The sequence below is a fragment of the Candidatus Bathyarchaeota archaeon genome (assembly GCA_026014735.1).
In the GTDB taxonomy this organism is placed as follows: Archaea; Thermoproteota; Bathyarchaeia; order Bathyarchaeales; family Bathycorpusculaceae; genus Bathycorpusculum.
The window spans coordinates 57,672-115,072 of record JAOZHT010000002.1 but is presented as its reverse complement, the minus strand read 5'-3'; the positions used below and the strand labels follow the sequence as shown (position 1 = coordinate 115,072).

Genomic DNA, 57,401 nt, shown 5'->3' with positions numbered 1-57,401 from the left:
CTTTGTCATCTTCTGGTTCTTCGGCGACTCAGCCACAGCCAACGATGTCTTGCTTTTGGCGCAGGCGCAAACAGCAGCCTTCATCGCTGTGCAATTCGTGCATTTAGGCTACGTTATCACTGCGCGTTCAGTCTATGATTCAGCCTTTACGCTGAAACCGTTCTCTAACAAGTGGCTACTGGCGGGAATCGCTGGAACTGTCCTCACTGGGCTGGCATTAGTTTATGTTCCCGCAGCTCAAGCGATCTTCAAGACTGCGAGTATTCCGCTAGAATGGTGGCCAGTGATACTTCTTGCGCTGCTTCCTGGCTTCTTAGTGATCGAATTGGAGAAGCTCATCAGGAAAAGAGTAACTCGAATGCGTAGAAACAAACCCGGGCTTAGCGGCGTCTCATCGCCTAAGAACTAAATCGGGGCTAAAACGATCCTGTCTTGATTTCTCCGCCCCTAACATACGTAACCACAACTACTCCTTTAGGGGATACCTTGCATTCTAACGGCTTGAAAGCTGCAGGTATGGTGCCTTCTGCGAAGAGGCGTTTGCCGGCTCCCAGGGTGATTGGGAATATCTTCAGACAAAGCTCGTCGACGAGGTCGTTTTTCAGCAGCGTCTGGATCAGTTTGGAGCTGCCATGCACCTGCAGTTCGGGGCCATCTTGCTGTTTTAGTTTTCGAATTTCCCCGGCGACGTAGCCTCTGACCAAGACAGAGTTCTGCCAATCCACGCTGCTGAGTGTGGTGGAGACAACGTATTTTTTGGCGCTGTTGAGTATTTCTCCCAGGGGGTCTTTGGAGTTAGGCCAGTAAGAGGTGAATATCTCGTAGGTTTTTCGTCCGAGAAGCAGATCAAACGGTGGCGACATCTGGACAGCCATGACTTTATCCAGAAAATCATCCCAGAGAGGAACGGTCCAGCCGCCGAATTTGAAGCCGCCGCTGGTATCCTCCTGTGGACCTCCAGGTGCCTGCATGACGCCGTCAAGAGTAACAAACGTTAAGACCGATAGCTTCCTCACTTAAATCCCCCTGTAGGCCCGCTCCAATACGGCTATGTCCAGTTTCTTCATCTTCAGAAAGGCCTCCGTTACCCGCGCAATAGCCTCCTCGTCTCCGCTCTGCATCATCTTATCCATTGCGTTTGGCACTATCTGCCAGGAGAAGCCGTACTTGTCTTTTAGCCAACCGCATATCTCAGCTTTAGGGTCTGCGGAGAGCCTGCTCCAGTAGTAATCGATTTCCTCTTGGGTTTCGCAGTGCACCATAAATGAGGTGGCTTCGTTGAAGGCAAAATTGTGCTTTTGTGCGCTGTCTATCGCTGCGAATTCTACCCCCTCGAGCCTGTAGGAAATATGCTTGGCGGTGCCTGCTACATCAGGTTCTTCGTTTTCGCCGTAACGCATGATGTCTAAAACTGCTGCGTCGCGGAATACGGAAACGTAAAAGTTTACGGCTTGCTCTGCTTTACCCGCCATTTTACCTACAAACATTACGGTGGGTATGATTCTTTGGTTAATCGGTCGGTTACCAAAAGACATCAGCTGCCAAGAAAGGCCGTATTTGTCAGTGATCCAGGTGTATCTCTCGCTGAATGGGTATTTATCAAGCGGCATAAGAACGCCGCCGCCAGGTGACAGTGCATTGTATAATGCATCTGTTTCTTCTTTTGTGGAGCAAGCGACTAAAAACGAGGCTGAGGGATTAAACTTGAAGAATGGTCCCGCGCTGATGAGGGTGAATTCTTGTCCATACAATTCTATGGTTACAATTTCTGTGTCGCCTGAGGGGGTTCCCCGAAGCATGGTTGTGTTCTTGATTTTGCCGTTTTTGAAGGTTGATATGTAGAATTGGGCTGCTTCTTTTGCTTCCCTATCGTACCATAGGTGAGGCGTAATTTTTTGCTGCATAAAAATCATCTAGGAGGCTTAGCGTTTCTGGGTATTTAAGGAGTTGTAGCTGCAGCACATAGCTACAGAGCGGATTGGCTGCCACGGTATCGCTCCTGTTTCTTCTATATTGTTACCTCTCTTCTCTATATATTATGCAATAAACCTCTATATCCAGTGCCGAGCCATACACCCTTATGCTGCAACTAAAACACCTTCCCACCGGCGTCCCCTTCAACATCCCCCTTCGCCAGAAAGCACCTTTCGACGCAGTCCTCTTTGACCTATTTGACACCTTGGTTTTGATAAACAACGAACATGACGCATACATGCAGAGCCTACGCAAAGCCCACCAGTACCTCTCTGCGAACGGATTAAACTGCACCTTCAGCGCCTTCAAACAAACCTGCCTAAAAGTAGCCGACCGAATCGAGCATGAAACCGCTGTTTCGCTGGAGGAACCCCATTTCAGCAGCTATATCGAGAGAACAATCGCTGAACTGGGCAGAAAACTTAAAGACCAAACTTTCCTCGCCATAGACGCAGCTAACGAGTTCTCCAAAGAATTCAAGAAACACATAACAGTGGACCCTCAAGCCCTAGAGGTTCTTTCGCTTATCCACCGAAGCCACAAAGTAGGCGTCATATCTAATCTCTCATTCTCGGAGTGCGCATGGGAACTCCTCGAAGAGCATCACCTCATAGAGTTTCTGGACCTGACCGTGGTGAGCGGCGACATAAACCTGCGTAAACCTCACCCGCATATCTTCAATATGGCCCTGCGGTATCTGGGCGTTGAGGCTTCAGATGCGGTTTTTGTGGGTGACAACTTGGAAACCGACGTGCTGGGTTCAAAGAGAGCAGGTCTGACCTCGGTTCATATTAAACGCAGAAACCAAACCGCCTCAGCTATCCGACCGCATCTAGCGATAAATCAGCTTAGCCAACTCCTGCCTCTTTTAGATATTGACCCTGCACAATTAGCTGCTGTAACGGGTCAAACCGGCGTTGTCTGCCCCCTATATCAGTAAATCAAAATTTTGTCTGTTCTGCTTGTGGTTTACTCCACATCCAGTCTGCAATGCTCCGTAACGTGTGCCGCCGAAATGTGTTGTTTCTGCAAACCTTGGGTTGTTGTAGAGTAATCCCCACAGAAAACCTTGAAAAACATAATCTACAGGTACGTTAGTCCGTTGTCCTTAGGTTCCGGCGGCTTCTTCGGTTTTGGGCAGAAACTGCAGCAGTTCCTCTATGAGTTCCTCGCGGCACACCAAAATATCTGCGTTGCCTTTCCTGATTTTATCGGGGTAATCCTGAAAGGACTTGAAGAGTGCATCAACCAGTCTGCTGCGCGGCGTCTTCTGCGAGAGCCGATCCACGGTTTCCTCTACGGCGCGGTCGAGGGCCTCGGCGCAGTTGGCTTTGGTGGGTTTTCTGCCCAGCACCACTAGGCTAATCATGGCGGTGGAGAATTCGTCGGCGAGGATGTCCTCAAAGAGGGTTTGCTCTCTAACCCGGAAGTGGAACTCGTACTGCTGCCAAATAAACGAGTGCACCAGCATACGCACAAGCAACTCCTTGAGTGTGTTGGAGGTGTCGTTTTTTGTTAAGAAAAGACTGATTTCTAATGGGTTTTCCTGCTTGAGGAGTCCGCTGCGGCTTTTCTGGGTTTTTTTGCTAAGAAGCACGGTGATGCCGCTTTGCTTAGCGGTGGATGTGAAGGCTTCGCCGCAGGCATCTTCGATTTTTCCCAGAATCCTCTGGCCGCTTTTGCTCCAGACCTTCTCATAGTACTCTTTCTTCTTTTTTAGCCATTCACGGTCAGTTTTGGTTTGGCTGGTTCCAAGCTTGAAGGCTACAGGCGGATAATCCTCTATTGCAATCAACACCTTGCCTACCTATTTAGGGTCATTACATCTAAAGGTTTTTCCCTATACCGGCATCATTTTTGGCTGGTTAACCCCGAGGTTGCGGCGGAATCGCTACTCCGCTTTCCGTCTGATGTACCCTGCCGTCTTCATAGCCGCCATCGCGCCCTCCCCCGCCGCCGTAACCACCTGCATGCCGCCGCATGTGCAGTCCCCCGCAGCAAAGACGCCTTCCACGTTGGTTTGCTGAGTGCGATCCACCATTAAGCAGCCGTTGCGGTCGGTGGTTATGCCTGCTTTCGCCACGATGGCGGTTAGGGGTACGCTGCCTAACGCTATGAATACGCCCTGTACAGTCAACTGGGCTTCCTGCATGTTTGGGTACTGCAGAAGTGTTACTGCCGAAACCGAGTGTTCCCCACTGATTTGGGTAAGTTTCCCCATCAAAATTTGGACGTTCGGGTTGATTTTTAGCCTGTTTAGCTGTTCTCCATTTATCTCCAGCTGCGGCTCTTGACTTACAACGAAAACTTTAGCTGCAAGATTAGCTAACGCTTCAGCATCCACGGCTGCTTCGACGCTGTTTCCCACCACCGCAACGGATCGGCCTCGGAAAAGAGGTCCATCACAGACCGCGCAGTAGCTGACGCCCCGCCCTAAAAAGTCGTTTTCCCCCGGCACCCGCAGCTTGCGCCTCTGGGTACCCGTGGTTATTATTACGGCTGGCGCCTGATAGGTGCCGTTTCTGGAAATCACCGATTTAACCTTGCCCTCCGCCTCCAACGCCACGACTTCCTCGTTTAGGCGGATTTCAGCTTTAAACCGCTGGGCCTGCTGGGTCATTTTATCCACAAGTTCGCTGCCCGTGATGCCCTCGGGAAACCCTGGGAAATTCTCGATTTTAGGAGCCAAAAAGGCTCTGCCGCCGGATGCAGCTGATTCTAAAACAACCGTTTTAAGCCCCAGCCAAGCCGAGTAGATGGCTGCGGTTAACCCAGCGGGACCAGCGCCTATGATAATAACATCGTATTTTTCGGTGTTGCCGCTCATAAAAGTCGCCTCGGAAACCATAAAAATTAAGGTTGGGGGGCAATAAAACGTTTTGGGGAGGCTTAGAGGGTGTCTTCTTCGTCGACGCCGAGGAATCGTTTTATGGTCTGCATGATTTCAGCGAGCGCCTTGTTGGTAAGCGGGGGGTCATATGGGACGCGTAGTACCTCCCAGCCCTGAAGCTCCAGTAACTCGGTGATTTCTTTGTCGTTTTCTATTTGTCTGTCTTTTCTGTGGACGGGGATGCCGTCGAGGTAGACGACTTTGCGTTTTTCGACCCAGCAGAAGTCGGGGATGGTGGATCGCAGGATGATGGGTTTCTGGGTGACCATTCCGCCTGTTAATCCAGTGTTGGATAGGGCTTGGAAGAGTTGGAGTTCTGCTCGGCTGACTGTTGGGTGCATGTGCTGCTTGTAGCTCAATGGGTTTCACGGAGTTTAGCATGGGTTCTAAACGCATATAAGTGCTGCATTCAACCGACATTAACAGGCAGGGGAGGGGTGACTGAAAGTAAATAAAAGTAGGCTTAGCGGATCGCTCCTGTTAACATAGGCGCGAATCAAAAATGTGTTCCCTAATCCTTCCTTTAGGGCCTTGCAACCCGCGTCCAGTTAAACTGCCGACCCGCCAAGCATGGGTGTACCTCTTGGATGGCTATTTCTCGCGAATTAACAACTATCTTCGCGGTATAAATGGCGTTGTGACTGTATGTGATTGACAACACGGGGGCGAATCGGCTGGTGAAACCGGGTTTTTTCGGTTTAGCCTCTGGTTTCTAATTCCTCTTCCTCAGGGGGAGCAACCATAAAGGTTACGCCGTCGTCTTTCACCTCGGTCTCTTCGGCTTTAGCTTTCTTGCTGCTGCGGTTCTCCCATCTGTCTCCTATAACGATTAGGCACCAGCCGATTAAACCTGCGACCAGCACCACGGGCAACAGCAGGATTCTTAGGACTTTGAGGTATTTGCTTTTTTTTGTTACCAAGGTTGCTCAGGTATAGGTTGTCGGCTTTAAAGATAAGCTTTTACTAGTTTCAATACAGAGCCCAAATCCATATTCCCATGCAACGTCAAATTTGCCGCCTCTGCGCTCTGCTATAAACCATCAGCGCCGCCCCCACCAAGACCAAGGCCAAAGCCCACAGGTTAGGGTTATGCAGCGGACCAATCACTTCGTACCACACGCTCGGATGAGCCGCGTAGCCGCCGGTTAGGTAATAGTAGAGTGTGGTGAAAATGAAGTAGCCGCTGAAGCCAACCATCACTGCACCCAACGCGGTAAGGTTGACTTTTTGGGGCATAAGTTTTAGGGCTGGGCGCAGCGTAAACAGCGCCGCAAGGGCCACTGCGAGTAAACCGAAAACCGTGACGGCGAAGCTTGCCAGGTTGGTTGGCTGCAGCAGGAACTCTAAACCGTAGACCTGGAACGCCCTGGGATACGGCACCATGCATGCTGCCCAAAGCATCGTGTAGTTAAACCAGAAAACCACAAACAGATAACCCAAGCCCGCAAGGCTGCTCCACCGCAGAATCTCCTCTTTTGCTGCGTGGGCGTTGATTTTGGCTCGGAGCTTAAGTAGCAGCGGCGGCGCGGTGAGGACGATGGCGAGGCAGGGTATGGCGGTGCCGTAGAGCAGTATGAGTTCGGGGGTGTGGTCAAAATAGAATAGGTATTTGTCGGTGAGGTTGTAGGCGAAGGCGGCGATGATGGAGGGGATGAGCGCCAAAAAGAAGCCTGCCTCAAACAGCAAGGCGCGGCTGACGTTTTTCTGCACCGCTGGCGTGGCGGAGCCGCTTCTCCAGAATCGATAGGCCGCATAAACCCCAAAAACCCCCGCGGCGGCCCGCAGCACAATCGCTACCGAACCCGCGACGCCTTCGCTTCCATAATAGAGCGCAATCCACCACCATGGATCCTTGGTTACCAGGTTGTAGACGTAGTTGTTAGTGATTAAGTCCAGGCTAAAGTTTAAGCCATAAACCATAAAGTAGACGCCGTAGGCAAGGTAGACGCAGGTGGCAGCGAAAATGGTGAGGCGCAGCGCCGCGGATTTATCGAGGTTTTTTGCCATGTGAGTTCACGATTTGCTTATTCCCATTTGGCTATTTAGTTCTACTCGGGGAACAAGCTGTTCCAAAGCTGGAACACTCCAGTCGATTGGTGACCTTATTCGGTGAATACGTTTAGCTTGTCTGAATATGTATTTGAGAAAGGGTTGCTTGGAAAATCATATAAGCAAATCGAAACAGAATACTAAGTAGTTGATTGTGGAGCAAGAATAATAATGCCCTCTCCTCAGGGTAAAATATTCTTAGTAATAATTGTAGCATTGCTTTTTGTTGGTTCAGTTGGCAAAGCAGAAGCCACGTGGGTTCAAAGCGGTGGGCCAACGGCAAATGGAATTCTGTCGATTTTTATGATTGATGGTAATAATGGGTGGGCTTTAGCTGGCAATCCAACAATTATTCTTCATTGGGATGGAAGCCAATGGACCCTTAACAAGCAAACAGATTGTTATCTCTTAGACATTTTTATGCTCAACTCCCAAGTGGGTTGGGCAGTGGGAAGCAGAACAGTGTTAAACCAAACCTCTTCTGTTATTATGTACTTCGATGGTGAAAAATGGACAGAAGATAGCTCGGTTCCAAATACCAATGGCTTGACTTCCATCTCAATGGTTGATGGCAACAATGGATGGGCTACGGGAAACAACGGCAGAATACTGAAGTGGTCTCAACACCAATGGGTTGAGGATCAAGGCGAAAGCTTCTATGGGTTGACTTCTGTTTGCATGATTTCCCCGTCTGAAGGGTGGGCTGTAGGAAAATACGGAAATATTTTACGCTATAACGGTCAAAGCTGGCTTAAATTTTCTAGCCCCACTACCTGCACTCTTCAGTCGGTATCTAAGGGTAGCCCCACGCAAGTGTGGGCTGTTGGAGAACATGGTACCATAATTTTTTTTGATGGATTAAATTGGGTGAACAAAACTAGCGGAACTGAATATGATTTAAATGAAGTACACATGGTGAATAATAAAGACGGGTGGATAGTGGGAGCCTCTGGTATTTTGATGCACTGGATGGGGCAAAGCTGGAGTATTACTCAAAGCCCAACGGGGCAGTATCTTGATGCTTTGTTTATGTTAAGCACCAGTGACTTCTGGATTGGGGGCGCTGCGGGAGAATTATGGCATTGGCATGTAAATGCACCTACCGCACATTTTATGGTAGCACAGGTAGAAGATGGAAAAGTAACTTTTAACGCTCAAGCCAGTCAATGTTTTGATGGGAGTATCATAAAATATGAATGGGATTTTGGAGATGGACAACGAATTGAAACTACCGAAGCAACTATTGAACACACTTTCCAGAAGGGAGGCAGCTTTAATGTTACACTTACAGTCAAAGACAGCAACTACCTGTCTTCCAATTTATTTTTTCAGTCCGTAGAAATAGATTTTTTTGTAATCCCTTGGCTCTTGATTGAGGTTGCAGTTCCCTCAGCAATCATCATTATAACGCCGGTAGGTGCAGTGATTTGGTGGAAACGTAAAAAGAAACAAAACCCCTTATCCGGAGTTTTACCGCTCGGGTGGCAGTTTTACACGAAACCAACGACAGGCGAACCACCCGGGACCATTTTCCGAATTACGTCGGATAAGAAGAAGTTCTGGGTGAAACAGCTTGATGTACAGATTCATCCTTGTGATGAGAGCGCTGCAAAGTACACTCGAAAAGCAACCATGGGTATCCTTCTCCGTTTTAATGGCTTGGAGACTGTTAGTATCAACCAGAAATCAAGTAGCTTTCAACAAGTGACTTTTGAAATGAAGGAGCCTATTGGAGAAGCAACCTACGATGCGGACCTTGATCCCCTGTTAAGTAAATGGCTGGATAGTCCAAACTTCGAGTTTAGACCTGAGGACAGATACTTTGTTATTAGAGACGCAACAAAAACTAAAGCAATCAACTATAAACTGACGCGACAACAGTTCACTGCGTTAAAAGAGCAAGCGGCTTTAAAGAAGCTTCAGCAGGCAACGCAACTTAATAACAACGATCAAGAGCAATTCGTTTTTCCACAGAAATTCAGTGCACACATGAGAATTATGTTTAATGCTGAAGAAATAAAAATGAAACCTGTTAAAGGCAAAATTAAGCTTTCTCATCACCGCGTTAAGGGTGTGCTTGAATGGACCGAATAATTGCCTGATCTTAGGCTGGGCTAAAAACCTCGGTTACTCGGCATCATAAAAAAATCCTATTGTTGGACTCGGTAGCGGAAAAAGACTTCACAAGCCTCCAGCATATTTTTCCCCGCCTTTGGCCTCATCGTACCTCGATATCCTCATTGTCCAACCAACAAAGAAACGCGTCTGCATTTATGATTTGCCCCTCCAAAGGGCAGTTTATGGCTGTTGGGGGTGCCCGTTGCAGCTTTAACGGTTGAAAATAATTTTTAATAGTGCCGCTTCGTAGGCTAAGGTGGAATTTGCGTTTGCAAATCCGACTTTTCCAGAGTTTCTTTTCAAGATAATAGTTCATACATATTTGGAGGTGATAGATAGTGAGAAGACGTTTTGCGGTTTCATCTACTTTGGCCGTGTTGGTGGCAGCGATGCTTACTGCCGCTGTCATTTTGGCTTCGGCGAATCCTACGCCTGCAGCCTCAACTGGTGCAGTTGTCACCCACGGAAATGGTGGAATAGTCACTCTTGCGCTGCCGCCCAGTAGCAGTCATCCCGTTAACTTGAGGATTTCTGTTGTTGACGTAAGCAATGAATCTGATTACGGCGGACCCGACGTGATGGAGATTTATGTCTGGGTGCCCAATATGAACTCTTATGTTCCGGTGGCGATTCTTTCAACAAACACTAATGCTTCAGCTATCGATTGGATAAAGCAGGTGGTAAACGGCACTCCCATCTGGACACCGCCCACCATGCCTAACTACTTTACTCCCAACGCCAGCCAACTTCAGGTCTGGATGGATGACGACGGCGTATTGATGGTTAACTTAACTACATCTGTTAATGTGACTCTTCCAAGTGCTTTAGGAGGCAACTTTACAATTCCCCCGATGACCATGATGTTGCGGCCGATAGCTACAGGATTTGCGCATAACGAGTCTTTGACGCTTGCAAAGCCAACCTATTCAGGATGGACGATAAACATGACGCATACCGATGTTCCAGCCTGGGTCCGCGTGCAGATACCCATGTGGCTTGGAACCGCTCCAGTTGAGACGGTTGGAACCATAATCACCGACGGCACAACAACCTATACTCCGCCAGCCAGCTAGAATACAATGGGCTTGTATAGCCTAAGTAACCCCTTTTTTATTTTCTTGTTTAGTAACTGGGAGGTAGTTGCAAAACATTCTTATTTGCTCAGTGTGTTTTCCTATTTTTCATGCTTAAAAGAGGACGCCTATGGGACGCGCTTGGATTCTCTGCAAAAAACTCTTCAGTATAACGCTAGTCTTCAACGCGTTAGTCACCATCGCCTGCTGCATCGGCGTCTTGGCAGGCTACTACTATTTCTACCGCGGCTGGCAACCCTACGCGCCCTTCCTGGCAAACGGTAACCTAATTTGGGTCGCCATAATTGCTGCCGCCATAAACGTTTTTCCCAGTGCGCTGGTTGGGCGAAAGCTGCATACGGGCAGGTTCCTCTTCCACCACTACTTCTACGGTATCCTCGTGATGGCCTGCGCGGTTGCCTTTGTGGTTTTCTTCACATCGGAGTCTCTGTTGACCATTTTCTTGGTGAACAGCACAGATGTAGCGGTGAATGTTGGTCGTTTCTTTCTGCTGGCAGGCCTTGCCCTGCTGCTTGACGATTTGCCAGATGCCAACAAGCGTTTGGAAGCGGGGCTAAATTGGCTTAAAGCTAAAGTGCTGCGGGCAGAAAAAACCATAGTTGCCGCTCAACTCATATCCGGCGCGGTTTCACTTTACCTGTGCGTCGCCGTTCTTTTAGCGGGGATCGCGTTTCCAGCGGAGTTCACGGTGGCTAATTGCCTCTTAATCGGCACTGTCTTCGTGACGGGTATAACCTCTTTTATCTTTGTTAAACAAAAAGTGTGGCATAAAGCAGCAGCGGAATGCTAAGTTTACGCTGCCTGCTTTGCGACTTTGGAGACGCCGTGGCTGGTTTTGTCCCAATGATAGGGATTTCTGATCAATTGGAAAAAGCCTCGCCAGCTTGCAAAACTCAAAAGCGCCCAGTACAGCGGCATCGCCAATGCATAGGGAATGTAGCGGCGTTTTTTGAGTTTCACACAGGAAGCCACGTAGATTGACAGGTAGGAAAGATTGCCTACTGCCAGGTTGAAGAGGCAAATCGGTTGCAGATAGCTTGGAATTAACCAGCCCAATGCAGATGGCATCACTAAAGAGAGGCCAAGGATAACCCAGAGCACCGGGTTAATCAGTGGTATAAACACGCCTGTTCCGAAGGTAAGCTGGAACTTCATGAATTTGGCTGCTCCCAAATCCTTGAAGAGTTTGCGTGGGCTACGCATATGCACTAGGTACGTCTGTAGGTGTCCTTTGTACCAGCGGGACCGCTGCACTATCCATGATTTAGCGGTTAAGGTGGCTTCTTCATAGGTGTAGGTATCTATCATCTCGGTCCTAAGCTTCTGCCGCGCCAGCCTTATGCCTAAGTCCGCGTCTTCGGTGACGTTGTAGGGGTCCCAGCGGCCCAACTCGTCAAGTCCATTCTTGCGGAAGTGGTTGCTTGTGCCGCCCAGAGGAATCGGCGCGTCAATCCAGTCAAGCCCCTGCAGGTAAAACTCGTACCAGTTAGCGTATTCTATGCTGAACCATTTGGTGAGGGTGTTCTCGTCTGCATTGTAGAAATTAAGCTTTGACTGCAGACAAACCACGTCTTCGGGGAGCCGCATGAATACGATGGCGGCTTTGCGAAGCTGGTCAGGGTCGGGATTGTCCTCTGCATCGTAGATGACGCATAATTCGCCTTTTGCCCGCAGGAGGCCATAGTTGCAGGCGCGGGGTTTAGTTGTGACTTTTGCTGAGGGAACCACCACGGGGTCGAAGAGTTTGAGGAACTCGTAGTATTCATCGGGTGGGATGCCTTCCGCCATCCTTGTAGGTGACCCGAAGAGCCCCAGCGCTTTGGCTTCGTTGATGGTTTCTTCGTCGCGTTCCTCCATTAGGATTTTGATGTCTAATTTTTCTTTAGGGTAATTGAGGTGATACATGTTGCGCATGTTCTGCTCAAGCACTCCCGCTTCCCGAAACACTGGAATCAACACCGTGTAAACTGGAAAGTCTTCGTCATGTGTCCAGAGCATTTCGCCCTGAGTGATACGGGTGGGGGCTCGGCCTCCCTTAAATCCACGCAGCGAAACATAGATTTTAATGGGGTTTACGATGAAGTAGCCGATGCTGATTAAGGCAAATAACGCCATAAAGGTGACTACAGAGTTCAGGATAGCTGCAACTGCAACGGCGACAACTGTGCCAATTATGAAGACTTTCTGGTTTGGGTAGAGCACGCGGTGCGCGGATTGGTCGGGGGTACGGTTGTAGAGGTCAAGCATCGCGTTATCTCTGTGGATTTCTTTGTAGATGCTGTTAATTGCCCAATCTATCGATTCAGACGAGACTACCCGGAGGTTAATTTTCCAGGCGGAAAAAAGGTACTGGATTGTAACGAGCACGCGTTCGTCGAGGGGGTTATCAACTGCCAAATCCACCGTTGACCCCTTGATTTCTATGGGGATAATCTTGTATTTGCTTATGACTGGGTAGGGTAAGATGGCTACTAGCTTGCTTTTTTGTTCTTGTAGGTAGATTTCTTTAACTTCGGCGTAGCTGATGTAGGGCATGTTGAGTTTTGATGCTAGCTCCTCGTAGAAGGCTTCGGGTAGCTGGATTTTGGCTTTCTGCAGGGAGGGTATGATGTCTTCTATGTTGGTGTTTTTTTCGATGGGGGCCGTGTTTACTTTGTGGGTTTTGAGTAGTTGCATGAGGGCTTTTTTGTCGAGTGGCTCCTCTGTGGAGGTGTCTATTAGGATGGCGTCGTTGTAGTATTCTTGGTGTTGGCTCAGTTTTTTCCCTCACGCTAAGATTATAGCGTATATTAATATGCAACATACCGTTATTTCGGCGACCTAATAAACGATATGAACAGTGAATGCTGATTAAGCACCCACTTCCAGCCCAGTAAGCAGATAAATACGCGTTCGCATAAGTCCTTCTCAACATAACGGTGAAACCAGTGAAGTACATACTCATCGTCGGAGACGGCATGGCCGATTATCCCCTTGCCGAATTGGGTAATAAAACGCCGCTTCAAGCCGCAGTTAAACCCAACATGGACAGCATCGCCGCCAAAGGCAGAAGCGGTTTACTTAAAACTGTCCCCGACCAATGCACTCCGGGCTCCGACACCGCCATCTGCTCGCTTCTAGGCTACGACCCCCGAATATACGATACGGGACGCGGCCCCCTTGAAGCGCCCTCACGGGGCATAAAGCTGGGTCCAAACGACGCGGCTTTCAGATGCAACCTCATCACCGAAGCAGACGGCGCCATCGCCGACTACTCCGCGGGGCACATAACCACCCCCGAGGCGCAGCAGCTAATCGGTGCCGTCAAAGCCAAATATGACCTGCCCGGCAAAATCGAGTTCTACTCTGGCCTAGACTACAGGCATTTTCTGATCCTTCGCAGCTTCCCCCACCCCGAACAAATCCTCTGCACTCCACCCCACGACGTCATGGGCGTTGCGGTCTCGGAGGTGCTGCCTAAAGCCAGCTTGGCAGAGGCAGAGCCCGACGCGCAGATGCTCCGCAACATGATTCTAAATTCCAAAGATTTTCTGCAAAATCACCCCGTCAACGCCGCACGTGCAGCTGCGGGGAAGCGCAGGGGGAACATGATTTGGTTTTGGGGCGGAGGCAAAAAACCCTCCATGCCCACACTAAAAGCAAAATACGGCATAAAATCCGCGGTGATTTCCGCCGTGGACCTCGTCAAGGGCATCGGCGCCTATGCTGGCATGGAAATCATCTCTGTGGAGGGCGCAACGGGGCTGTATGATACCAATTATGAGGGTAAAGCTGACGCGGCGCTGAAGGCTCTTGAGACCAACGACTTGGTTTTTGTCCATGTGGAGGCTCCCGATGAAGCCGGGCACGTGGGCGATTATAAGCTGAAAGTGAAAACCATCGAGGATTTAGATAAGCGCTGCATCGGCAGAATCATGGCGGGCCTCAAAGAACCCTGTGCAATCGCGGTTTTGCCTGACCACCCCACACCCATAAAAACCAGAACGCATAGCCGCGACCCCGTGCCATTCGCCATCGCATCGCCAAAGGTAAATCCTGATGCCGTCAGAAAATTCGATGAGGAATCCGCAAAGCAAGGCGGATATGGCTTGGTGGAGAATGACTATTTGATTTCGCTGCTGCTTAGCTCCGGAGCCTGAGTTGAGCAGTCGCAGTCATGTTTGGCGTCGATGTCTTTTATGCGTTTGTTTATTACTTTTTTGATTTCCGGGTCTTCCTCTTGGCTTGATGCGTCCACTAAGAGTTTTTTTGCGGTGCAGAGGCTTTTTTCTCCGAAGAGCTTGGCGAATTTGCTGCTGCGTTTTTCTAGGATGCGGAAGTACCGTGGTAGGATGCAGACAAAGTTTAAGGGGTAACGTTTGCTTTTGTCAAGGTCCACGACTACTAATTGGACGCTTTCGGTGTATTGACCGCCGTTTTTAACGGCATATAATTTCAGGTTCATTATCCCCAACTCCCTCTAACATTACTAACTAACTGTAGGTTAAACCGTATATTATATCATCCTGACTCAGGGCGATATTAGTCTTTTCCCAAAATTTTACCAAACCCAAAAAATCCCCGACAGATTCAGGGCAGAAACAACCGCTAAATACAGGCTAACCTAAGCACCACCGAAGCTCGCCTGAGAACCGGCTCTGCCGGTCTGCTCTCTATCGAGGTTGGTTGATTGTTGGCTGTTTGTGGTGATTCTGTTATCTGCAGTTCCAAAAAAGGGGTAAGGCTAACCTGCAATGGTGTAGATGGTGCTTCATTATCAAATTACCTACGTTGCGCCTTTTTTAGTGGAATAAAGTTTTTTTATTACTTAACACGGAATCATGTGGAAGTGGGAATCTGGTGCTTACACAAGCGCTAATGATAGCTGAAGTTGTTTCTGCGGTTCTAGCGTTAGCTCTTGTTTACCTTTTCTTAAAAATTTACTGGCTAAAACGAATGCATTCATTGCTGGGTCTCCCCCTCGGGTTCATACTTTTGGCTGTCTCATATTTTCTGTTTTTAGTGGCATTCTACGCTCCAGACCAGGCTGCTTTTTCAGATTATATGTGGCTTAGAGTAATTTTCCAAACTTGGGGGTTTGCTTTAATCACATTATCTTTCTTTTTATCAAATAGGCCCCATAAAACAGCTATATACTATATTCTCTCAGTTTTTTCTTGGTCACTTGTCTTATCGCTATGTGTCTTGGGGCTTCTAGCCGTTGTCTACCCTGTTAGCTTATCGTCCGTTTACTCCGCCAACGATTACTTCACCGTCGTTAATCTGATTTTGTTAACTTGTGTCATCTCGTTCCAAATTAACCGATTAAAAATGGCAAAAAACAATATTTCCGAACTGATACGAGCTCCCATAGCCTTTGCTTTACTCTGGTTAGGGCAATTTTCTTTTCTAATTTGGAATCTCGATAGGGGGGACATGGCGCTGGTAACCTCTTATGTTGCCAAAATCATCGGTTTACTGTTGTTTTTCCAACTCTACTTTATGAAAAGCAAGGAGCCAGCGATTGGTGACGGCGAATAAGCGTAGTAAAGTCGACATTTACTCCGCTATTCTTGATTCCTTACTGCTTGAACAATGCAAAACAGGAAAAGCCTCACCGACCCGTATTGCCCACCTCGCAAATCTTCCATACAATAGATTTCAAAAGCAATTGGAGAAATTAATTAAGGCAGGTATGGTTAATCGGACAGACGATGGCCTCTCGGTAACAGAAAAAGGGATTAATTGTCTCAATGAAATTCGAAAAGCAAACGATTTTTTACGGCGCATGGGGCTTTATCCATAACTAGGCTATCCAATGTCAACGGTTCTGGGGCTTTCTTTGGTTTGTTGCTCAACTATAGCCCACGGTTCGGAGTATCTGGACCAGAGGTTTTCAAAGTGATCTTGGAGTGTTCCGACAAGCGCCATATTATTCGACCGCAATATCGATGATTGAATTAAATCGTCGCCTGGCGAAGTCATTATCTGAATTTCTTTTGCGTCGAAAATTATGATAAAGCAGGGCGGCTCCCGCTGGGTGAACCGAATCTGGCAAACTGCTTTTTTGGAGAATTCTAAGAAGTTCTTTGAAATATATGCTTCATGGGTTTTTTCTAAAATTAACCTAACCTTAACTCCCCTGTTTGCCGCTTTAGCTATTTCTCCGCCTATGCGTAGGAGCATTTGATTAAATTTTTTGAAGGACATGATGCAATCTATACTTTGCTGTGATTCAGCAATGGCTTTTTGTCTGTTTCTGGCTGCAGTTGCACCTTTAGGGGTCAGGATGAATTCGCTGTCGCATATATTTTCCATGTTTCTGGGATTTTTTTTATAAGCATCCAGCATCTTTTGGGCGTTTTCCCTTATGTGCTTGATTTCTTTTTGTTTATTCTCTAGTAGGATTGACACTGCTTCGGTTAAGGGGACTGGTTTGTACATGGTTGGTGTAGCTAAGACAGTTTCTATGAGGCCCATCTGTTTGAGCTCAAGCATCGCACGGTAAGTGTCTGGGCGACCTACTCCTGAGCAATTAGAAATAACCCTTATTGTCGAGGTTCCCCTTTCAACTAATGAGAGATATACTTTTGATTGCGTAGTACTAACGCCTAAACCGGCGAGTGTTTTTATGTTTTTTTCTATATCTCGCATTCGACTTCGGTATTATCTTTTTTAGTTTTAATATAAATTAAACGAACATCAGGTTCATCTATTTGATTTGTTGTATCGTCCACCAACATTGCTTTATAAAATTCTGAAGGGGATTCATTCGGTCGAGGGTATGGCTGGCAAACGGCCTACCCAAAAAATCGGAGAAAAAACGAATGAAAACTATAAAAAACAAGACAATGGCTATTTTAATCGTTGTCGTTCTAACAGCATCAACATTTCTAACCTTCGTTTCAATACCGACCGCAAACGCAGCAACCTACAACCAAGCAACTGCTACCGCAGTCAGTGAGGGCATGAAATGGGACTTCCCCGGTGCCGAAGATGTAAGTGCATCTTCCACTAGGTTACTTATGTGGACCCGCTGGGAAGATGAAGTGCCAACATACGTGTTCATCTCAGTAACACCTAAACCTGTTGGCGTTGGTCAAACAATGACTTTCATCTTCTTCAACCCACAAGTTCCAACACCATCCACTGACCGCTACCTCTTCACCATAACTATCACAAAGCCCGACGGAACCAACGAGACACTACCACCCGCTGGTGCACAAGGAATCTACAACCAACCCATACAAGACGGCAAATACGTCTCTGACTCAACAGGCGCTGCCTGGGCAACATGGACCCCTGCCGCAACCGGCAACTACTCAGCAACTGTGAAATTCTGGGGCACTGCTGTACCGCACACCGGCTACAGTTCTAGTGGCGACAGAGACTGGTATGGTGTTACGCTAAAGGAAAGCACATACACCACAACTTTTGAAGTCCTAGAAGAGCCTCAGTATCCAACAGGCTGGACTGACGTTCCATTGCCAACTGAGTATTGGTCACGCCCAATCGAAGGACAAAACACTGGCTGGTTCCAAATTTCCTCCAACTGGCTCAACAATGCACATGATAAAAGCAACGGCGGCTACAACAATAAATACCAACCTGACGGCATTGCACCAGGCAGTGGCCACATCCTTTGGACAAAACCCACTGAGGACGGCGGTGTCGTAGGCGGCACAAGCTTTTCCGTTGAAGGCGAAGTTTTCAATGCAGGACACCAATATCAAACAAGACTTCCACAAAACCAAATCATAATGCACGGGCGCCTCTACTATCGCGAATCGAACTGGTACTCTGCTACTCCAGGTGACTATGTCTGTGTTGACTTGCAAACGGGCGAAGAAATCTGGCGAAACGCAACAATGGCTGCTTTTCCCACATTCGGTTACTATTACGACTGGGATGACATGAACCAACACGGCGTCGTTGAACCAAGCTGGCTATTCTCAGATGACTATGGCTTAGGCATCCATCCACGAACAGGCATAACTAACGGTGACGGCTTGAGTTTAGTTAACGTTCCCTCAGATACAGCTGAACACTCACACAGTCAACTCTACGGTCCCAAAGGCGAGGACTTAAGATACAGCATCGGCGGAAGCGCATCCAGTGGCTACTACATCAACCAATGGAACTCATCACGCGTCTTCATATCTCAGGTCTCAGGAATCTTGACTGCAAACGTACCGATAACCCCCGAAAGACCAACAACCTCTGCAAGCGCAACTAGCCCATTAACCACCTGGACATACAATTCAACCTCTGGACAGTGGACTTCCAGCAACACCACCTCCTCTTCGGGACGTGGCTGGTACTTTAAACCCAGCGGCACCCCTAGTGGCTGGATCTACACTCAATCAGCATCAATGACTGCAGCAGGCTTAGGAACTAACACTGCTCCATGCTACGACTGGAACGTAACCATAGCACCGAAATTCTCGACTTCCCCAACTATCCGTGCAGTTATCGCTGACGACATGATGCTTGTCAGCAACGGTACTATTCCATCAGCACCGACCTACACTATCGCCGACTCAGCCACATTCTGGGCTATTAGCCTCAAACCAGAGTCCTTAGGAACACTTCTGTGGGGACCCATTGACGTTCCGCTAGTAGACAAAACAACCGGTCAACAGCTGCAATATGAAATTCATGATCCTGTCTCGAAAGTGTTCATGTTCTCGCAATCCCCCGATATGTCCTGGGTTGCTTACAGCATGACTAATGGACAGAAAGCTTGGACATCCATCTCTGAAGGCGACTACAACCCATATGCTTACTACATCAGCAGCACAGGCTACAATCCTGAAGGCCGCTCAGTTGCTTACGGCACACTCTTCTCAACTGGTTACCTCGGCATGGTATTCGCATACAACACCACAAACGGTGACTTAATGTGGGGCTATGAAGCTCCAACCGGCATGGAGAAATTCGAGTATTACACTTTGATGATCAATGCTATCTGCGACGGCAAAATCTACATCGGCACACACGAGCACTCAGCAGACACACCCTTATTCAAGGGCGCTAAAACACGCTGTCTAAACGTTACCACTGGCGAACCAATCTGGGAGATGGCGGGCTGGGCTAACCCCTACACGACTCAGGTTGCAGACGGCGTCTTAACCTACTGGAACAACTACGATGGACAAGTCTACGCAGTCGGCAAAGGACCAAGCGCAATGAACGCATACATATCAAACGACGTAGTTCCATTTGGAAGCAGCGTCATGATCAAAGGCAACATCGTCGACATTTCTGCAGGCACAAAGCAAAAAGAGCAAGCGGCAAGATTCCCCAATGGAGTCCCAGCGGTCTCTGACGCGAGCCAAAGCGACTGGATGGCATACGTCTACATGCAAAAGCCACGCCCAACCAACGCAACTGGCGTTTCAATCGATTTGTCCGTGGTTGACGGCAACGGCAACTACCGCCCAATCGGCACAGCAATCAGCGATGCAGACGGCTTCTTTAGCTATAACTGGATGCCTGACATTGAAGGCAAATTCACAGTCTACGCATCTTTCGGCGGCTCTGAATCGTATTGGCCATCACACGCGGTAACCGCCTTCGCAGTTGACCCCGCAGCAGCTACTCCACAGCCAACCGCCGCTCCAGTTGAATCTATTGCTGACCAGTACTTCATTCCGGCAATTGCAGGTCTATTCGTCGCAATCATCGCTGTCGGCGCAGTAATGACATTGCTGATGCTCAAAAGACGTCCATAAAAATATGCCATAAAACTATCCTTCCCCCCTTTTTTGTTTAACAGGAAAAACGGAAAATCGAGATAAGAGCGGATATGGGCTGAATAGGCTGGGTAATATTGATTAAGTTGAAGCAATAGTTTTGCATTTTCTTTTCTCCTATAGTGCCCGGCCTCAGCAAACCTTCCCTCTTACCCCGCCCCGGCCTTTGAGGCGCAGACCCTTGAATGCAGCGGGATTTTTAGCGCAAACCCCCTGCAAAACCTGAGTCGGCTGAGTTCTACATTTAGAAATATAGTTTTCCTTTGTTCTGCTTGTGGCATACTCCACAACCAGCCCTCAATGCGCCCCCGCGCCTGAAGCCAAATCGGGTTGTTTTAGGCAAACCTTGGGTTGTTGTGTAAAGAGGGGTCACCCACAACAACTAAAGAAAAGCAGTTGACTCAGAACTTTGATCTGTCTGAAAACACGGAGGGGAGGGCGCGGTGGCAGCAGCGTCCTGCACTATGTGGCTATAAATAGAGGGGGGATAGACGCTCAGAGCAGCAACCGGCACCCGCCTCAGCTTCCGCCACAAGTTTTTTGGGTGCGAGGGCGCCTCAGTGCTGCATTATCTCCTTGCTTTGCCGTGGGGCTGGGCGCTGGATTATGGAATAATTTAAAATAACCCCTCTTGTTTATATCAAAGAAACACAAAGAAATCAGGCAAGGGAAGAAAACAGCATGAGTCATGAAGGCGATACATTCTGGGTTTCGTTACTTGAAAGAGTCTTCGGGTTAGCACTAATCATAATCGGTGCAGTAATGATTTACTTCACCTTCACATCTGCCCTAGGCGGATTCGGCGCCTTCTTCGGCGTCCTAAGCGTGTTCCTCTTGATTTTAGGCATCTTCCTACTCATAGTTAAACCGCCCGAGTAGGCCCTATTCTCTTCTTTCAACCACCAACGTACAGTTAGCCACCAACGCGGCAATCACACCCAACGCCGCAAGCCACGGCGCCAACACCACACCCAGCACCCCGATGGTGGCAGGAATCTCCAGCAACGTTTTGCCGGCTTCATCCTTCACAATCAGGCGCGTCACGTTGCCTTCATGCAGCAGCTCTCCGACGCGGTCAATGAGGTCTTTGCCTGCAACCCTGTATTCTTCACGGCTATACTTGGGGACGGCGGCTCCGCAGGCCGCGCAGAATTTGTCATCTGGTTTTGTTGGGGCACCACATTTCACGCAGAAAGGCATACAGTCACCATTTCTCCAAAGCATGCTATGCAATAAAAGCTTTCGCAGAGGGTTTAGTCAAGAAACTTTGACGAAAAAGCTCTTATATGCTGAAATTTAGAGCTGAATTTATGAAAATAAAGGTTGTAGCCACGATTGCTATTGTTGCGATTTTGATTGCTGGAGTGTTGTTATCGGTAACTTGCACCCTTAATTTTCAACCCAGCGTTGAGATAACCAATTTCTCCTCAACGGGATCCTTAGCTGGTTCCAGTGATGGCTTTGTAAATGTATGGTTTACGCTAAACCTAAATAATACCGGAGCAGGTGAAGCCAAGGACCTGGCCGTCACTTTTAGCGCCAATTCCACCGCAGAAAACAGCCAACGGCTCATATACGCTAACTCTACACCGCCATACGATCACTTTGCTGAATTTAAGATAGGTGAACCGTGCCTACTAGGCGACCTTACGGTAGGGGAAACAAAGGACTTCATGTTCTACTGGGTTGTTAGCGTTGATTCTGATGCATCTCTTTTAACTGCTAGCATAAAATCCAACGGCGTAACCTTGGACCAAGCGACATTATCGATTCCGCCCATACACCCCACCCCCAACGTTAAGATAACCAACTTTATCTGCTTAGGCACATGGCATGGCACTAGACTTGGCGGCGCATTTGATGTGTTCTCTCTAAGCTATGCTAACCTTGGAAATACCGACGTTGAGTACTTGATTGTTACACTAAACACCAGTAAAACCAATGAAATAGAAACAGACCCCACTCGAAAATCCAGTTATAATCCCGATGTTTCCCTTGATGAATATCTTAATGGAAAAATCTATCAATTAGAAAAGCTAAAGGCAGGGGAAGAACGCACTGTCGAGAAGACGTATTTTATGGTCGGGGCATACAATTATGTTGAGCCGTTTTGGCTTACAGCCACCTTAAAATCCAATTATGACACAATCCTAGACCAAGAAACTATTATGATACCAATTAGTAGTTCCCGTTAAAATCGCCTTCCTATTTTTAACTTAAGCTACCTTGTGAAGGCGACATATTTCACGGACGCAATCACAGGGGGCTTGTTAGGGCATAGTATCTTTGCCGACCAAGCAAAACTACAAAAGAGCGCCGCAACACAAATAAAATCAGCGGATTTATTAAGCAACATCCAATACATTTCCACCCAACAAATTTAGGAGACCCCAAAATGCCGACGCGCCAACCCATCGTATGTGTTCTAGGCCATGTGGACACAGGCAAAACCTCGCTGCTAGACGAGCTGCGAAAAACCAGCGTGCAAGCCCGCGAAGCAGGAGGCATGACCCAGCATATCGGCGCCAGCTTCTTCCCCGTGGAAACCCTCAAGCAACTCATCGGACCCTACATGGGCACCTTTAAAACAGGCATTGAAATCCCCGGTTTACTCATCGTGGATACGCCTGGGCATGAAGCCTTCACTAACCTTCGGCGGCGGGGCGGAAGCGTCGCGGACATCGCGATTTTGGTGGTGGATATCCTTAAGGGCTTTGAGGCGCAGACCCTTGAATGCATCGAGATTCTAAAGGCCCGCAAAACCCCATTCATCGTCGCCGTCAACAAAATCGACCGCATCCCCGGATGGAAAGCCCAGCAGTCCACGCCCTTCCTTAAATCCTACGCTTTGCAGGGCAGCTTTGTGCAGGAGGACTTTAACAATCGCCTCTATCAGGTTATGGGCGAGTTCTCTCGGTTGGGCTTCAAAACCGACCGCTTCGACCACATCCGCGACTTCACCCAGAACATCGCGTTGGTGCCTACCAGCGCCAAAACCGGCGAGGGCCTAGCAGAACTCGTTATGGTGCTTGTTGGGTTGACTCAGCAGTTCCTCAAGAAGCGGCTGCAGACCACCGATGGACCCGCCAAGGGCTCGGTGCTCGAAGTCAAGGAGGAACCGGGTTTGGGCATGACGCTTAACACGATTGTCTACGATGGCACTTTGCATAGGGATGATTTGGTGGTGGTCGGCGGCAAAGATGGCCCCATCTCCGCGCGGGTACGCACCATCCTTGTGCCAAAGCCCCTAGATGAGATGCGGGATCCACGGGACAAATTCACAAGCGTCGAAGCCGTCTACGCCTCCGCGGGCATCAAGGTGGTTGCGCCTGGCTTGGAGTCTGCGTTGGCGGGGGCGCCGCTGCTTGCTGTTCCCCCCGGAGAAGAAGCATCAAAGTACTGTAAACTTATCACTGAGGAAATCGGCAGAATCCGCATAGCAACCGAAACCGACGGCGTCATCGTTAAAGCCGACACGCTGGGTTCGCTGGAGGCAATGGCTGAAATCCTCAAAGCCAACAACGTGCTGGTCCGCATGGCCGATGTAGGCGACATCAGCAAACGCGACGTAATCGAGGCGTCGGTTGTTAAAACCCGTGAGCCGCTGGTCGGCGCGATTTTGGCGTTCGGCGTCAAAACCCTCCCCGACGCGGAGGTCGAAGCTGCAGCAAACGGCATCCCCATCTTCAAGGAACCCATCGTCTATAACCTCATCGACAACTACCTAGAATGGGTCAGAACCAAGAAGGCAGCTAAGAGCGAAGCAGAATTCGAGGCGCTGATTAAACCCGGCAAAGTCATGGTGCTGCCAAACTGCATCTTCCGCCGAGCTAAACCCTTGGTGGCGGGCGTGGAGGTTGTGGGCGGCAGAATCAAGCCTAAGGTGTCGCTTATCCGCGCCGAGGACAGCGCTGACTTGGGCGAAGTCGAGCAGATTCAGGACAAAGGAAAAGCCATCGGCGAAGCAAAGGTGGGCTCGCAGGTTGCGATTTCTATGGATAAACCCATCGCGGGCAGACACATATTCGAACGCGACGTGCTCTTCGTGAAGGTCCCCGAAAACGATGCCAAAGCGCTGCTGTCGGCACATGTGGATGACTTGACCTCGGAAGAGGTGGATGTGCTTAAGGAATACGTGAACCTGATGCGCAAGAAAGTCCCCTTCTGGGGCGGCGTCATGTAGTAGGGGTCTGTTGCTCTGCCACGCTATCCCCCCCTCTATTTATACTAAGGCAAATGCAGCGTGAATCCCAGAGTCCCTGGGCATCCGTTGACTGGTGCGCCTGATAGTTAGGCGCCTGCTGAGTTTTGGTTTGTTCATCTGTGCAGATGCCGGCGACGGGTTCTGAGAAAGCACTTTAAGCAGCCCGCCATACCGTTAAGCATGAATACTTTGAGCCGCGAATTCGTGCTCTTCTCCCGCATGGGAAAAACCGACCCCAACTTTGGCTGCCTCCACGATGCAGGCAGACTCGACATAGCCCACGAATGCATCGTCGCCAGCCTCTTCCTCAGCCATGGCCTACGCAGAGACGTCACCTTCCACGCAGTCCTCAACGGCTCACCCAACCCGCCCCAGCACATCCAAATCGACGGCTCAACCCTCTACGACGTACGCACCGACATGGAAACCTGGCAGCAAATCCTCAAAAAAACCCTCGCTGGCAAACCCCACCCCGGCATCAGCAAAGACAAAACCCCCTTCGAGGCACTGCTTAAAGCCAAAGCGCAGACCCATCAAATCTACGTGCTTGAAGAAGACGGCAAAAACGTCGCCGAAGTTGCTTTCCCCCCGAACTGCCTCTTTGTGCTGGGCGACCATGTTGGGTTGCCTAAGAAGGCAGAGGATTTTGCGTTGCGGTTCGGCGAAAAAATCAGTCTTGGAAAAACGCCGTATTTGGCAGCTTCATGCATAACTATCATTAACTATACGCTGGATCAGCAATTTACTCTCCGCTCTTGAAGTGCTCCCAGCCTCGTGGCTCAATTATCTGTGTGTCGCCGCCCACTTTTAGCAGCACATGCTTCTCTGCGGTTACGTATCCAATCCGCTCAAGATTTCCCCCAGCCGCCTTCACCGCAGCCTCCGCCGCAGCCCACATGTCCGGCTTCAAGGTAACCACTAACTCGTATTCTTCGCCGCCGTAAAGCGCCAAATCCGCAGCTTCCAAATCATTATACATCGCAAACTCCGCTGCTTCCCCCGCAAGCGGCACCCTATCCACCACAAACCCAACGTTGCTCTGATGCGCAAGCTCATGCAGACTCCATGCGAGTCCATCGCTGGAATCCATCGATGCCGAAGCAGCCCCAGAACCCGCAAGCGCCAGTCCCTCAGCTAACCGCGCCTTAGGAACAAAAACCGCCTCGCTTAAGCGGCGATCCAAATCCTGCGAAGTAACACCGCCTGCCAGCAGAAGCCGCAGCCCAGCCGAGGTTTTGCCGAACAAACCCGTGACCGCCAAAAGGTCTCCTGGTTTGGCTCCGCTGCGTAGCATCAGATGGTTTTTTTCTGCAGTTCCAAAAAGCGAAATAGAGATGATTAGATCCTGGGTTTCGTTGGTGTCGCCGCCCACTATGTAGGCGCCATATTCTCTTGCGCCATCGTTAAGTCCATCGGCGATTGATTCAACCTGCGCCTCAGTGAAGTGCTCCGGCAACCCCAAAGCCACAAGAGCCATGGTGGGCACTACCCCCTTGGACGCGAAGTCGCTTACATTCATAACGATGGCTTTACGTGCAGCTTGATAGAGACTCATGTCTTTGGGCACATCGGTTTTAGCCACCAACATATCGGTTTTCAAAACAGCCACGCGTCCACCGCCGATATCCACCGCTGAAACATCGTCGCCAAACGGCACCGCGATGTCGGGCATGGCGACAAGGCGCTTCTCCATAATTTCGATGATTCGATGCTCACCTAACTCAGAAACCGATTCGTTGGATTCACGCTTATCCATGTTAACCCGCTCCGTTTTAATCCTAGGAGTATGGAAGATTTAAGAATTGGTGTTTCATTGTTTAGCCATTGGCGCCCCGATGGCTCAGCCTGGTAGAGCGGCTGCCTCGTAAGCAGCAGGCCGCGGGATCAAAGCCCGCTCGAGGCTCCATCCTTATCTTTCATCCATTAAGGCACAGCAAAACGCGGTTACTGGTTTGTACTTTACCCCCTAAAATGCCTAGCCTATGCGGTAGAAAACATATTGGCTAATTTGGAAAAATGAAAGCCAATGAATCTTCAAACACTAGTATACACAGTCTCTCGGTTGGTGAAGACAAAAGGCGAACTGAAATTTGCCCTCTTCCAAGTTACAACCAGATGCAACGCAAAATGCACCGACCGATGCAATATTTGGGCTTCCAAACCAGTCGACATGAAATTGGACGATGCAAGATACGCCATAGATGTCCTGGCAAAAAACGGTTTCTCAGTCATCTATTTTACAGGAGGCGAAACAAGCCTCTACCCTCACTTGGTGGAAGTGGTTGAATACGCCAAGAAAAAAGGCATGATTACATCGTTAACAACCAATGGCACGATTTCCAAATTGGACTTGGAGAAGCTGCGCCAACACTTAGATATCCTCTCGATTTCTGTCGACCACTACAATGAGGGCCTTTGGGATGCAGCAAAGCATGTTAGCGGGATATCAAAGCAAGCAAGGGAAGTAATCATAGCCGCTAAAGCTTATGGAATTAAACTATACGCCATCACTTTTCTCAACCCCTCCTGGACAGTGGAAAATGTAGAACAGGTTATCCAGTATGTCAACGATGAGTTAGAGCTCTCCTTTGCTTTATCTTACCCATTTATTTCTTCTAACAAAAGCACCTTCAACGTCGGCGGAGAATTGTCTGAGGCAGAATGTCAAACTCAACAGAAACTCTGCAAAATGGTGATGAAGATCCTGCAGATGAAGATGGATGGCGCAGATGTAATCACCGCTTCCTGTTATCTAAGAGACGTAGTGAGAGCCCATAACGGCTTTCCGATGAAGTACCCTTGTAACGCCGGCAAAAGCATAATCTCAATCGACTGCAACCTAAACGTTTACCCATGCTACAAACGGGAAAAAATCTGCAATCTTAAAGACCAATCGAGAATTTGGAACCTGAATTTAACGGATATTCCGTTATGTGACACAAAATTTTGTTTAATCAACTGTTTTAAAGAGGCCTCTCTTGCCTCGAGGAAAACGTTTCTGCAAGTAGCCAAGGAAGAACTCGTTTCCAACCCCAAGTTCTACCTGCGGCTACTGCGAAAGCAAACCGGTGAACATGGAGGAATACATCATATTAGAAAAATCTCTTGAACAAAAAAAGAAAACTGCAAAAGAAAGATACCTGAAAGCTGGCCTTTCACTGGTAAAATCAAGGCTATACACAGGCAAACCCTTCTTTTTGGCTCACGCAATAACTTACAGCTGTAATTCCAGATGCAAAACCTGCACTTACTGGCAGATGTCAAACAGAACAAACGCTGACTTGTCCACTGAGGAAGTTTTTGACCTGCTAGATGAAGCATACGATTTTGGTATGCGCGGCTACTACCTTTTCGGTGGAGAACCAACGGTTAGAAGTGACATCGGCAAAATCGTGGATTACGCAAAGCAGAAGGGATTCTTAACCACGATGAATACAAACGCTTCTTTGCTGAAGGAGAAAGCGGAGTCCCTGCGGAATCTAGATTTTGTTTTCGTCTCGCTGGATTACTTCAATAATTACCATGACTTCATCCGGGGCAGACGCGGTTCGTTTAGGGAAGTTGTAGATGGAATCAAACGGATCCGAGAGGTGGGAAATACAAGAGTAACCCTGGTCACCACCATCAGCAGATTAAATTTCGAGGCGATAGAGCCGATGGCTAGGTTCGCACGCGCCTTAAACGTCGGTATCTCCTATAACGCGGTTGAGCCAACGGTGAAATCAGGCTTTGAAGATGGACGTACAGAATCACCTGTTTTGGATTGGGGACTAAGCGATGAGCAACTTGAAGAATTTTACCTTACGTTGTTAAAACTAAAAAGAGAGGGGTTTCCACTGATGGAGACTAGGTATGTGCTGAAACATTTTGTTGAAGGCAGAGCTTGGACATGTAGGTTTCCCAAGATGTTTGTTTATGTTTCCGCGGACAAAAAAATCTTCAACTGCACCTACGACCACACATATGACCTAAAACAGGGATCTTTCAATGATTATTTCAAAAGCAAACTGTACCTGGATCATGTTGCACGGGCTGAAAAATGCAACATCTGCGTAAGGACCTGTGTGCGGGGTTACTCGTATGCTTACGACCTGTTGCCCCTTAACTTTGTTAACCTTTTAGGGGACGCGGGGATTCTGCTCCGTGGGGGCAGCAACTGAGAAATCATGGATGTAAGTCGCAGGCTACGATTTTTTAATTATTTCCGATAGAAGGCGCTGCTCTGCTTTTCTGCGGTGCTCAACTACCGTGGAGGTTTTAAGATGTAGTTTCCCGGCTAGCGCTTCGTTATCGATTCTTCGGGGAGTTTCATAGTATCCATGTTCGAAGGCTGAAACCAGAACATTTCTTTGTTTCTCAGTTAATCTACTCAGCGGTGATTCCCCCGTGAATTTCGCGTCAGAAAGCGAAACTATTCGGTAATTAACCCCCAACTTGCCAAGGCATGATAAAAGATTCTTTATCTGTCTCGCTTCCCCAAGAAAAGCCATTTTCGCTTTATCGTTTTTTATTTGAAATGGAGCAAAGGGGTAACCGCCAAACGATAATAGCTGTCTTTCTGTAGGCGGGGTTTTACCGGTTACAAAATAAGTGTAAGCGCCATCTTTATTCTGGTCTAGAAGGGTCACTTTGATGTCTTTCTTGCCGAACAGGGCAACATAGTCTTCGATTTTAAAGGTTGGCTCTTTGAATTTCACTTTGGCAACAAAAGCGAATTCTTCACGGTCAAATTTTAGCAGATGAAGAATTTCGGAGGAGGTGACGTCTTGGAGTGGAGTGTTTTTTTCGATTTTGTCAATTTCTTTCTTGGGTGCCTCTATGATTATTCTTCGCATGGAGTTGGCTTACCTTTGGCATCGATAATAAGTTTTTGCAGAAATGCCTAGCCTGTATGGTGTAAGCCATATTTGTTTTAGGGGCTATCCACGCAAAGAAGGGCAAACATATTTCCCGTATACCCTATAAAATCGAGGTTGGGTGGTGGAGCATAACAAAAAAAGGGGTTGTTTTGATTTGGTTTGGTTTGCTTAGTTTTTTTTAGTGGCATCATCTCCTTTGCGGTGTTTATGTCAGGCTAGTTTGGGACTGGGGTTTCTTTGAGGAATTTCCTGTATTTGATTTGGTAATAGGCGAATGCTGCTGCCAGCGAACTTGCCCCGAGGATTATTGAAATGAATGTTTCAGTCATGTTTTTTCACTACACGTGGGGAATGTAGAGGGTTTCTTTGGGGGTTGCTTTCTTGGTGAGGGTTTCCATTTGTTTCACCGTTTCCTCGAATTTACTTGGGCTTGGAAGGATATAAGTCTAGTTGCGATTTGTTCATAAAAATTACGAAAATATGTGTGTATGCAAGGTATATTTTAATTTATGTGATTGAACGTAGGGGTGAAAAAACAATTAGCATTACAAGTGTTCAAAACCCTGCCCCAAGTGCACTGTATCTGCGTCCTACAGAAACGCCTCAAAATTCCCACGAAGCAAGCTTTATTAAATCTTAAGACCACCGATTACTTATTCGGATGTGGAATATTGCAGTTTTTCCATGGACAATCACATGACAAACTTCGGTGTCCCTACAAGGGCTGCGAAAAAAAATTCGACAAGCCCACAGTAATCACCGACACCTCAGTGATTCCTAGGCAGACCCATTACGCCTGCCCCTACTGCATGTCACGTCTCGAGATACTGACAGAAAAAACAAAAATAGTCAGCGTTAAACCTGCAGAGTACCCCCTAGTTTTAGATTCGCCAGCCAAATGCGCTCACTTCAGCGGATTGCTAAATACCTCACCGGAAAATACACTTACCGACGAATGCTTAGTTTGCCCCAAAGTGCTCCAATGTAATCTCCGCAAAAAATAGTTATGTCGCCTGCAGCAGCACCAAAACATTGTTAATTACAACAAACCCTAAAAAGCCACTAATCACCACGTAGGCTCCCCGAAGAATATTGTTCGCCATCCGAAATGAAGGGTCCTCTTTTTGCTCATGACTCTGCATCAGCATTCTTTCGGCTAAAGCAAAAATGATGCCCACGGCAACAGTAGCTGTTAACTTAACTACGACAAACAACGTTATATTTGATTCCACCAGGCCCGCGATTAAGGGGTTTAGTTCTTTGGTTCCGAAGAAAACTGTGCCTACTACCGTAGTTAAGCAATCCATCGAACCCAGCACAACCAGAAGAACACAGGGCAGATATCGAAGCAGCAAAATAAGGCCTCTTTGATTGACCCAGAAAATAAGGAAAAAGAGCCAACGTCACTTTTGACAGGTCAATCAGAAAAATAAAGGAGCCTTCATTTTTATATGTTAACTAGGCTGAATGTACCACAGAGATAGATGCTCTAAAGGAGGATTCGTTTTATTATCCAGGCATGCACCGCAGTTTTCTCCATAAAAACGCTGATTTTGTTTCCGCCAAGGCTCATGCAAAGCACCTTAACGTTTTTGCCCGCTACAAGCACACTTTCCACGTCGGCTAAGTTAAAGTGCTTAGTCATCTCGTGGCTGGCAAGATTAATCTGCAGCGACAGCAATGCATACTCGCTGATTATGTTTTGCTCCGTTAAATCCACAACCGCTGAGTTTTCGCCGCGAAGTATGTAGCCAGTGACGCCTTTTAGTTTTCGTATTTCAGCTAAACTTGCGGCGAGGTTAGCGAAAACTGAGTTATCTTCACCCACCGTTATAACTGGAGCTACGTCGGCAAGCTGCAATGTCTGCTCGATAGCCTGTTTCTTCATTGGTTCTCCTCGCTTATTTTCGGTTTAACCATGACGAGTTTGCCCTTATCACATTGGAGGGTTTGAAGGATCTTATCGGGGATTTGGATGACTCCTTTAATGTTTGATTTACCTTCTTTTTGGAGTTTGAACTTGCAGGTGACGGATTTCCCCTCTAAGGTTACCACTTCCACATAGAGAAGTTCCCTGTCGCCGTAAAGACTACGCCAACTCTCAACCACCTCACAGTCAATCCGCACGGCATCCTGGGCAACCAGCAGCCCCCCGACACGTTCTACCATAAACTGCGAAGTGGGCGCGTTTGGCAGAAACGGTTGAGCGGGCAAGGTGGGTTCAGGGATGAGTGGGTTTTCGGGGACTTCAACAGGCAGATTTGTTGTTGCGGTTAGCGACTGCTCCACCTCTTCCAACGCCTCTGCTTCTGGTAAGGTGTTTTCTGTGGATAGGCGAATAACCGCTGGAATCACCACCTGTATCAGCGAAGCCGCAGCTTTCTGGTTGCCTGTACGTGAAGACTCCGTTGCCAGAAAGGTGTCGCCTACCGCGGTTATAGCAAGTTGGCTGTTGATGTCTTGGATGGTGAAGGATTCGATGCCGCCGATGGCTTGAGCGTCTATGCTGCCTAAGCTGCTGATGAGAGCTTGGGTTTGCTCGGCAGTGGCGTTTTCGGTGTTAGCTAAAACGTCGCCGTTGCCTCTAAAGACAAGGGCGGTGTGGATGTCAGGAGCTAAATTCTTAATTTCATCGATTACTATCTGGATGCTGCTGGTCGAGGTCACTTCTGCATCTTGCCGCCTACGCTATTTTGAAAAGTATGCGTTCAGGGATGCCTTCGTCCTCTAAAACCATGTATCTGAGGCCTTCAGTGTCGCCGAGTTGATCCAGCCACTTGAGTGCCTCCCGAACCTTCTGCAAAACCAGAAGCCTCTCTTGATGGCTGCGAACCACTGCTTCTATGGCGGCGAGTTCATGGAAGGGGGTGGCGTCTAACACGATGTTAAGGGTGCCCACGGTTATTTCTCCGGGGTTGTCGGTTGGGGCTTTTTTGCCTGCCAATTTGAGGACGACCTCTCGGATTTTTTTGGATTTCTCAGCTAGGGTGCGGACATCGTCTAGTTTGCGTAGGTACTCGCCTAGGACGCTTTTGGTTTCGGCGAGTTGTTTGTCTAGGTTCTCCGCGATGGCTTGGGCGGAGGTGTATTCCTTGATTTGTGTTACCATGAATGATGTGCTCCTTGGGGGTTGTTAATAAGAGAGAAAGGGAAAAGGAGGTGAAAATTGGTTTTTTCACCGTAGGTGGAACTAATTTTCACGAAATTATGCTGTGTAGGTTGAGGTGTACGCGATTGCGTTGCCCTTGGAAGTCGTCAGTTTAATTTGGAATTGAGTAGCGTCAACGAGTGTGCCTGTTGGAAGTGTAAGAGTTATGTCACCTGTTGCGCCTTTGGCAATGGTTGTATCTCCAGCATATGCTGTTGCTGCATCACCGTTTACGAAGCCGCCAGTGATAGTTATCGCTATATCACCAGTATTCTGTACTGTAGCCGTGATTGTGTCATCTCCTGTGCCTCCGTCGGTGAATTGGAGGTTGGTGATGACTCCTTGTTCGGCGGTGCCCATCAGGTTAATGGTCATGCCGCCCATCCATGCTGCAACGACGACGCTGACTGCGACTGTTACTGCGATGAGTATGATTGATGCCACGACGGGGCTAAGGGCTTTTGAATTCTTTCTTATTTTTCTTTGTAGGTTGTTCATTTTGGTTTCCCTTTAGTGTTTAATACAACTAGGGATTTCGACAACTACAATTTAAATATTATGACTTACGATTACATATTATATTTATGTACAACGCATCTACAACACCGCCGATCTAACCTATTGGCGCCTATTAGGGATTCTATGTTGCAGACTATGTGGGAATAGAACTGCCGGTGCAAACCAGTACAGATTCCAAGGCGTTTATCTGCCGTTAATTATGTGGTTGGGTGCTGTGATGTCTGTTAGGTTTGGGACTGTTGGTTTTTGGTTGGGTGGTTGTTGGTGGCTGCGGTGTGGTCGTCGGCTTCTGGGGGGTCTTGTGGTGTTGTTTGGTTAGTGTTTTTTGTTCCTGAGTACAGGGGCTTTGCTGAATTGAGTTGGGGCTGGATCTGTGTGCCTGGTGTGGGGGAAAAAGGGTGGGGGAGAACTGTTGAGTCGTGGTTTCCCTGTGTTGCAGGAGTTCTGCTGGGAAGTGTTGGACAGAAATACAGTTCCCTTTAAAAACTAAGAAAACGAGAAACAAGAAAATTTATTGGAAGAAATACTTATGCTTCTAGCTCGTCGAAAAACCCGAGAAGTAGCTTTGCGACTTTTTCGCCCAACTCAGTTTTCATGTAGAACTTTTTAAGTGGGTCGATGCGTTCGCTCTTTGCCAAACCTAGAGATTCGATCTCTATCATCCGCGCACGGAAGGTTCCGTCGCTGAGTGTGAGGCTGTTATCCCGCATGAAGTCCTTTGCATCCTTCCATTTGCCGCGCCCGATATAGAGCAGCAGTAAACAATCGATAGCATGGTCCTTCTCCAGCATAGCCTTAATGGCGGCCATCTTGGGATCCGTGAGCAAACGCTTAATCTTCTCTTCGTTCACATTTTTCACCATATGCGTGTCTCCTTTCTGTTTTGATTACTGGTAGGACTTCTCTGCTTTTAAACTATATTACGAATTGCGAAACATATCTTGTGTTTGGTGTATATAGTCCTACGATTTAATCAATACGTCTTTTCTCCCTAATAAGCTTACAATGCTAATTCTGCAGGCTTAGCTCCAGGTTAATGTTGCCTCTTCAGAGGGCAGGTCGGTTTGGGGCGAAAGGCTTAACCGTGCTGGGTCCTCCTTTTTTTGGGGTTCTCCTTGGTTGGCGTGGTCGAGTATGATGTTCCTTCATGTGATGAAATCTGCCAGATGCTTTTTTGCCTAGCCCAAAAAATCCGGTTGGGCGGCTTTAGGCCTGATGTGGTGGTTGGGGTGATGCGGGGCGGCGTGGTGCCTGCGCGGTTTTTGGCGGATTTGTTGGATGCTGAGTTTTTGACGTTGCAGGTGGAGTTCTACGTGGGCATCGGTCAAACCAAATCTGAGCCTACTCTCAAGCGTGGCTTGGTAGGCGAGGTTGCCGGCAAAGCGGTGCTGCTGGTCGATGACATCGCCGACAGCGGCCAAACCCTCCAGCTTGCCCTCTCACACGTTGCCTCATTAGGTGCATCATCCGTTAAAGCTGCCACACTCTACTATAAACCAAAATCCGCAGTCCAGCCTGATTTCTTTGCCAAGCAGACGGAGCGCTGGGTGGTTTTTCCTTGGGACCTCAAAGAAGCCCTGCGTGAAATCTCCGCTGGAAAGGCGGGAATGGAGCTTGAGGGTGAAGTGGAGAAACTCGTAAAAGCCGGTTTATCCAGGGATTTAGCGGATAAACTCTTAAAGGATCTCAGGTAGGACAGGTTATGCTGCTCTGCATCGAAGAGTACGGAAAATACATCGAAACCACAGGGTACCACGGCGTGAAGTTCGAATCTGCAGAGGCGTTTTTGAAGGCCAACCGCGGTTCAGCCATCGGCGAGGTTGAGGTACAGTTCTTTGACGCAGGCTTAATCGCCACATCTGAGCACCTCTATTTTGCAGCAGTCAACGCGCTGGCGGCTTTTTCGGGCAAAACTAACCTGTCTAAATCTGTGGCGGTGGAGATGATGCTCTATGCGGCTGCGCAGCGGCAAATCCGCCAGTCCATAGCTAAAATCGGCATAAACCCTCAAACCAGCGAGGTTGCCGTGGCTCTGGTTGGCAAGGACGCTGGGGCGCTGGAGCGGATGCGTGATGCGGTTTCCTTGGCGGTGGGGGCTGAACCCGACGATTCCGTGCTGGAGTTAACGCCGCAGAAAAGTGCTAAAATCCGCGAGGTCTTCGGTATCTCCCAAAACATGCTGGATGCCGCACAAAGAGGCACCGAATCTGAGGCGCTGGTGGCTTTGGTTGTGGAGCGTGTGGCGCTGCTTTCAACGCAGCTTTAAAGCATCTTTTCCTTAACAACAGCCATGACATCGCTGGGTTTTAGCAGCGAAACACCCGTTAATGCACCTACCACTTCAATCTGCAGCACCCAATCCGGCGCTTTCAGGTCAACCCTGCGTTTAATCTCGCCAGCAGCTGCTTCAATGATGTCTCTGCTATGCAGCTCCGTGAAGCGTTTCTCGACGGTGACGCGGAAACTCTGGTCTTCCCCGATTTTCTGCGCCAACTCCAAAGCTGCCTTCTTGATCTCCGCTAAATTCGTCTGCACAACCTGCTGGATGGGCACGATGCGTAGGGCATAGCGGAACATGTAGGAGCGTTCCGAGAGGATTTTGCGGAGTTTCTCCATGACTTCGAGGGGGTCTTGGCTGGTTTTGGCGACGATTAATCCGCGGATTTTGGTTTTAGCTGCCTTGGCATCTGCATCGCCGAGTTCGTCTTTGAGCAGAAACAGGATTTCGTTTATCATGGCGCGTTCGTTGCCGCGTGCAGTAGTCGCGATAAGGTTAAAGTTCTCAATCATGCCGATCAAGATAGACTGTGGGTCAGCGGTTATTTTTTGCTTTCCCCATCTGTCACGTGCAAATTCTACTCTACCCCCCTCTATTTATAGGCTCAACAACTGTGGCGCATAGCGGCTATTAGGTAGGCGCCTGTGGGGGCTTGGCTGTTTTGTCTATGAGTTTGTTGACTGCCACACGGGGTGTGCTGTGTGTTTGCCGCCGAAGACTTCAAGGGTCTGCAGTGGGGTAGCGCTGTTGCTTGCATGTAGCCTCCCTCCCCTTACATAAAGGGCCAACCGGTTTGGCGTATTCTAAACCGCAAAAACAAGCTCTAACAAGAGATTAATGGCTTGAGAGCCTAAACAGGATAAACGACATACAGGGTTCTAACAAACGCATAAGTTTTTAGAAGCTTCTGGGAGAATCCATTGGAAATGCGTAAACTACATAACGACCTAAGTGACACAAAACCGACATCTAAAACTTAACGGCGGCCATGGAATGAAGCGAACGGTGATATTTGCCACTATTGCGGTTCTCCTAATAATAACCGTATCAGCAACTCTGGTTATTGTCAACAATAAGCCACCAGAGACTGACCCCTTCTATGTTGGCGTAACCTACGGCGGAAACAACGTACAAGACGCCAAAACCCTAATCGAAAAGGTCGCAAATTACACTAACCTGTTTGTGCTCCAGTCAGGCGTATTAAAAAATAACGCCACTGCAGTAAACGAGGTAGGCGATTATGCGGTTGCTAAAGGACTGCATTTTGCCGCTTACTTTGACGTTTTAACCTCTGCTGATAAAGCTGAATGGGTAGGCACAGCAAAGCAACGATGGGGAGACATGTTTGCAGGTGTCTATTTGGGTGATGAACCCGGAGGCAAATTTCTTGATGGATTCATTTATTACACAATTGCGCCTGGAGTAATCGTGAACAGATATGAAAATGGCGAAGTGGAGTATCGCGACGGAAACGACTATTCTGCAAATTTTTATCCTGACGGCACAATCTCAGTTCAAAGAAAGAATGAAACCTCAACTTCCAGTGTAGACCCCACTAATTCATCGTTGACAATATCGAGCATGTTAAGCAACACCAAGACGACTACATACAAACCAAACGGTACAATAACAGTAAGAGAAACAATCGCAAACTCAACAAGTAAAGTATACACGGGCGGTCTTCTCTATGGCCACCATGATGCAGGGTATTCACATGAAATATTAAAAGCTGATTTCTATACAATGGAAAATGGCTCCAACCGTATTGCCCAAGAAGAAACTTATCAGCAAGTGGCGAGCAAAAACCCCCTAACTAACTGTGACGGCGCCGCAAACCTCTTTGTAAACAAAACAAGCCTTCCAGTAGCCGATTTAAAGGATCAATGGAACCTCAGCAAAGGCGATTTTCCTGTTTTTACGGCTGATTATGGATTGTACTGGTGGGATTACAAGAGCGGATACGACATGGTGCTTGCAGAATTAGGTTGGAACAATTCTGTTGCTCAAGAAATCGCTTTAGTGCGGGGGGCAGCCAGTTTGCAGGGCAAAGACTGGGGAACAATATTAACATGGAAGTACACACAAGCCCCATACCTTGCTGATCGCGACGAAATTTTTAACCAAATGAAAACCTCCTATGAAAACGGAGCCCAATACGTCATACTATTCAACTATGCAGAAAACATGTCAGGACCATACGGAACCCTGCGAGAGGAACATTTCCAAGCTCTTGAGCGTTTCTGGAACGATGTAGTGCAGAATACTAGCGTTGTGCATGGCGGCATTAAGGCTGAGGCAGCCCTTGTTTTACCTATAAACTATGGTTGGGGTATGCGTCACCCGCAAGACACGATTTGGGGTATGTGGAATGCAAACGAGACTTCGCAGCGAATTTGGAACCGAGTTCAAAGTAGGCTTACCCAATATGGTTCAAAACTAGATGTAGTCTATGAGGACCCCGCTTTCCCAATTACAGGGAAGTACTCGCAGATTTACTACTGGAACCAAACAACATAGACTGTCATTTTCTTTCAATTTGTCGATGAACTCCACATCTGCTAAATCACATTCAAGTTTCTTATAGCATTCTTTCTGGCACGTGTTACGTTGGGTGTTTCCATCTTTAGCTTGCGAGCAAACCTATAACTACAGATTAATGGCTTGAGAGCCTAAACAGGATAATATCCCAATCGGGATATGCATAGGCTCTTACGCTCTATTAGAAACTATGCGCTATCACGACTGTGTATAATCAATAAAATTTAAGAGTAGATAGGTAAATAATAGATAGAAAATGGTTGCTTGCTTTAATGACGAAGCTATCGTGGAGTGCCCCGTATTCAGTTACCAAAAAATCGTTTTCGACTAATGCGACAGGGGTTGAAATGACAGCGAAAAGCAAAGGTATCCTAACGGACAAAGAGATAACGGTTTTTTTTAGTGCTCTTCAGACTATAGATATTGATAAGGTATTGAATTTGGAAAAGTCAGATTACAATCGTTCCACCTCACCATTCACTGGCGATGGCCACTGGCATATATTGGGTGAAGGAAATGATGGAAATTTTTATCGGTTGGAATTTATCTCAAAAACATTAGATAAAAAACAATCCCAACAACACAGGGATAGTAGAGAGAATTACTTACGAGAACAAATTGCTAAAATTGAAAACACATTGGTAAAGGCTGGTCGCTTTGAGGAGGCAGCGATTGAGTATGAATTACTTCAGATGTTCGAGGAAGCTGGAAGGGTAAGATCAGCTGGTAGAACTATTGTTACAAAAACTGTCTCAGTTGATTTAAATCACTTGTTGGATCAAGTAAAAGAAGGTGGAATTGTTTCAGTTTATGCATGCCCTCATTGTGGAGGGAAGCTCAAAGTCGAGAAGAATTCCACCATTGAAAGGCTAAGTGTATGCCAACATTGTAATAATGAGATTCAAGCAATGGATTTAGCTTCTTTCCTTAAAGCTGCTCTTTAATGACTCTGGGTTTAAGTCGCGGTCCTATCTCTGATGGTCTTCCAATAGTTAATTTATGATTAAAATGTATTAACCGTGTACACAGCAGAAAAATGCCGATTCTTTTTTTGTTAGAGGTAGGCTTTGTCGTGGTGGGTGTATTTTATTATCTGAATTGTTGGCGGGTTTTCTGTCACTTGGTATATGAGTACAAATGAGCCGATGTGGACTCGGCGGAGGCCTTCTAGGGGATGTTTTAGGGGTTTGAATTGGTAGGGGTCGGTTAGGATTTGGCTGATTTTCTTGTGTATGGCCTCTAGTTGCGGCCGGTCCTTTTTGAGGAGCTTGTGGAAGGTTTTTGAGACCTCTTCTTCGATTTCAAGGCTGTACAAGAAGTCACTTTAGCCCGTACTCTTCCGCGAAATCCTTAACTTTAACGAATTTACCGTTCTTAGCTGTAGCTTGTAGTTCCTCTACAAATTCGGGTCTAAGTTGGGGTTCAAGTTCACATTCTTCATAGCGCTTGATGATTACGCTTAAGGCTTGGCTTTTATCTTTGAGGCCGAATTTGGCTTTGACTATGTTGATTACGCGGCTATCCCGCTCATCTAGTTCTATGACGTTTTTTACCAATCAATAGCCCCTCCTTTTGCCACGTAATAGCATGTTACACGGAATTATTTAATATGTCGCCAAATAACCGGATTTAACCCTGAAAAATGTTTTAGGTTATGTCAGGTGATGTATTGTTGCATGCAGGCAGGTGTCTGCGTCGGTTGGGTGGCGACTGAAAAACCAAGCGGGTTATTTTTGTAGGGGGTCTTTTATTGTTAGGGTGGTGTTTTTGTAGGTTATTTTTTGGTGTTTTAGAAGTCCTTTGTCATGCGTGTATATGGTTGGGGTTTGGTTTGCAATGTAATTCGCTACTATGAGTGCGTCTCTGCCGCCGAGGTTATGTCGGGCGGAGAGGTTGAGGGCTATTGTGCTGGTTTTTTTGGTTTGGCTGTAAAATTCCGTGTTGAGCATATTTATGATTGTTATCAATGCGTCTGCGGCTTTTTCAGGCAGCCACTTCTGGGAACGCACCAGTGCATGGTATGATTCATGGATTGTTGTCGGGTTAAGAGCAACCTTATTTTCAGGGGTTAATTCCAGCAGCAGATTCTTTAAAACTTCATGTTCAGGGTAAGCATCGTCTAGAACATAGCAGAGGATGTTGGCATCCAAGCCCACAATCATTCACTTTTGCCCCAAATTGATTTCATTTTTTCAGGCGACCAATTCTCAGGTTTGCCAGTTCGTTCATGTTTTGAATTGATGATTTTTCGTAGTTTTTCAACGGCATCCTCTTTTTTGCCTGGAATGATGAGAAAGCCTTCGGGGACCCGTTTTATGGTTGCGGTGTCGCCGATTTCGCCGCGGATTTCTGCTGGAATGCAGATTCTGCCTTTTGAATCTACTTTTATGGTGACTTGCTCGGCTAACTCCATCTTTATCCCACATATGCAGTGGGACAAGTCGGATTTAAAACTTCCCAGAAAAACCCGCCAAACACCTTCTTAAGCACCATGAGGCGTGAGGTTAGAGGCCTATTATGCGCCTGTATTTGCTGTTTTGAATTTGGTTCCGCATTTAGTGCATACGTATGCTTCGATGCAGAAAACTGGGTTTTCAAGTTTTCTTACCGGGTTTTGCAGTGTTGTTTTGCATTTGGGGCAAATAGCCAAACAATAGACACCTTTCACCCTTCTACTGCGCTTTTTTTATAAAAAAGTATGTTGTTACAGTGAAGCGACAACAATTAGTTATAAATTTCCATGACCGCGTCCAATCACTTAGGATTCATACCTTGTCGGGTCCTCTATGCCCGCTTCCCGGAAGGCTTTTTTGCGGTTCACGCAGGACTCGCATCGTCCACAATGCAGCATGCCACCGCGGTAGCATGACCACGTCAACTCAAAAGGCACGCCCAGCTTAGCGCCCTCGCGTATCAAATCTGATTTTTTGCCGCCGCTAAACGGCGCCTCTATCGTGATTTCCCTGCAGGTCCCCAGCTGCGCAGCTTTCTCAAAGGCCCGGTAGAATTCTCTGCGGCAATCCGGGTAGAAGGGTTCGTCGCTGCCCTGTGCGCCATAGAAGATTTTGGTTGCCTCCACGGTGACGGCGTAGGCGACGGCGGCGGAGAGGAAGATGGCGTTGCGGAAGGGCACGATGATGGGGCTGCTGAATTCGCTGGTGAGGGGGATGTCGGGGTTGACTAGGCTGGTGGCGTCGCTGAAGATGTCTTTGAGGGCGGAGAGGTTGATGGTTTTGGTGGCTACGCCGAGTTTCTCCGCGATTTTCTGGGCGCAGGCGGTTTCTTTCACTGCGATTTGCCCGTAGTTGAAGGTTATGGGGTAGATTTGGTATCCCTGCTGGCGTGCCCAGTACGCGACGGTGGCTGAGTCTGGGCCGCCGCTTAGAACAACCACGCATTTCTTATTTTTTGTCATGTCTTTTCTCCTCTTTGGTTTGGTCCTGTCCCGATTAGCCGCTGGATACCCAGTTTCTTAAGTGCCTTAAACAACGCAAACCCGCCCACCACCGTTACCACGAGGTTTCCGAGGAACACGTAGAGTATGCTGAGCGGCAGCGGTATGTTGAAGGGCGCCGAGAGCATCCAGCCCACGGTGGCTCCTAGCACGGCGGAGTAGGCGATGCTGGTGGCGATTACGGTGTAGTCGTTTTGGGTGCGCCTATACACGTAGTAGACGACAAAGGCCATGGCAAAGGACGGTATTGTGTTGAGTAAATCGATTACTCCAAGGGGCGAGGTTAGGTTTCCGATGAAGACTCCAAGGGTATGTCCTAAAACCCCCGCCATGCCCAGTAAAGGCACAGCGCCTAAAAGGGCGTCGGCTACACGCAGGTTAAGCGGTCCAAAAGATAACTGGGGTAACACATTCACTAGCGCTGCATACAGGGCAGCATATAGGGCCATTATGGCTAACTCTTTGGTTTGTATACGCATATTTTTTTGCCTCCCAACTCCGGGTTTTATTTTTTTGGCGCAACGGGTGGGAAGCACCCTCTCACGCGCCGAGGGGCAATAAGCATAATTCTCGCCTAAAAACGTTTAGCAAAAAAAACAGGGGGTGACGCTGTTTTGGGAGATGCGGCGAAATCTTTAATTAATGCCTCATAAAGATAACATGTTGCACTCTTCCTAGTGGATGGCATCCGCAGAACGGAGTTTTAGGGAGTATCAAATATGTCACAAAATAATGTAGCTAGCCAACTAGTCCTTAAAGGAACCACAACTATAGGCGTTGTCTGCAAAGACGGCGTAATTCTCGCATCAGACACCCGCGTTACAATGGGCTTCTATGTTGCGCATAAATTCGGCAAAAAAGTCTACAAAATCGACGAACACATCGGCATGACCATCGCCGGCACCGTCGCCGACGCGCAACGTGTTGTGGACATCCTGATTGCCAACGCGCAGCTCTACAAAGTCAACCTCAACCGCCCCATCCCCATCAGCGCAGCAGCGCGGCTAGTTGCGAATCTCTTGTTCTCTGCCCGCTATATTCCGTTGGCAACGCAGGTTCTTGTCGGCGGCGTAGACGAGACTGGACCCCACGTTTACAACCTTGACCCCTATGGCAGCTTAACTGAGGAAAAGATGGTTTCCACAGGCAGCGGCTCCCCCGTCGCATACGGTGTCTTGGAGGATAAGTACCGTGAAGGATTAACCATCGCTGAAACATTGCCCACCATCGCTAAAGCCGTTAACGCAGCTATGAAGCGGGATGTGGCAAGCGGCAACAGCTACAACATCATCGTTATCGATGGTAACGGCTACAAAGAGTTAAGCCAGGAAGAGAAATCCCAGCTGCTTAATACAGGAAGTTAAAGCCTGTGGCTCGAACTCAAGAGAAAGACAAAGATAAAATCGAGATTAGCCAATATATTCTACAGAAGGTTCCCCGCGAAGCAGAAGTCACCCGCATCGAATACGAGGGACCCATGCTTGCCGTCTACACCAAACGCCCCGAAATCTTGGTGGATCAATCCAGCGTCGTAGCGGAGATAGTGGGTGTTATCCGAAAACGCATCGTCATCCGCCCCGACCCCTCCGTCCGCATCCCCGAAGTGGAGGCAGAGAAAATCACGCGGGAACTCATCACGCCCGAGGCTGAAATCACCGACATAAACTTCGATCCCAGCCTAGGCGAAATCATCATAGAAACCAAAAAACCCGGCTTGGTCATCGGCAGAAACGGCGCGGTACTTCAGGAAATCATGCGGAAAACCAAGTGGCGACCCCATGTATTGCGCAGCCCACCTATCAAATCCAAAATTGTCACTCACATGCGTCATTATCTCCACTCGGAAAGCAAGGAACGCGAACGTATCCTTCGCACCGTGGGCGAACGCATATTCCGCCCCAAAACCTACGACGTCGGCGACATCCGCATGACGGTGCTTGGCGGCGCACAAGAGGTGGGTCGATCGGCTTTTCTGGTGAAGACCCGCGAAAGCAGCGTGCTTCTGGACTGCGGTATCCACCCTGGCTCTAACAGGCCCTTTGAGTCTTTCCCCCGTTTTGACTGCCCCGAATTCGAAATTGACTCGCTTGACGCCGTGGTGATTAGCCATGCACACCTTGACCACTGCGGATTGGTGCCGTTCCTCTACAAGTACGGTTACGACGGACCCGTCTACTGCTCCGCGCCAACCTCTAACCTTATGACTATGCTGCAACTCGACTACCTCGACGTCGCCAACAAGCAGGGCGTCACCCCCCACTACGACCAAAAAGACGTCCGCGAATGCGTGCTCCACACGATTCCACTGCGCTACGGCGTAGTCACCGACATCGCCCCCGACATCCGCCTCACTCTCCATAACAGCGGACACATCTTAGGCGGCGCCATGGTGCATCTGCACATCGGCGAGGGACTCCACAACATCGTTTACACCAGCGACTACAAGTTTGGGCGCACGATGCTTTTGGAGGCGGCGGCAACAGAGTTTCCCAGAATCGAAACCGTCATCACTGAATCCACCTACAGTGGACCCGACGACATCGTGCCCAGCCGCGTTGAAGCCGAAGAGGCGCTTTCCCGAGTCATCAACCAGACCTTGGAGCGTAAAGGCAAAGTTCTCATTCCAGTGCCCGCCGTGGGCCGCGCCCAGGAAATCATGCTTGTCATCGACGGCTACATGAAGCGGGGCATGATGAAGGAAGCCCCAGTGTTTCTGGAAGGCATGATCAGCGAAGCCACAGCCATCCACACCGCCTACCCCGAATATCTAGGCCGAGAAGTACGCCACAGCATCCTCCACGAAGAAGTTAACCCCTTCCAAAGCGACTACTTCACCATCGTCGATCACCCCAGCCAACGCGGCAGCATCATGGAGGGCGAACCCTGCATCGTGCTGGCTACCAGCGGCATGCTTGAGGGCGGACCCGTCATCGAGTACTTCAAGAACTGGGCTTCTGATGAACGTAACCAAATCATCTTTGTCAGCTACCAAATCGAAGGCACCATGGGCCGGCGCGTGCAGAAGGGCATAGGCGAAGTCACCATGATGGATAACGAGGGCAAGATGGTTGCGCTCAGCGTCAAGTTGGGCGTAAACACCATTGAGGGCTTCAGCGGCCACAGTGACCGACGCCAACTAGTCAATTACCTGACGCATCTGAATCCTAAGCCTGAACGCATCTTTGTGGTACACGGCGAAAAACAGAAGACACTCAACTTCGGCAGCTTCCTAGACAACAAAGTCGGCATAACCACCGTGGTACCAAACACATTAGAAACCTTTAGGCTGCTGTAGGCAGCGGCTTGGTGCTAGCGACTGGCGCTGGAGTTTTCTCCCGCCAAATCCTCACTGTTTTAGGACAAATAACCACGCGTTCCTCGCCTAGCCTTGCGATGTCGCCGCCGCTGGCTTCCGCGAACTGGAAAAGATCATTCACGGCGGTTTTCACGTCCTCGATGCTTTTACCTGCAAGGGGCGTGACACGTAGAATGATGATGTTGCCGTTGCCCACTTCTTCTTTGACGCTTTCCACATCGGAGAGGTCCTTGAGGGGCATGGCTTTAAGGTAAGTTTTGTTTGCCACTTCAGGTTTAGGCTGCTCTGCCTCTGGCTCGACAGCTGCTGCTTGGGGCTGTGGTTCTTGGGCTGCTGGCTGAACAGTTTCTGATGGCGCTTGGGGGGCTGCTTCTGTTTCCACAGGGACCTGAGGCTCCATTTGGGGCTCTGCTTCGGGGGTTTGCTGGGGGTCCGCGGCGGCTTCAGGTGCGGCTTCTATGATGGGTTCTGCTGGCGCTTCAGGCTGAGTTTCTGTTTGAGGAGCCACTGCTGGCGTCTCTGGTTCGGGTTCCTTTTTTTTGTGGAATAGGTTGAACGGCAAATTATTCTCCTCGCAATCATCTATTTAGTGGCATGTGCAGTTAAGCCTTTCTTACTTTTATGCCCTGCGATTACGAGGCTAGATTGTTGCCACCACAATATTTGATTTTTGCTTGATAGCTTTTTTTCCGGTAAACAAAAAGAGCCATGAACCTGCTTGTTTATCTTCTGGGGGCTTAACGGGGCAAGTTGCTTTTGGTTTCCTGCGTTTGTTTTGGTTTGCAGATTGACCTAGTGAGTTTTGTAGGATAAAATCGAAACTGGAGCTGATTCATAGGCTATTTAGGTGAACAGGACTATGAGGTTGTTAACGACCACCACAATCAGAAATCCAAGCAGCCCCGCGTAAACCGCTTTTATCCCCAAGCTTGAGTAACGGAAACTGCGGGTGGTTTTATCCTGTGTTTGACTGATGATTTTGCGAGCGAGCAGATAGGAACCGGCGATGCCGACGGTTGCGCCAAGCTTCACCACCATAAAGACAGGTACATTGCCCACGATGCCTACCAGGAAGGGATTGAGCTCGTAGGCGCCGAAATATACGGTGCCGATAACGGTAGTTACACAGTCCAAGGTGCCCATCACTAGAAGCACCAGAATTGGCAGCGCTGCTGTCTTAGGGTGAAACATAGCCTTCTCCTTTTTCAACTCTAATGTGGCTTCAACGCTTAAGAACTGCTATTACAGGAATCGATATATGCCTATATAAAACAAATCCGCCGCCTGCCCAGCTATACAACAAATAGTTTGCCCGTAAACGGTTTAGGCTGCCTGATAGAACCGACGATTTGCGTTATGCTTATCTTTCAGAATGCCTGTTTAGCTTGGAGAGATTCTCAGTGGAACCCCAAACTCCCCCGCCGCAGCAAGAAACAGAAGAAAAAAGAGTCGATTTCAAGTTTCCACTGCTGATTCTAAGAACAAAGCGGTTCGCCCGCGTCTTCGAAACCCTGGGCAGGATGCGCGGCGTAAAATATGTATCCTGGCTTTTCCTCATCTTTGTTCCCTTCGTAGCCGGCATAGCCCTGTATCTGCTGCTAAACAGCCTCGTCGCCACCATCACTAACCCGCTGGTTGGGCAGGTAGCCAGAGAATTAGGGCCCGGCGCTGTTCTGCTGTTACCCGGCTTAAACCCGATGCTACCAATCGTTTATGGCTGGCTCGCCATAGTCGTCGCCATCGTGATTCATGAAGGCGCCCACGGCGTCATCGCCAGAAACGTAGATTTACGCGTCAAATCAAGCGGGCTGCTGTTCTTCCTAATTATCCCCATAGGTGCCTTCGTAGACGTCGATGAAGAGCAAATCAAGACCGCGCGGGCCCGACGCTCACTTAAAGTAATGGCGGGAGGCGTCGGCGGAAACGTGCTTGTAGGCGTGGTTTGCCTGATTGGTCTCTTATTAGTCGTGGGCAGCTTAGCCCCAATCGTTGATGGCGTCTACATAAGCCAGGCAACCGATGGAATGCCCGCTCAAGCTGCGGGGCTAAAGGCCGAGGACATCCTGGTTTCCATTGACAACGTAACCATCACTGACTCTGCGGGGCTACGGGAGTATCTTGACGCTAAAACAGCTGGGGACCTCGTGGAGGTGATTGTGGCTAGAGGCGACCAATGGCAGATTCGCTACACCACAACCTTAAACCTCACCGTATCGGATAACCGCACTGTACTCGGCGTGATGGCTGGGGACTTAATGACGCATGAGCGCCTACAGACCTATAGGTCATTCTCCCTAGACAAGCTGGCACTCTACATTGTGCCGCCGACGTTGGCTTCCGCGGTTGTGCCCTACTCTGACTCGATGGCGCCCTTCTACACCAGCCCAATACCTGGCTGGCAGATACTGGCTAATGCGCTGTTCTGGATTTGGTTTGTCAACTTCAACGTCGCCATATTCAACGCGTTGCCCCTCTACCCCTTGGACGGCGGCAGAATCTTCGACATCACCCTCAAACGGTTCGCAGGCAAACGACTAAGCGAGAAAACAATCCGTCTAATCACCGTCGGCGTCTCATTCACTTGCGTGGCGATTGTGGCGCTGGGCATTATTTTGCCCTTCCTCCTCTAAGCAGCCATCCACGTGCCCTCTGCTTTATGGCGGTTGCTTGCCGACTTTCTGATAAAACTGCATGGATTCTGCACATAAGCCTTATATTTTCAAAAATAAACCTCTTTGACTGAAGGTTACCCATTTGCACAAAAAACTCTTGATTCCGGGTCCCACCGAAGTAAGCAAAGAGATGCTCCAAGAGCAAACCCACCATCTGATTGGTCACAGAGAAAAAGAATTCTCCGACCTATACGGAGGAATCACAGATAAAATCACAAAATTCTTCCAGTTAACAGCCGACTGCAAACCCACCGTAACCACAGGCTCAGGCACGCTTTGGTTTGACATAATCGGCAGAAGCATCGTTAAAGAGAAGGCGCTTGCATGCGTCAACGGCGCATTCTCCAAACGCTGCGCGCAAACCCTCAGCGCATGTGGCAAAGCAACCGATGTCCTTGAAGTCGAGATGGGCAAAGCCATAAAACCCGACATGGTCGCGGAGAAGCTTGCCGCGGGCAAATACGACACCCTAACGGTATGCCACAACGAAACCAGCACAGGCGTCAGAAGCCCAGTTGCCGAAATCGGCAAGATGGTTAAAAAGGAATTCCCAGACGTCATCTTCGCGGTCGACGCGGTTTCCTCGATGGCGGGCGATAAGACCTTGCCCTCCGAATTCAACTGCGACATCGTCTTTGGCAGCACCCAGAAATGCTTCGCGCTTCCCCCCGGCTTAGCCGTGGCTCTTGTAAGCGACCGCGCCATCCAGCGGGCAACACAGGTACCAAACCGCGGCGCATATACTGACCTGGTGGACATCTTTGAGTTCGAAAAGAAACACCAAACCCCCTTCACCCCCAACGTCTCGCTACTCTACGCCCTCAACAAACGCATGGATTTGCTGCTTGAAGAAACATACGATAAAGTCTATCAGCGCCACCTTGACATGGCAAACTACACCCAAGCCTGGGCTAAGAAGCACTTCAGCATGTTCCCCGAGGCAGGCTACGAATCCATAACGGTAAGCTGCATCAACGCAAACGGCAAAGACGTCAAAGCCCTAAACAATAAGCTGGGTGAACGCGGCTACCTGATTTCCGCTGGCTACGGCAACCTAAAGGACAAGACCTTCCGCATCGGCCACATGGGCGAATGGACCCTAGCAGGCATTAAGGACGTAATCGCGAACATCGACGACATTTGGGGATTGCAGTGACCATAAAAATCCTCGTAAGCGACAAAATCGCTGACGAAGGCATAAAACTGCTTGAAAAAGAAGGCTACGCTGTCACGCGGGGATGGGACATACCCAAACCTGACCTCTCCAAAGTCATCGGCGACTACGATGTTCTCATCGTGCGCAGCGCCACCAAAGTTAAAGGTGAACTTTTGGAGAACGCCAAGAAGCTACGTGTCATCGGCAGGGCAGGCGAAGGCTTAGACAACGTGGATTATGAGCGGGCAAAGCAGCTGGGCATAAGCCTAGTTAACACCCCCCATGTTTCCTACGAGAGCGTAGCGGAACTCACCATGGGTCACATGATTGCCCTTGCCCGCAACATCGTACAGGGAACCCTTACCCTAAGAGAGGGCAAATGGGAAAAAGAGAAGCTTATGGGCAGAGAAATCAACGGCAAAACCCTGGGGGTAATCGGCTGCGGCTACATCGGCAAAGACGTGGAGCGGCTGGCGTTGGCTTTCGGCATGAAAGTCATCGTTGTCGAGGAATGCGTGCATGACCGCTTTGTGCCGCTGGCGGAGATGCTGCCTCAGGCGGACTTCATCACATTGCATGTTCCTCTTACACCTAAAACCAAGCATCTGATTGGACCCGCAGAATTCGCCCTCATGAAGACGGGCGTATGCATTGTGGACTGCAGCCGCGGCGGAGTCATCGACCAAGCATCCCTCTACGAGGCGCTGGTCTCGGGTAAAGTCGCAGGCGCCGCGCTTGATGTCTTTGAGGAGGAGCCCCCCAAAAACAGCAGGCTCCTCACATTACCCAACGTGATCGCGACGCCGCATATGGGGGCGCAAACCTTTGAGGCGCAGCATCGGGCAAGCCTGCAGATAGCCAACAACGTTATAGGCGCCCTTGAGAAACTGAATCTATGAGTTGACGCATGCTTGGTGGATATTCGACCCTTTAAAGCCATAACTTACACGCCAAAAGCCGGCGACCCCAAAGACCTCATTACGCAGCCCTACGACAAAATCGATGTTGCAGAACAAAAAGAGTACTATGCGCTTTCAAATTACAATTTCTGCCGCCTTATTCTGCCGCTGGAAGATGACAAATACGCGGTGGCGAACCAGCGCATCGAGCAGTGGCTAAAGGAGGGCGCGATGACCAAGCAAACTCAGCCGGCGGTTTTTGTGTCCCGCCAAGAATTCATCCTTAACGGCAAAGCTTATCAGCGCACAGGCATCATTGCGGCGCTGCGGCTCTACCCCTACAGCGAGAACATGGTGTTCCCCCATGAAGCCACCTACAAGGCACCTAAAGCTGACCGACTTAACATGCTGCGGACGGTGCAGAAGGATTTGGAGCCTGTGTTTTTGATGTATCAGGACCAAAAAGAGGAATCTGTCCGCTGGATGGAGGCGGTTGCGGAGTCGGAGCCGATGATACAGGTAACTGACGCGTTAGGCGTGCATCATACGGTATGGCGGGTATCTGACCCCCAGAAAATCGGTGCGTTGCAGGCTATTTTGAAGCCTAAACCCATGGTTATCACCGACGGCCACCACCGCTACGAAAGCGCACTTGCCTACCGCGACGAGATGCGCGCCAAAACCGGCTGCACAGGCGACTGCGCCTTCAACTTCTACATGTGCTACATGGTGCCCGTGCAGGAGGAAGGCTTAATCGTGCTGCCTACCCATCGACTGCTAAAAAACTACAAACTAACCCCTGAGTTGCTGCATGCGTTTCTGTTCTTCTTTGACCTCTACCCAGTAGCCCCCACAGTCGAGGGCATCGAGGAGTTTTTGGCCAGCCACCAACGCGAGCATGTCTTCTGCGTCTACGACGGCGCAAAAGCCTATGGGCTCCAGCTTAAGCATGACACGGCAGTCTACGACTTCGTGAACGCCAACGTAAGGAAGGAAACCAAAATCTTCGACGTAGTTATTCTGCGCGATATCGTTTTCCGCTTCATTCTTAAAACCGGCGAGTTATGCATCGACGAAAACATCATGTACATCCGCTGGACCAAGGCGGCGATGGAGAAGGTGAACCGCGGAGAAGCCAGCATCGCCTTCATGGTGAATCCGGTGCCCGCTAAAACCATAGCTGAAATCGCGGTGCAGCATGAGATGTTGCCTGAGAAATCCACGGATTTCTATCCTAAGCTGGTGTCGGGGCTGGTTCTGATGGATGTTTCTGTGCACGAAAAATTGTAGAGCTGCCGTGTTAGGGCTTTGATGCAAACTGTTATTTAGTTCAACCGTTGAATAGTAAAACCATAAAGAAGGAGAATACCCCATAATGACTGAAGTAGAAAAACCAGCTTCTGTACCTGAACAGATTAAACCTACCTCTCGATATGTTGCAGAACTCATCGGAACCATGATTCTGGTGTTTATCGGCTGTGGCAGCGCAGTGGCAGCAGGCGGCTTCATAGGAACACAATTCGCTTACCTAAGTATCGCTTTTGCCTTCGGTATTGCCGTGTTAGCGATGGTTTACGCCCTCGGCGGAATCTCAGGTTGCCACATAAACCCCGCAATCACCATTTCCATGCTGATCGCCAAAAAAATTAGTGCTAAAGACGCTGCATTCTACATTGTGGCTCAATGCGTCGGTGCAGTAATCGGTGCAGGCATCCTATACGGAATCGCTGTCGGCACTGCCCGCTTCAACATCGCTATTTCGGGGCTAGGCCAAAACGGGTGGGGCCCAACCTATAACGGCGGATACGACTTGACCTCCGCATTAATCGCTGAAATCGTCTTGACCTTCATCTTTGTGCTGGTGGTTCATGGCTCAACGCACCAACGTGTTCCAAAAGGCTTCGCGGGACTATCCATCGGCTTAGCACTGGTAATGGTTCACATCGTCGGCATAGCAATAACGGGGACATCGGTGAATCCTGCCCGAAGTTTAGGTCCAGCGGTTTTCGTGGGCGGATTAGCAATCGAGCAACTATGGCTGTTCTGGGTGGCTCCGATAATCGGCGGCATTTTAGCGGCACTGGTATGGAGAGCCTTCAAGTAACTCCACACCACTTTACCAATTTTTTTCTTTATTTAATAAATTTGGTGGGTTGCCGCTTGAAGCGTTTCTTGCAGACTAAACTGCAGAAATGGTAGGTTTCGCCCTCGTAAGAAATTTTAAATTTTGCGGTGTTCTCGTCTAGAACTGCTCCGCATACAGGATCTCTCATTGACATTATTTTTTGTGCTGCCTCAATGCATCATTCTCTTTTCTGCCTTTTATGGTTAGTGGTAGCTTTTTCTGTAACAGCCCTGAAGAAATCGGTTATTTTCCTGAAAAACGGTTGAATTACGTCTATTTTGTCGCTGCTTCAGGGTATCCTACACGAGCTTTCTAAGAGGACTTAGCTATGGCTGATTTAGTCTTCTTCCGCGTCCTCTTTCGCTAACTCGTCGGCTATACTGTCGTCATGGCTAATGGCGTTTCTGCGGGTGGCCTTCTTAGCCGGAGGCTCCTGTTCGTGCCCAATCATGAAGCCCTCTTCCGCCGCCGTTATCTCATCGTCATCTAGCATTTCCTCTCGGGTGCCCGTGTCGTAGATGTCGTCTGTTTGTTCTTCTCTCTCCTGCTGGCTTAGGGGTGGACCATCATAGAGGTATGGGGGGGCTTTTTTGGCTTTATTTTTACTCATGTTTATAACCTCGACTTGGACGTTTTAGCTCTTCTTTTACAGAGAAAACCGAGATTGCTTTTAACGGTATGTGATAGCGACTTCACAGTCACAAAGCTTGATTTGGGGTTTGTCAAGAAAACTTGACTAAACCGCCGCTGTTTAGTTCAGAAACTTTGACAATAAAGCTTTTTACGCACCTCAGCGCTCATAGCCTTTTGGGCTTTAAAGCATGAAATCGTTGGGGACGAAAAGCTCAGGTGGAATTTTCTTATCAAAAAATACAAGGTTCCTTATAAAGACAATCGTTGTTTTATCGGCCTGTTTAGTTCTTGCTTCTCCAGTGTGGTTATTTAGGGCTCAAGCCGCCGGCCCCTCCGGCTACCAGACCGTGGATAGCACATATGGCGTTGGCTACTATGCTTCGCTGGCGATGGATTCGCAGGGAAACCCCGCTATAAGCTACTACGACGCCGTCAATCAGGATGTTAAATACGCCCACTGGAACAACCAAAGCTGGGATATACAAACAGTAGATTCCCCTGGCTTCACAGGGCTTTTCACCTCCTTGGTGTTCGACTCAAACGATAATCCCCAAATCAGCTTCTACGGGCAAAATGCTTTGAAGTATGCAAAATGGACCGGCAACCTTTGGAATCCTTGGGACATTGAGGTGGTGGATGTCAGCGGCAACTTTTCCTCTTTAGCGCTTGATTCCAACGGTAACCCCTGCATAAGTTACTACAGCGCCCAGACCTGTGACCTCAAACTTGCCCGCTGGACAGGCAGCGAGTGGAATCTGACAACCATCGATTCACTGGGGGACGTTGGCCAATTCACCTCGCTAAAAGTAGCTGCGAACGGCACTGCCTACATAAGCTACTATGACGTGACCAACGGCAACCTCAAGTTTGCATCTCAGAACCGCACCGGCGGCCTGCGGATACAAACCGTAGATAACTCCTCCGCCAACGTGGGGCAGTATTCCTCTTTAGCAATGGATAAAAACGGCACCGCCTACATCGCCTACTACGACGCTACAAACCGCCAGCTGAAATATGCAAAATCTACCCCTACAGGCTGGAATATCCAAGTTGTTGATTCAGGCAACGTGGGCGCGGACTGCTCGGTGGCAGTCGATAACTTAGGCAACGTTCACTTCACCTACACCGATAACAGTACCGCTCATACGCTTCGATATTCTATTCAGTATGCGAACTCCACGTGGCTTAGGGGGATGAGTTTTCTTTTAGCTGGTTCCCTTGCGGAATATACGAATGGACCTCTGGCGTTTACTTCGCTGAGGGTCGACGCAGACGGTAAAGCCCTCCATGTCGCATACCATGATTATATCGAAAAAGACCTAAAGTACTTCACATTCACTGTATCCTTTGGGTCGGGCGGAGACCTAAGTGTTGTTCGACCCGACATCTCCTTGGCGGTTAACCCTAACCCTGATGTAGTTAACAACTCCGTTATAGTCACCATAAATATGCCTGCTCCCCCCGCAACCTACAGCTTCACTGGGATACATCTGATAATAGGCTACCCCAACGGATCATTTGCTAACCTGGGCCCCTACAGTACAAGCACCGGCGCGGTTGCCCCAATATCCTTCACTCCAAGGGAAATCGGAGTCTATACTCTACAGGCAACATACTCGCCTGGCCAAGTTTTCGTTGTCAACAACAGCAACTTCTACTATTTGCCCAGCGCCAGCAGCCTCGTTTACCTCAACGTCACCGATGTTCCCCCAACAGAAGTCAACACAACCCTGGCTTTATCTGTCACCCCCAACCCTGACATGGTTAACCAAACAGTCACCATCAACATGGCAGTAACACCTACTCCACCCGCCGGAAACACCTACAGCGGCATCTTGCTCCAAATAACCTGCCCCAACGGCACAGTCGCCTACCCCTATGGCCCTTTTAACTCCAGTGGATCCGGCGCAGTTCCCCCCATCAGCTTCACTCCCACCCAAGTCGGCACCTACCTTCTGCAAGCCTTCTTTCCCAGCCAACAATTCAAATCAGGCAACAACAGCACTCTCTATATGCCCTCAGCCAGCAACATAGTGCCCTTAAACGTGATCGACGGAACCACAACCATGACTTTAGATGTCACCCCTAACCCCGATGTAATCAACCAGCCCGCCGCATTCACCATCACCGTTTCGCCTTCTCCGCCTGCAAGCGAAGTCTTCACGGGCATAACCCTTCAGGTTACCTACCCCAACGGCACAATTACAAATCAATCCCTCGCCTCCAACAACGCAGGCATCACGCTTGGCATCTTCACTCCCCCAGAAACTGGCACCTATATCCTGCAGGCTTTCTTTGAGGGTCAAGCCTTCACCAGCGTTACCTACGCCAAGGCATCCAGTAACATCGTAACTTTACAGGTCACTAACGCCACTGAACCCACGCCCACTCCCTCGCCTGCCCCCGGAGGCAGTTCAGGGGACAGCAGCAGCTCATCGTCTTCTTCCTCGTCGAAAGCAACTACCTTGACGACGCCAACACCCACTCCGGCTCCTGAGGAAGAGGATCCGACCCCGATTGAAACACCAACGCCTGAGCCCACACAGCGTAAGGTCTTCCTAGATGGTCCCTATGCGCTTGCTCAGGTTGTGTTGATTGCTGTGGTGCTGTTTTTTGTCTGCTTAGGCGTCATGATTGTGCTCAAGCGGTGGGAATAGCTGTCTTTCCATCGAGGGGTATCTGTTCAATCAGCGCCTGGGTTTTTAACATTTTCTTGGCAAAACAACCATGCCCTTTTAGTTTGCAGCCCCAGGAGTCACTGGGCATTTTCTGGTGGAGTGCAGTTAACTTAAAGAACAAGCAACAAATATACTAACCACCAAAATCAGCAACGGGGAAAGTGGTGTAAGCAGCAAGTGTCACAAGCAACATTCGAGGAAATGAGCGCATCTGACTTTTTCTACCGCAACCGCGACATCGCCGGCCTCTCAAATCCGTCACGCAGCATCTTCGTCGCCATACGCGAAGCCGTCGAAAACAGCTTAGATGCCGCAGAAAGCGAAAGAATCCCCCCGGATATTTACGTGCGCTTATCCTTCGAGGCAGAGGCAACAAAAGACACCCAAGTTTACAAGCTACGCGTAGAAGACAACGGCAGCGGCATCGCGCCACGCTTCATACCCTCCGCCTTCGGCCAAGTTCTCTACGGCAGCAAATACAAGCTTAAACAGGCCCGCGGCACCTTCGGTTTAGGCGGCAAAATGGCGGTGCTTTATGGGCAAATCACAACGCATCAGCCAGTCACGGTTACCTCCAGCACGGGCCAAGAGAAAATTTACATTTTCAAGTTGATGATTGACATCCAGCGGAACAAACCCATAATTCTGGACCGTAAAGTCCTCATCAACAAGAACAACTGGCGTGGAACAATCATCGAATTCAGCCTCGAAGGCGACTACCTGCGGGCTATGCCAAAAATCATCGAGTACTTCAAGCAAACCGCCATGGTTAACCCCTACGCCAACCTCACCTTCGTAGACCCAAAGGGCAGACTCTACAAGTTCACCCGGGCAACCACCGCCATGCCTGAGCCCCCCAAAGAAACCATGCCGCACCCCTACGGCGTAGACGTTGAGTTGCTGCAGAGGCTCATCCAAATCACCGAATGCACCACGATGTCTACGTTTCTGAGGCAGCATTTCCACCGCGTCGGCGAAATCACCGCACAGAAATTCCTTGAATTCGCCGCGCTTCCGCCCGCTAAAAACCCCAAAAAGCTCACTCATGAAGAAATCGTCAGGTTGATGCAGAATCTTAAGCGCTACAAGGATTTCTTGCCGCCTGACGCAAGCTGTCTTTCGCCGCTGGGTGAAGAACTCCTCAAGGCAGGTGTAGCTAAGGAGCTTAACCCCGAGTATCTTGTGGTGCATCAGCGTAAACCCAGCACCTACGCGGGGCATCCCTTCATCGTGGAGATGGCTATGGCCTACGGGGGAGGCGTGCCTAAACGGGGCAACTTTGTCATTTACCGCTTCGCAAACAAAATCCCGCTGCTCTACGACGAAGCCAGCGACGTATCATACCGCGTTATTTCAGCCATGAATTGGCGCCGCTACAAGGTGCAACCCGACATGCCCATCGCCATCGTCGTGCACATATGCAGCACCAAAGTGCCCTACAAAACCGTGGGCAAAGAATTCATCTCCGACCGCCCCGAGGTCCGACGGGAAGAAGCCAACGCCATACGCGAAGTGGCACGGCAAATTCAGCATTTCCTCGCGCGGCAGGAACACGTGCATAACGAGAAGAAGCGGCTGGGCATCTTCAGCAAGTATCTGCCTAAAATCGCCGAGTTCTCCACCACGCTGGCGGGGGAAACCCAAAAACCTGACATAGAAAAATTATTGAAGAGTGTACAGAAGTATGGCGCAGAAGAAGGGTAAGATAACCGAGAGAAAACAGGAAGTCCTCAATGGCCTAAAGAGCTTTGGCAGCCAAATCTACAATCAACTCGAAGCAGGCCAATTCCCAACCGTTAACATGCCCAGCCGCAGCACCGAAAACATAACCTACGACGAACACCTGCGCCAGTACATTCTGGGCGAAAAAAGCGTCGGCAGAAGCGCCCGAAACATCCGCCACATCAAACCCTTCACGCAGCTAGCCTGGGTGGCAATGTTCAGCAACGAATTGACGAGTCAACGTAAAACCAGCACGCTAAGAGACGTCTACTACTCCGCGCAAGCTTACGAGATGACCTTCTCTGACCAGCAGGAATCAAACAACATCATCACAGACCTTGAGACCCTCAGCGGCTTCGCAAGGGAGGACTTTAACATTTTCCCCGAGGAACGCAGCGCAATTTTTGGCGACCTCGAAATCGGCTACACTGTACCAGGCTACGAAGGCAAAACCGTGAACCTGACCAGCCACCCCGACGGCGTCCTCATCGGCCCCGCAGTCACCTCATCGGAGTTCATTAAAACCAGCGCCGACAAAGTCATAGCCATCGAGAAAGGCGCCCTCTTCACCCGATTCATCGAAGAAAACGTCCACAACAAACACAAATCCCTGCTTATCTCCTGCGGTGGACAAGCTCCAAGGCAAACCCGCAGCTTCATACGCCGCCTCCACGACGAACTCAACCTCCCCGTCTACATCCTCACCGACGGCGACCCCTGGGGAATGCACATCGCCCAAGTCATCATCAGCGGCTCCGCCAACGCCGCGCACCTGCGTGAACTCAACACGCCCGACGCGGTCTGGAGTGGAGTTTGGGCAAGCGACATCATCGAATACAAGCTACCCACCGACCCCCTTGACGAAGTAGACATCAAACGCCTCTACGAACTCCAGAAAGACCCAAGATACCAAAATGACCCGGTGTGGCAGCGTGAAATCAAAACTTTCCTAAAGATCAAGCGTAAGACGGAGCTTGAAGCTTTCAGCAGATACGGGTTAACCTACATCGTGGACGAGTACTTGCCTACAAAACTGGATCAGAAACCCAAAGAGGCCGCCGGTAAAACTGGCAAGAAAAACAGTTCCTAACCAATGAGCCCTCCGCATAACCCAAAACCGGGGGCATAGTCGCCTCCTCCTAAGGGGCATTGGCTTGTTTTAAAGTTAGCCTAGAAAGCGAATAGTTTATCAGCGCAGCCGACCGTAAGAGCCTACTGGTATAGAATGCCAAACCAACGCAATCAATCTGCAAGCGAAACCTTGCCGCGTTCGCTCTTTGCGCCTCAAAATGACCCCCGCGCTGACCTTCGAGAGATGGTGGACGCGGTTTTTTCAGATCG

61 protein-coding genes and 1 tRNA gene (2 of these 62 cut by a window edge) are annotated in these 57,401 nt (G+C 49.1%); 32 read left to right on the top strand and 30 right to left on the bottom strand.

Annotation, left to right across the window (positions count from 1 at the left end; translation table 11 throughout):
• Positions 1–409, top strand: the 3' portion of a protein-coding gene (locus tag NWE93_06450; GenBank protein ID MCW3999861.1) for an HAD-IC family P-type ATPase. 2,360 nt of this gene lie to the left of the window's left edge; the window shows 409 of its 2,769 coding nt (coding positions 2,361–2,769); the start codon falls outside the window, past its left edge; the stop codon is at positions 407–409.
• Between the two features lie 7 nt (positions 410–416).
• Here the strand turns inward: NWE93_06450 and NWE93_06445 are convergent, their stop codons facing one another.
• Complete coding sequence (locus tag NWE93_06445; protein MCW3999860.1) at positions 417–1,016, bottom strand: dihydrofolate reductase family protein; 600 nt, start codon at positions 1,014–1,016, stop codon at positions 417–419.
• Entirely contained in the window at positions 1,017–1,904 is an 888-nt protein-coding gene (locus NWE93_06440; protein MCW3999859.1) for a VOC family protein, read from the bottom strand. It abuts the gene before it with no gap.
• A gap of 176 nt (positions 1,905–2,080) precedes the next feature.
• Here NWE93_06440 and NWE93_06435 point away from each other — a divergent pair, with 176 nt between their 5' ends.
• Positions 2,081–2,914 carry an HAD family hydrolase gene (locus NWE93_06435; protein ID MCW3999858.1) on the top strand — a complete coding sequence of 278 codons (834 nt, stop codon included), beginning with the start codon at positions 2,081–2,083 and terminating at the stop codon, positions 2,912–2,914.
• Between the two features lie 168 nt (positions 2,915–3,082).
• Here NWE93_06435 and NWE93_06430 read toward each other — a convergent pair whose 3' ends face one another.
• The 5 genes from NWE93_06430 to NWE93_06410 all read right to left on the bottom strand — a co-directional run bounded on the left by NWE93_06430 (position 3,083) and on the right by NWE93_06410 (position 6,871).
• Positions 3,083–3,772, bottom strand: coding sequence for a hypothetical protein (locus tag NWE93_06430; GenBank protein ID MCW3999857.1), 690 nt, complete (start codon positions 3,770–3,772; stop codon positions 3,083–3,085).
• A 93-nt stretch (positions 3,773–3,865) separates the two neighbouring features.
• Complete coding sequence (locus tag NWE93_06425) at positions 3,866–4,801, bottom strand: FAD-dependent oxidoreductase (protein MCW3999856.1); 936 nt, start codon at positions 4,799–4,801, stop codon at positions 3,866–3,868.
• 62 nt (positions 4,802–4,863) lie between these two features.
• Positions 4,864–5,223 (bottom strand): endonuclease domain-containing protein, encoded by a 360-nt coding sequence (locus NWE93_06420; GenBank protein MCW3999855.1) that lies wholly within the window; start codon positions 5,221–5,223, stop codon positions 4,864–4,866.
• Positions 5,224–5,562: 339 nt separating this feature from the next.
• Positions 5,563–5,784 (bottom strand): hypothetical protein, encoded by a 222-nt coding sequence (locus tag NWE93_06415; GenBank protein ID MCW3999854.1) that lies wholly within the window; start codon positions 5,782–5,784, stop codon positions 5,563–5,565.
• An 85-nt stretch (positions 5,785–5,869) separates the two neighbouring features.
• Positions 5,870–6,871: a hypothetical protein gene (locus NWE93_06410; protein ID MCW3999853.1), complete on the bottom strand. Its 1,002-nt coding sequence runs from the start codon at positions 6,869–6,871 to the stop codon at positions 5,870–5,872.
• Positions 6,872–7,084: 213 nt separating this feature from the next.
• Between NWE93_06410 and NWE93_06405 the strand changes: the two genes are divergently transcribed.
• From NWE93_06405 to NWE93_06395, 3 genes are all read left to right on the top strand, one after another.
• Positions 7,085–9,007, top strand: a complete 1,923-nt coding sequence (locus tag NWE93_06405; protein ID MCW3999852.1) for a PKD domain-containing protein — start codon at positions 7,085–7,087, stop codon at positions 9,005–9,007.
• Between the two features lie 362 nt (positions 9,008–9,369).
• On the top strand, positions 9,370–10,104 hold the full coding sequence (locus NWE93_06400) for a hypothetical protein (protein ID MCW3999851.1): 735 nt from the start codon (positions 9,370–9,372) through the stop codon (positions 10,102–10,104).
• Between the two features lie 130 nt (positions 10,105–10,234).
• Positions 10,235–10,915 (top strand): hypothetical protein, encoded by a 681-nt coding sequence (locus NWE93_06395; GenBank protein ID MCW3999850.1) that lies wholly within the window; start codon positions 10,235–10,237, stop codon positions 10,913–10,915.
• A gap of 2 nt (positions 10,916–10,917) precedes the next feature.
• Here NWE93_06395 and NWE93_06390 read toward each other — a convergent pair whose 3' ends face one another.
• Positions 10,918–12,801: a glycosyltransferase gene (locus NWE93_06390; GenBank protein ID MCW3999849.1), complete on the bottom strand. Its 1,884-nt coding sequence runs from the start codon at positions 12,799–12,801 to the stop codon at positions 10,918–10,920.
• Positions 12,802–13,052: 251 nt separating this feature from the next.
• On the opposite strand from NWE93_06390, the gene NWE93_06385 reads away from it, so the two are divergent.
• On the top strand, positions 13,053–14,264 hold the full coding sequence (locus NWE93_06385) for a cofactor-independent phosphoglycerate mutase (protein ID MCW3999848.1): 1,212 nt from the start codon (positions 13,053–13,055) through the stop codon (positions 14,262–14,264).
• On the opposite strand, the gene NWE93_06380 is transcribed toward NWE93_06385, so the two are convergent.
• Positions 14,228–14,569 carry a hypothetical protein gene (locus NWE93_06380; GenBank protein MCW3999847.1) on the bottom strand — a complete coding sequence of 114 codons (342 nt, stop codon included), beginning with the start codon at positions 14,567–14,569 and terminating at the stop codon, positions 14,228–14,230. The two genes, NWE93_06385 and NWE93_06380, sit on opposite strands and share 37 nt — an antisense overlap.
• A 395-nt stretch (positions 14,570–14,964) precedes the next feature.
• Between NWE93_06380 and NWE93_06375 the strand changes: the two genes are divergently transcribed.
• Together NWE93_06375 and NWE93_06370 are read left to right on the top strand one after the other, a co-directional pair.
• Positions 14,965–15,645 (top strand): hypothetical protein, encoded by a 681-nt coding sequence (locus tag NWE93_06375; GenBank protein ID MCW3999846.1) that lies wholly within the window; start codon positions 14,965–14,967, stop codon positions 15,643–15,645.
• Positions 15,632–15,910 (top strand): winged helix-turn-helix domain-containing protein, encoded by a 279-nt coding sequence (locus NWE93_06370; protein ID MCW3999845.1) that lies wholly within the window; start codon positions 15,632–15,634, stop codon positions 15,908–15,910. The genes NWE93_06375 and NWE93_06370 overlap by 14 nt, the downstream gene beginning before the upstream one ends.
• A 5-nt stretch (positions 15,911–15,915) precedes the next feature.
• Here the strand turns inward: NWE93_06370 and NWE93_06365 are convergent, their stop codons facing one another.
• Positions 15,916–16,758 carry a hypothetical protein gene (locus NWE93_06365; protein ID MCW3999844.1) on the bottom strand — a complete coding sequence of 281 codons (843 nt, stop codon included), beginning with the start codon at positions 16,756–16,758 and terminating at the stop codon, positions 15,916–15,918.
• A gap of 173 nt (positions 16,759–16,931) precedes the next feature.
• Here NWE93_06365 and NWE93_06360 point away from each other — a divergent pair, with 173 nt between their 5' ends.
• Both NWE93_06360 and NWE93_06355 read left to right on the top strand, forming a co-directional pair.
• Positions 16,932–19,838, top strand: a complete 2,907-nt coding sequence (locus NWE93_06360) for a hypothetical protein (protein ID MCW3999843.1) — start codon at positions 16,932–16,934, stop codon at positions 19,836–19,838.
• Between the two features lie 702 nt (positions 19,839–20,540).
• Complete coding sequence (locus NWE93_06355) at positions 20,541–20,738, top strand: hypothetical protein (GenBank protein ID MCW3999842.1); 198 nt, start codon at positions 20,541–20,543, stop codon at positions 20,736–20,738.
• A gap of 3 nt (positions 20,739–20,741) precedes the next feature.
• Here NWE93_06355 and NWE93_06350 read toward each other — a convergent pair whose 3' ends face one another.
• Positions 20,742–21,059 (bottom strand): DUF4342 domain-containing protein, encoded by a 318-nt coding sequence (locus NWE93_06350; protein MCW3999841.1) that lies wholly within the window; start codon positions 21,057–21,059, stop codon positions 20,742–20,744.
• A gap of 110 nt (positions 21,060–21,169) precedes the next feature.
• Between NWE93_06350 and NWE93_06345 the strand changes: the two genes are divergently transcribed.
• The 3 genes from NWE93_06345 (at position 21,170) to NWE93_06335 (ending at position 24,822) form a co-directional block, all read left to right on the top strand.
• Entirely contained in the window at positions 21,170–22,054 is an 885-nt protein-coding gene (locus tag NWE93_06345) for a hypothetical protein (GenBank protein MCW3999840.1), read from the top strand.
• Between the two features lie 200 nt (positions 22,055–22,254).
• Positions 22,255–24,042, top strand: a complete 1,788-nt coding sequence (gene infB / locus NWE93_06340; protein ID MCW3999839.1) for a translation initiation factor IF-2 — start codon at positions 22,255–22,257, stop codon at positions 24,040–24,042.
• A 201-nt stretch (positions 24,043–24,243) separates the two neighbouring features.
• On the top strand, positions 24,244–24,822 hold the full coding sequence (locus NWE93_06335) for a tRNA (pseudouridine(54)-N(1))-methyltransferase TrmY (GenBank protein ID MCW3999838.1): 579 nt from the start codon (positions 24,244–24,246) through the stop codon (positions 24,820–24,822).
• Here the strand turns inward: NWE93_06335 and thiL are convergent.
• Complete coding sequence (gene thiL / locus NWE93_06330; protein ID MCW3999837.1) at positions 24,806–25,819, bottom strand: thiamine-phosphate kinase; 1,014 nt, start codon at positions 25,817–25,819, stop codon at positions 24,806–24,808. The two genes, NWE93_06335 and thiL, sit on opposite strands and share 17 nt — an antisense overlap.
• A 73-nt stretch (positions 25,820–25,892) precedes the next feature.
• On the opposite strand from thiL, the gene NWE93_06325 reads away from it, so the two are divergent.
• The 3 genes from NWE93_06325 (at position 25,893) to NWE93_06315 (ending at position 28,223) form a co-directional block, all read left to right on the top strand.
• Positions 25,893–25,969 (top strand) — tRNA-Thr (locus NWE93_06325).
• A gap of 120 nt (positions 25,970–26,089) precedes the next feature.
• Positions 26,090–27,172 carry a radical SAM protein gene (locus NWE93_06320; protein MCW3999836.1) on the top strand — a complete coding sequence of 361 codons (1,083 nt, stop codon included), beginning with the start codon at positions 26,090–26,092 and terminating at the stop codon, positions 27,170–27,172.
• Positions 27,138–28,223: a radical SAM protein gene (locus NWE93_06315; protein ID MCW3999835.1), complete on the top strand. Its 1,086-nt coding sequence runs from the start codon at positions 27,138–27,140 to the stop codon at positions 28,221–28,223. Before NWE93_06320 ends, NWE93_06315 begins: the two co-directional genes overlap by 35 nt.
• Positions 28,224–28,247: 24 nt before the next feature.
• Here the strand turns inward: NWE93_06315 and NWE93_06310 are convergent, their stop codons facing one another.
• Complete coding sequence (locus NWE93_06310) at positions 28,248–28,898, bottom strand: helix-turn-helix domain-containing protein (protein MCW3999834.1); 651 nt, start codon at positions 28,896–28,898, stop codon at positions 28,248–28,250.
• A gap of 695 nt (positions 28,899–29,593) precedes the next feature.
• On the opposite strand from NWE93_06310, the gene NWE93_06305 reads away from it, so the two are divergent.
• Positions 29,594–29,926 (top strand): hypothetical protein, encoded by a 333-nt coding sequence (locus NWE93_06305; protein ID MCW3999833.1) that lies wholly within the window; start codon positions 29,594–29,596, stop codon positions 29,924–29,926.
• Here NWE93_06305 and NWE93_06300 read toward each other — a convergent pair whose 3' ends face one another.
• The 6 genes from NWE93_06300 to NWE93_06275 form a co-directional block, all read right to left on the bottom strand.
• Complete coding sequence (locus NWE93_06300) at positions 29,927–30,229, bottom strand: DUF5658 family protein (protein MCW3999832.1); 303 nt, start codon at positions 30,227–30,229, stop codon at positions 29,927–29,929.
• A 182-nt stretch (positions 30,230–30,411) separates the two neighbouring features.
• Positions 30,412–30,810, bottom strand: coding sequence for a hypothetical protein (locus NWE93_06295; protein ID MCW3999831.1), 399 nt, complete (start codon positions 30,808–30,810; stop codon positions 30,412–30,414).
• Positions 30,807–31,589: a hypothetical protein gene (locus NWE93_06290; GenBank protein ID MCW3999830.1), complete on the bottom strand. Its 783-nt coding sequence runs from the start codon at positions 31,587–31,589 to the stop codon at positions 30,807–30,809. Before NWE93_06290 ends, NWE93_06295 begins: the two co-directional genes overlap by 4 nt.
• A 16-nt stretch (positions 31,590–31,605) precedes the next feature.
• Entirely contained in the window at positions 31,606–32,031 is a 426-nt protein-coding gene (locus NWE93_06285; GenBank protein MCW3999829.1) for a hypothetical protein, read from the bottom strand.
• Positions 32,032–32,127: 96 nt separating this feature from the next.
• Positions 32,128–32,568 carry a hypothetical protein gene (locus tag NWE93_06280; GenBank protein MCW3999828.1) on the bottom strand — a complete coding sequence of 147 codons (441 nt, stop codon included), beginning with the start codon at positions 32,566–32,568 and terminating at the stop codon, positions 32,128–32,130.
• Between the two features lie 548 nt (positions 32,569–33,116).
• Positions 33,117–33,452 (bottom strand): hypothetical protein, encoded by a 336-nt coding sequence (locus NWE93_06275; GenBank protein MCW3999827.1) that lies wholly within the window; start codon positions 33,450–33,452, stop codon positions 33,117–33,119.
• A 261-nt stretch (positions 33,453–33,713) separates the two neighbouring features.
• Here NWE93_06275 and NWE93_06270 point away from each other — a divergent pair, with 261 nt between their 5' ends.
• The gene (locus NWE93_06270; GenBank protein ID MCW3999826.1) at positions 33,714–34,283 is read left to right on the top strand and encodes a phosphoribosyltransferase family protein; all 570 of its coding nucleotides are present in this window, start codon (positions 33,714–33,716) and stop codon (positions 34,281–34,283) included.
• Positions 34,284–34,291: 8 nt separating this feature from the next.
• Positions 34,292–34,855: a KEOPS complex subunit Cgi121 gene (cgi121, locus tag NWE93_06265; GenBank protein ID MCW3999825.1), complete on the top strand. Its 564-nt coding sequence runs from the start codon at positions 34,292–34,294 to the stop codon at positions 34,853–34,855.
• On the opposite strand, the gene NWE93_06260 is transcribed toward cgi121, so the two are convergent.
• A complete protein-coding gene (locus tag NWE93_06260) occupies positions 34,852–35,379 on the bottom strand; it encodes a THUMP domain-containing protein (GenBank protein MCW3999824.1) in 528 nt (175 codons plus the stop codon). The genes cgi121 and NWE93_06260 overlap by 4 nt on opposite strands.
• Positions 35,380–35,860: 481 nt before the next feature.
• On the opposite strand from NWE93_06260, the gene NWE93_06255 reads away from it, so the two are divergent.
• Together NWE93_06255 and NWE93_06250 are read left to right on the top strand one after the other, a co-directional pair.
• The gene (locus tag NWE93_06255; protein ID MCW3999823.1) at positions 35,861–37,384 is read left to right on the top strand and encodes a hypothetical protein; all 1,524 of its coding nucleotides are present in this window, start codon (positions 35,861–35,863) and stop codon (positions 37,382–37,384) included.
• Positions 37,385–37,752: 368 nt separating this feature from the next.
• Complete coding sequence (locus NWE93_06250) at positions 37,753–38,349, top strand: hypothetical protein (protein ID MCW3999822.1); 597 nt, start codon at positions 37,753–37,755, stop codon at positions 38,347–38,349.
• Positions 38,350–38,459: 110 nt separating this feature from the next.
• Here the strand turns inward: NWE93_06250 and NWE93_06245 are convergent, their stop codons facing one another.
• The 6 genes from NWE93_06245 to NWE93_06220 form a co-directional block, all read right to left on the bottom strand.
• Positions 38,460–38,720: a type II toxin-antitoxin system RelE/ParE family toxin gene (locus tag NWE93_06245; protein ID MCW3999821.1), complete on the bottom strand. Its 261-nt coding sequence runs from the start codon at positions 38,718–38,720 to the stop codon at positions 38,460–38,462.
• A gap of 4 nt (positions 38,721–38,724) precedes the next feature.
• Complete coding sequence (locus NWE93_06240; GenBank protein MCW3999820.1) at positions 38,725–38,961, bottom strand: DUF2683 family protein; 237 nt, start codon at positions 38,959–38,961, stop codon at positions 38,725–38,727.
• A 171-nt stretch (positions 38,962–39,132) separates the two neighbouring features.
• A complete protein-coding gene (locus NWE93_06235) occupies positions 39,133–39,567 on the bottom strand; it encodes a PIN domain-containing protein (GenBank protein ID MCW3999819.1) in 435 nt (144 codons plus the stop codon).
• Positions 39,564–39,818 carry a hypothetical protein gene (locus NWE93_06230; protein MCW3999818.1) on the bottom strand — a complete coding sequence of 85 codons (255 nt, stop codon included), beginning with the start codon at positions 39,816–39,818 and terminating at the stop codon, positions 39,564–39,566. Before NWE93_06230 ends, NWE93_06235 begins: the two co-directional genes overlap by 4 nt.
• Before the next feature lie 345 nt (positions 39,819–40,163).
• Positions 40,164–40,820, bottom strand: a complete 657-nt coding sequence (queC, locus tag NWE93_06225) for a 7-cyano-7-deazaguanine synthase QueC (protein MCW3999817.1) — start codon at positions 40,818–40,820, stop codon at positions 40,164–40,166.
• A complete protein-coding gene (locus NWE93_06220; protein ID MCW3999816.1) occupies positions 40,817–41,338 on the bottom strand; it encodes a QueT transporter family protein in 522 nt (173 codons plus the stop codon). Before NWE93_06220 ends, queC begins: the two co-directional genes overlap by 4 nt.
• 240 nt (positions 41,339–41,578) lie before the next feature.
• On the opposite strand from NWE93_06220, the gene psmB reads away from it, so the two are divergent.
• Both psmB and NWE93_06210 read left to right on the top strand, forming a co-directional pair.
• Complete coding sequence (gene psmB / locus NWE93_06215) at positions 41,579–42,223, top strand: archaeal proteasome endopeptidase complex subunit beta (protein ID MCW3999815.1); 645 nt, start codon at positions 41,579–41,581, stop codon at positions 42,221–42,223.
• Between the two features lie 5 nt (positions 42,224–42,228).
• Positions 42,229–44,154: a beta-CASP ribonuclease aCPSF1 gene (locus NWE93_06210; protein MCW3999814.1), complete on the top strand. Its 1,926-nt coding sequence runs from the start codon at positions 42,229–42,231 to the stop codon at positions 44,152–44,154.
• On the opposite strand, the gene sepF is transcribed toward NWE93_06210, so the two are convergent.
• Positions 44,141–44,737 (bottom strand): cell division protein SepF, encoded by a 597-nt coding sequence (sepF, locus tag NWE93_06205; protein ID MCW3999813.1) that lies wholly within the window; start codon positions 44,735–44,737, stop codon positions 44,141–44,143. The two genes, NWE93_06210 and sepF, sit on opposite strands and share 14 nt — an antisense overlap.
• 281 nt (positions 44,738–45,018) lie before the next feature.
• Positions 45,019–45,366: a DUF5658 family protein gene (locus NWE93_06200; protein MCW3999812.1), complete on the bottom strand. Its 348-nt coding sequence runs from the start codon at positions 45,364–45,366 to the stop codon at positions 45,019–45,021.
• A gap of 209 nt (positions 45,367–45,575) precedes the next feature.
• On the opposite strand from NWE93_06200, the gene NWE93_06195 reads away from it, so the two are divergent.
• The 5 genes from NWE93_06195 to aqpZ all read left to right on the top strand — a co-directional run bounded on the left by NWE93_06195 (position 45,576) and on the right by aqpZ (position 51,006).
• On the top strand, positions 45,576–46,805 hold the full coding sequence (locus tag NWE93_06195; protein ID MCW3999811.1) for a site-2 protease family protein: 1,230 nt from the start codon (positions 45,576–45,578) through the stop codon (positions 46,803–46,805).
• Positions 46,806–46,929: 124 nt separating this feature from the next.
• The gene (locus tag NWE93_06190) at positions 46,930–48,003 is read left to right on the top strand and encodes an aminotransferase class V-fold PLP-dependent enzyme (GenBank protein MCW3999810.1); all 1,074 of its coding nucleotides are present in this window, start codon (positions 46,930–46,932) and stop codon (positions 48,001–48,003) included.
• The gene (locus NWE93_06185) at positions 48,000–48,902 is read left to right on the top strand and encodes a hydroxyacid dehydrogenase (GenBank protein MCW3999809.1); all 903 of its coding nucleotides are present in this window, start codon (positions 48,000–48,002) and stop codon (positions 48,900–48,902) included. Before NWE93_06190 ends, NWE93_06185 begins: the two co-directional genes overlap by 4 nt.
• Before the next feature lie 15 nt (positions 48,903–48,917).
• On the top strand, positions 48,918–50,192 hold the full coding sequence (locus NWE93_06180; GenBank protein ID MCW3999808.1) for a DUF1015 domain-containing protein: 1,275 nt from the start codon (positions 48,918–48,920) through the stop codon (positions 50,190–50,192).
• Between the two features lie 85 nt (positions 50,193–50,277).
• Positions 50,278–51,006 carry an aquaporin Z gene (aqpZ, locus tag NWE93_06175; GenBank protein ID MCW3999807.1) on the top strand — a complete coding sequence of 243 codons (729 nt, stop codon included), beginning with the start codon at positions 50,278–50,280 and terminating at the stop codon, positions 51,004–51,006.
• A gap of 28 nt (positions 51,007–51,034) precedes the next feature.
• On the opposite strand, the gene NWE93_06170 is transcribed toward aqpZ, so the two are convergent.
• Together NWE93_06170 and NWE93_06165 are read right to left on the bottom strand one after the other, a co-directional pair.
• Positions 51,035–51,175, bottom strand: a complete 141-nt coding sequence (locus NWE93_06170) for a YHS domain-containing protein (protein ID MCW3999806.1) — start codon at positions 51,173–51,175, stop codon at positions 51,035–51,037.
• Positions 51,176–51,364: 189 nt separating this feature from the next.
• Positions 51,365–51,637 (bottom strand): hypothetical protein, encoded by a 273-nt coding sequence (locus NWE93_06165; protein MCW3999805.1) that lies wholly within the window; start codon positions 51,635–51,637, stop codon positions 51,365–51,367.
• Positions 51,638–51,959: 322 nt separating this feature from the next.
• On the opposite strand from NWE93_06165, the gene NWE93_06160 reads away from it, so the two are divergent.
• From NWE93_06160 to NWE93_06145, 4 genes are all read left to right on the top strand, one after another.
• Complete coding sequence (locus NWE93_06160) at positions 51,960–54,317, top strand: hypothetical protein (GenBank protein MCW3999804.1); 2,358 nt, start codon at positions 51,960–51,962, stop codon at positions 54,315–54,317.
• Positions 54,318–54,515: 198 nt separating this feature from the next.
• Positions 54,516–56,042: a DNA topoisomerase VI subunit B gene (locus tag NWE93_06155; protein ID MCW3999803.1), complete on the top strand. Its 1,527-nt coding sequence runs from the start codon at positions 54,516–54,518 to the stop codon at positions 56,040–56,042.
• A complete protein-coding gene (locus NWE93_06150; protein ID MCW3999802.1) occupies positions 56,023–57,150 on the top strand; it encodes a DNA topoisomerase IV subunit A in 1,128 nt (375 codons plus the stop codon). Before NWE93_06155 ends, NWE93_06150 begins: the two co-directional genes overlap by 20 nt.
• A 135-nt stretch (positions 57,151–57,285) precedes the next feature.
• Positions 57,286–57,401, top strand: the beginning of a protein-coding gene (locus NWE93_06145; GenBank protein MCW3999801.1) for an ion transporter. 1,363 nt of this gene lie beyond the right edge of the window; only the first 116 of its 1,479 coding nucleotides appear in the window; its start codon is at positions 57,286–57,288; its stop codon lies beyond the right edge, outside the window.

Excerpts from the sequence above, each read along its gene's own strand:
- NWE93_06335 (MCW3999838.1), top strand. The coding sequence starts at position 24,244 with ATGAATACTTTGAGCCGCGAATTCGTGCTCTTCTCCCGCATGGGAAAA.
- NWE93_06355 (MCW3999842.1), top strand. The coding sequence starts at position 20,541 with ATGAGTCATGAAGGCGATACATTCTGGGTTTCGTTACTTGAAAGAGTC.
- NWE93_06170 (MCW3999806.1), bottom strand. The coding sequence starts at position 51,175 with ATGAGAGATCCTGTATGCGGAGCAGTTCTAGACGAGAACACCGCAAAA.
- NWE93_06150 (MCW3999802.1), top strand. The coding sequence starts at position 56,023 with ATGGCGCAGAAGAAGGGTAAGATAACCGAGAGAAAACAGGAAGTCCTC.
- NWE93_06285 (MCW3999829.1), bottom strand. The coding sequence starts at position 32,031 with ATGGTAACACAAATCAAGGAATACACCTCCGCCCAAGCCATCGCGGAG.
- aqpZ (MCW3999807.1), top strand. The coding sequence starts at position 50,278 with ATGACTGAAGTAGAAAAACCAGCTTCTGTACCTGAACAGATTAAACCT.
- NWE93_06315 (MCW3999835.1), top strand. The coding sequence starts at position 27,138 with ATGGAGGAATACATCATATTAGAAAAATCTCTTGAACAAAAAAAGAAA.
- NWE93_06310 (MCW3999834.1), bottom strand. The coding sequence starts at position 28,898 with ATGCGAAGAATAATCATAGAGGCACCCAAGAAAGAAATTGACAAAATC.
- NWE93_06300 (MCW3999832.1), bottom strand. The coding sequence starts at position 30,229 with ATGGATTGCTTAACTACGGTAGTAGGCACAGTTTTCTTCGGAACCAAA.
- NWE93_06380 (MCW3999847.1), bottom strand. The coding sequence starts at position 14,569 with ATGAACCTGAAATTATATGCCGTTAAAAACGGCGGTCAATACACCGAA.
- NWE93_06295 (MCW3999831.1), bottom strand. The coding sequence starts at position 30,810 with ATGAAGAAACAGGCTATCGAGCAGACATTGCAGCTTGCCGACGTAGCT.
- infB (MCW3999839.1), top strand. The coding sequence starts at position 22,255 with ATGCCGACGCGCCAACCCATCGTATGTGTTCTAGGCCATGTGGACACA.
- psmB (MCW3999815.1), top strand. The coding sequence starts at position 41,579 with ATGTCACAAAATAATGTAGCTAGCCAACTAGTCCTTAAAGGAACCACA.
- NWE93_06250 (MCW3999822.1), top strand. The coding sequence starts at position 37,753 with ATGACAGCGAAAAGCAAAGGTATCCTAACGGACAAAGAGATAACGGTT.
- NWE93_06390 (MCW3999849.1), bottom strand. The coding sequence starts at position 12,801 with ATGCAACTACTCAAAACCCACAAAGTAAACACGGCCCCCATCGAAAAA.
- NWE93_06165 (MCW3999805.1), bottom strand. The coding sequence starts at position 51,637 with ATGAGTAAAAATAAAGCCAAAAAAGCCCCCCCATACCTCTATGATGGT.
- NWE93_06280 (MCW3999828.1), bottom strand. The coding sequence starts at position 32,568 with ATGAACAACCTACAAAGAAAAATAAGAAAGAATTCAAAAGCCCTTAGC.
- NWE93_06260 (MCW3999824.1), bottom strand. The coding sequence starts at position 35,379 with ATGATTGAGAACTTTAACCTTATCGCGACTACTGCACGCGGCAACGAA.
- NWE93_06435 (MCW3999858.1), top strand. The coding sequence starts at position 2,081 with ATGCTGCAACTAAAACACCTTCCCACCGGCGTCCCCTTCAACATCCCC.
- NWE93_06235 (MCW3999819.1), bottom strand. The coding sequence starts at position 39,567 with ATGATTGTGGGCTTGGATGCCAACATCCTCTGCTATGTTCTAGACGAT.
- NWE93_06440 (MCW3999859.1), bottom strand. The coding sequence starts at position 1,904 with ATGCAGCAAAAAATTACGCCTCACCTATGGTACGATAGGGAAGCAAAA.
- queC (MCW3999817.1), bottom strand. The coding sequence starts at position 40,820 with ATGACAAAAAATAAGAAATGCGTGGTTGTTCTAAGCGGCGGCCCAGAC.
- NWE93_06275 (MCW3999827.1), bottom strand. The coding sequence starts at position 33,452 with ATGGTGAAAAATGTGAACGAAGAGAAGATTAAGCGTTTGCTCACGGAT.
- NWE93_06320 (MCW3999836.1), top strand. The coding sequence starts at position 26,090 with ATGAATCTTCAAACACTAGTATACACAGTCTCTCGGTTGGTGAAGACA.
- NWE93_06425 (MCW3999856.1), bottom strand. The coding sequence starts at position 4,801 with ATGAGCGGCAACACCGAAAAATACGATGTTATTATCATAGGCGCTGGT.
- NWE93_06405 (MCW3999852.1), top strand. The coding sequence starts at position 7,085 with ATGCCCTCTCCTCAGGGTAAAATATTCTTAGTAATAATTGTAGCATTG.
- NWE93_06410 (MCW3999853.1), bottom strand. The coding sequence starts at position 6,871 with ATGGCAAAAAACCTCGATAAATCCGCGGCGCTGCGCCTCACCATTTTC.
- cgi121 (MCW3999825.1), top strand. The coding sequence starts at position 34,292 with ATGCTGCTCTGCATCGAAGAGTACGGAAAATACATCGAAACCACAGGG.
- thiL (MCW3999837.1), bottom strand. The coding sequence starts at position 25,819 with ATGGATAAGCGTGAATCCAACGAATCGGTTTCTGAGTTAGGTGAGCAT.
- NWE93_06345 (MCW3999840.1), top strand. The coding sequence starts at position 21,170 with ATGAAAATAAAGGTTGTAGCCACGATTGCTATTGTTGCGATTTTGATT.
- NWE93_06360 (MCW3999843.1), top strand. The coding sequence starts at position 16,932 with ATGAAAACTATAAAAAACAAGACAATGGCTATTTTAATCGTTGTCGTT.
- NWE93_06220 (MCW3999816.1), bottom strand. The coding sequence starts at position 41,338 with ATGCGTATACAAACCAAAGAGTTAGCCATAATGGCCCTATATGCTGCC.
- NWE93_06350 (MCW3999841.1), bottom strand. The coding sequence starts at position 21,059 with ATGCCTTTCTGCGTGAAATGTGGTGCCCCAACAAAACCAGATGACAAA.
- NWE93_06230 (MCW3999818.1), bottom strand. The coding sequence starts at position 39,818 with ATGGAGTTAGCCGAGCAAGTCACCATAAAAGTAGATTCAAAAGGCAGA.
- NWE93_06365 (MCW3999844.1), bottom strand. The coding sequence starts at position 16,758 with ATGCGAGATATAGAAAAAAACATAAAAACACTCGCCGGTTTAGGCGTT.
- NWE93_06395 (MCW3999850.1), top strand. The coding sequence starts at position 10,235 with ATGGGACGCGCTTGGATTCTCTGCAAAAAACTCTTCAGTATAACGCTA.
- NWE93_06200 (MCW3999812.1), bottom strand. The coding sequence starts at position 45,366 with ATGTTTCACCCTAAGACAGCAGCGCTGCCAATTCTGGTGCTTCTAGTG.
- NWE93_06255 (MCW3999823.1), top strand. The coding sequence starts at position 35,861 with ATGAAGCGAACGGTGATATTTGCCACTATTGCGGTTCTCCTAATAATA.